We start from the raw sequence: 57,671 nt of genomic DNA on the forward strand, positions 1-57,671 counted from the left end.
GAAATGGCAGCAGAGAAAATTCGTACCCTTATTGGTGAAGACCTTGTCGACATTCACAATGTGAAAGAGACACCGTTATCACTAATGGCGGACTACGACTTATTACTCCTTGGCATCTCAACTTGGGATTTTGGTGAAATTCAAGAAGATTGGAACGCGATTTGGCAAGACATCGCGACCACGCCACTGAAAGGCAAAGTTGTAGCGCTGTTTGGTCTGGGTGACCAAGAAGGTTACGGAGAGTGGTATTTAGATGCGATGGGCTTACTTCACGATGAATTGCAAGCCACAGGCGCAACCTTTATCGGTTACTGGCCAAATGAAGGCTACGAATTTGAAGCATCGAAAGCATTGATCGAAGATGGCAGCAAGTTTGTTGGACTTGCGTTAGATGAAGACTCACAGTACGAACTGAGTGATGAACGCATCGAAAAATGGTGTGAACAAGTTCTTGTGGAATTCCACGACACGCTTTAATAGCGCAAACACGTCATCATTAAAAAGTAAAAAGCCCGATGAAGTAATTCATCGGGCTTTTTATTATCTTGATAACGCGAAGTGATTACGCGGTTTCTTGTGCTAGCTCTGGGCGAGGTTTCGCGATGAAGAACATGCACACGATAGCCGCAAATGTTGGAAGCACCCAACCCATGCCGACTTCGAATAGTGGCAACATGTTAAACGCAGAAACATCAATACCCGATACTTTTGCCGCATCAACCAACGCAAACAGTAGAGATACAAGCAGTACTGCACGGTAAGCAAAGCGTGGATTCGGCAGTTTGCTGCGCACAAATGTTAGTGCAACCAACGCAATCGCCACAGGGTACAGCGCAAACAATACTGGCACTGACAGAGAAATCAGCTGCGCAAGACCAACGTTTGCAACCAATGCACAAACAGAACCATTAATCAGTACCCATTGCTTGTATGACAGTGGTGTTTTCGAGCTGAAGAAATCTGAACACGCAGAAATCAAGCCAATCGCGGTTGTCAGACACGCTAGCAATACGATGACAGACAGAACGATTTGACCGTATGGACCAAACAACGCTTGAACGTATTGGCTAAGCACTAGGCCGCCATTATCAGCACCAGCAGCAACAGTTGCACTCGTCGCACCTAAGTAAAATAGTGAGATGTAAACAAACGCAAGACCAGCAGCAGCAATACAACCTGCATAGATCAGATATTTAGTAGTAGCAGAGCGCTCAGTAATGCCTTTGCCGCGCAGTGCATCAACCATCAGCATACCAAACATCAATGACGCGAACGTATCCATTGTGTTGTAGCCTTCTAAGAAGCCTTTGGTCAGAGGCTGCGTTAGGTATTCACCGTGCGCGCCAATCATATCGCCCTGAGGATCAAGGAAGACAGCGACAGCAAGAATGATCAAACCAACGAACAATGCTGGTGTCAGTACTTTACCGATAAGATCGATCAAACGGCCTTGGAACCATGAGAACATCATCGCTGCGATAAAGAAGATCACTGAGAACGCTGTCAGATGCGTTTGTGACGCCTCAAGGAAGAAAGGTTTCACCGCCATCTCGTAAGCCACTAGGCCAGTACGAGGCGCTGCAAACGCAGGACCAATGATGATGAAAATCAGTGCAGCCATAAGAACTGCCGCTTTTTTCGGAAGATCTTGCGTCAAGTGATCCCAAGAACCACCAGCAACAGCAATAGCAACGATAGTAATAAGAGGTAGACCTACCGCTGTTAGCAAGAAACCAAACATAGCTGGCATTAAGTTTTCACCCGCTAACTGACCCGCTAGAGGTGGAAAGATAATATTGCCCGCACCTAAAAAGAACGCAAATAGCATAAAGCCTACTGCGATAATATCTGTTAGTTTTAACGTCTGCTTCACAGATAACCCTTGTCTTTTAATTAATGAATGTTGTGTATGCGTAGACCACTTTTTGTATACCTAAAGTCAATAAGTACACGTGGTTCAATCTATAAAATTTTCGCCGCATAATGACGAAAGACTCATCATTTGGCAACCTTTAAGAAAAAAACACCATATTAATTTAGTTTTCAAACTTAAAAGCAGTGGATATAACCAGATCCAAATAACAGACCAGTTCTTTATCTCGATCAATTAACAATACAATTTAATAACCAACAAAACAACAATCTATACAATTAATAAACAATAGAGCAATCTACTTAATTATTGAGCAAATATAAAACAATCATGAAGAACAAAAAACTGAAAACTAAAGGCTTCAATTTTAAGCAATTTTGTATTGAGGGCGGCGAGAGTGGTATGCCAGTCAGCACAGATGGGGTAATGCTTGGTGCTTGGATTCAAAGCCCTAACGACGCTAAAATTCTCGATATTGGGACTGGCACTGGCCTGCTTGCCCTGATGTGTGCTCAACGCTTTACGGAAGCTGAAATAACCGCGGTCGATATCGAATTAACAGCCGTTGCTGCCGCGCAAAAAAATACGGCCCAGTCTCCTTGGTCAGATCGTGTAAGTGTGCATCACACCGACATACTGCACTTTACGCCGACACATCCATTCCAACGCATCATTTGTAACCCGCCCTACTTCAACAGCGGCGAGCAATCGAAACACAGTCAACGTGCAACCGCGAGGCACACAGATACGCTAGGCCATAACGTATTGCTGCAGCGTTGCTATCATTTGCTTGATGACGAAGGGAGAGCTAGTTTTGTGTTGCCAATCACCGAAGGCGAGCAGTTCATTGAGCTAGCATTAAACCAAGGTTGGTATCTATCGAGGATCTGTCGTGTGCAACCATCAGAAAAGAAACCAGTACACCGATTGTTATTTGAACTGTCAAAACGACCTTGCGATTCGCAAACGTCACATTTAGTTATCCGTTCAAATGACCGCTATAGTGATGATTTCATCCAGTTAACTCGCGAGTTTTATCTTAAGATGTGAAATAACATGTGATCCTTATCACCAATCACTTTATAATGTGCGACCTTTTTGTATTCTATGCTGTTGTGGCGAACCATTAACCAAGCTTTGCTTGTGGAGAACTCATTGTGATCAGAACCTTTGCTGAACTTGATCTAGACCAAAACCTACTTGAAGCCATTGAAGAGATGGGTTACGAACGCCCAACAAAAATTCAGGCAGAAGCGATTCCACAAGCGTTGGACGGTCGTGACATTCTAGCGTCAGCGCCAACAGGAACTGGTAAAACGGCCGCCTTCGTCCTGCCAGCATTGCAATACTTGCAAGACTTCCCTCGTCGTAAGCCTGGGCCTGCGCGTATTTTGATCCTAACGCCTACTCGCGAACTGGCGATGCAAATTGCCGATCAAGCACGTGCTTTGGCAAAAAATACCAAACTCAACATTTTCACCATCACTGGTGGTGTTCAGTACCAAGAGCACGCCGACATCCTTGCAACAACGCAAGACATTGTGGTTGCGACACCTGGCCGTTTAAAAGAATACATTGATGCAGAACGTTTTGATTGTCGTGCAATCGAATGGTTAATCCTTGATGAAGCAGACCGTATGCTAGATATGGGTTTTGCTCCTACTGTCGATCGCCTATCTAACGAATGTCGCTGGCGTAAGCAAACCCTTCTGTTCTCAGCAACGTTAGAAGGGAAAGGCGTAGAAGGCTTTACCGCTGATCTGTTGAATGATCCAGCAGAGATCGATGCAAAATCACCTCTGCGTGAGCGTAAGAAAATTGCTCAGTGGTATCACCGAGCTGATGATGCTGAACACAAACTAGAATTACTAAAACACATTATTACTCAGCAAGCTGAGCGCACTATCGTCTTTTTAAAGACTCGTGAGCGTTTGGCTGAGCTACGAGCGCAGCTTGAAAGTGCACAGATTCCATGTTCTTGGATTCAAGGTGAAATGCCGCAAGATCGTCGTAATAATGCGATTTCTCGCTTCCGCGATGGAACTGTGAACGTGCTGCTCGCGACGGACGTTGCTGCGCGTGGTATCGATCTTCCGGATGTATCACACGTTATCAACTACGACATGCCGCGCACGGCTGATGTTTACCTTCACCGTATCGGCCGTACGGCTCGCGCAGGTAAGAAAGGTAACGCTATCTCAATCGTAGAAGCACACGACCAACCAATGATGGATCGCGTTGCACGTTACGTGAAAGAAGACATCAAAGAGCGTTTCGTGAAAGAGATGCGTCCTAAACACAAAAAGCCTGTGTTTAAGAAGAAAAAGAAAAAAGACGACAAGAAAAAAGTAGCGAAAAAGAAAACCGCTAAGAAGAAGTAACCTTGTTGGGGCGAAGTAGCTCAAGCTAGAAAATAACAAAGGGTTGGCAATGCCAACCCTTTTTCGTTTGTGCTGATAGAGATTAACGTCGATTACGTCTAAATCAGCTTTATTTTTGCTCTTCGCGTTTAAATACTAACTCTGTTGGCGTCGATTCATCTTCCACAAAGTAGTAACCCGCCGTATCAAACTTAGTCAGGTCTGCCACGCTCTCAACACGGTTTTCAATGATGTAACGCGCCATCATACCGCGCGCTTTCTTCGCGTAAAAACTGATGACCTTGTATTGACCATTCTTACAATCTTTGAATACTGGCGTGATCACTTGCGCATCTAAATTCTTTGGCTTAACCGCTTTAAAGTATTCATTTGATGCAAGGTTGATAAGGACATTATCGCCTTGAGCAGAAATCGCTTCGTTAAGCTTGTCCGTAATAACATTGCCCCAAAACTGGTACAAGTTCGTACCCTTGTCGTTTGCAAGCTTGGTACCCATTTCAAGGCGGTATGGCTGCATCAAATCAAGTGGTTTTAGTAAACCATAAAGACCCGATAGCATACGCAGATGATCTTGAGCATATTCGAAGTCCGCTTCAGATAAACTTTCGGCGTCTAGCCCTGTGTAAACGTCACCTTTAAATGCAAGAATGGCTTGTCGTGAGTTTTCAGTGGTAAACGTTTCACTCCACTCTTGGAATCGGCCCACATTTAAATCGGCAATCTTGTCGCTCACTTTCATTAAAGAGGCAACATCAGCAGGAGTCAGTTTGCGGCAAACATCGATAAGCTCTTTTGAGTATTCGACCAACTCAGGTTGAGTAAATTTTTCTGTCGCTAACGGAGACTCGTAATCAAGAGTCTTCGCTGGAGAAACTACGATAAGCATGAATTTCCCTTCTCTAATTTTGTTTTTAATAGGGTACAAAAAAAGCCATGCATTGTCTGCATGGCTTTTTACATCGTACTAATAGCTTTCAACTATGAGTGATAGCTCACTTAGTCTTTTTTATCGTTGTACCAAATGCCTTCTTCAAGCTGAGATTTCAGCTCTGGGAAATCATTCGCATCAAATGTTGGCACTTTGCCTTCACCAAGCTGGCGATTGTAATCTTTGGCCAGTTTAATCACGATGCCAGATAGCAAGATGATCGCCACCAAGTTGACTATCGCCATCAGACCCATAGAGACATCAGCAAGCGACCATACGACTGGTAACGAAGCTAGTGCACCAAACATCACCATACCAAGAACAATAACGCGGAAAATGCTTAAGCCCGCTTTATGATTGTGCTCTAGGAAGATTAAGTTCGTTTCAGCATACGAGTAGTTTGCAATGATTGAAGTAAACGCAAAGAAGAAGATTGCCACAGCAACAAAGATGCCGCCCCAATCGCCAACTTGTGAGCTCAATGCACGCTGAGTTAGCTCGATACCCGTCACTTCTGTTGCTTGACCGACATACTCACCAGACATCAGGATGATAGCCACTGTTGCAGAACAGATAACGATCGTATCCATGAACACGCCTAGCATCTGTACGTAACCTTGAGACGCTGGGTGTGGTGGGTAAGGTGTTGCTGAAGCTGCCGCGTTAGGTGCAGAACCCATACCTGCTTCATTCGAGAATAGACCGCGCTTGATACCGTTAATCATTGCCTGTGCAATTGCGTAGCCAAGACCACCTGCTGCTGCTTCTTGCAGACCAAATGCACTCTTAAAGATAAGCATCAATACATCAGGTAATTTCTCTAGGTTAGAGAACATGATGAACAGCGCTAGGGCTAGATAAAGTAGTGCCATGATCGGAACGATCATCTCAGCAACTCTTGCGATACGCTTGATGCCACCGAAAATAACAATTGCAGACAGTAAAACAACGGCAATACCGACATACAGGTTATTCCAACCAAATGCGTTGCTCATTGCATTGGCAATTGAGTTAGCTTGTACGGCGTTGAATACCAAACCAAAAGCGATGATTAGGAAAACTGAGAACAACACGCCCATCCAACGCATGCCCAGGCCTTTTTCCATGTAGTAGGCAGGGCCACCACGGTAGTTGCCATCATCATCTTTGGTTTTGTATAGCTGCGCCAGTGTGCTCTCAGCAAACGATGTTGCCATACCAAGCATTGCAATCAGCCACATCCAGAAGATCGCACCAGGACCACCCGCAGTCAATGCAACTGCAACGCCCGCCATGTTACCTGTACCAACACGTGCAGCAAGACTAGTACAAAGCGCTTGGAAAGAGGAAATACCAGCTTTGTCTGCTTTACGGCTGTTCTTAAGAACAGAGAACATGTGGCCGAAATGGCGGAACTGAATGAACCCTAATCGAACGGTGAAGTAAATACCAACACCAACAAGAAGATAAACCAGAATCGAGCCCCAGAGGAGATCGTTCATCAAATTGATTAAGTCTGTCATGTGTACCTCAAAGTGAGTTGCGCCAGTCTATGCGTCCTAGCCATCCACCAAATTGCCTGCTAAGTGTCAAAGTGTGCTTAGCTTTTTAAGTAATGTTTATGGGCAATCTAGAATCGTAAACGTCGCTTCATGCATCCATTTTACGTACCAGCGTATTTTTTGACGGGCGGATAATGCAACCTAGGAGCGTAAAAATCAATATGCAACAATAAGAATAACATTGTTATTTTTCACTATAAAGTCACCAAAAAATAACATAAATAGAAGACTTAACACTCAAACTGCGCAACATTTCAATTACCAAACACCAACATAAATAATTATTCCTCATTAAATAGAATGGTAAACCGTATAAACAAGAACAAGCTAGTATTCACAAGGTGTTACATAAATTTACGCTAGTGACTTACCATCTAATTGAACACTATTTCATCAAACTGATTTTATGCAACTTTAACCTTTGCGCAGTGCACCCATTCATCAAATCGAATTAACATAGAAAATCTCTCTATTTAATCGTTTTCTTGAGATCGTTTGTGCATTTTTTATCCACATCGTTGCAATAAAAAGTGTGATTTTGAGAATATTTTTGCACGAAAATGTCATGCTACCGACACAAATGCGAAATATATCATGGTTATTCTCACGGCTATTGTGGTACTTAAAAAACTCCACAAGGACTGGTTACAACAGTTTAGCTTAAGAAAGGTAAAGGTGGCTTATGGAAGGCTTTCAACTAGATGACATTTTTAATCTGGATACTACCTCAACAACCAAATCTCGTGCCAAACCAGTAAAGCGAAAGTGGCGTGAAATAGAAGAGATGAACGACAGACGCAATTTGCTTAAAGAGCTGCGCGAACTTGATGTCTGTACCGATTATAACTTGGAAGACATTAAACTCTAATTCAAACAAAAGGCACCTTACGGGTGCCTTTTGTTTTTTGTTTACAGTGACCGTAAACACCGTGAGTTTATGTACCAAGGTTTAAGTATGAATACCATTATTACTCAATGAGAATCTTCCGTACTTTTTGCCGAGAAATATGCACACTAAATTTTCGGTTGATTCCCAATAAATAAGAAATGTATCTCACAAACCCGAGAGACGGCTTTCGCTCGCTCAGGTTTCATCACTCAGGCTTAAACATACTCAGTATCACTTTGACGAACACGTTCGGCCAACTGCTTATAACGATCAGCAATCGTGTCACCAAACACAGGATCATCCTCACTGACGCTCCATAAGCTCTCGACATGCTGCCAATCTTCTGTGGTAAATAACTCTTCAATGAGAGGCAAAATTTTTCGCTCTTCTAGCTCCAAGTGGTGCCTTTGCGATTCTATGAAATCTTCTAGGTGAGCGACAAACATGTCTTGTGGCACAACAGCATCCTGAAGGATCATCTCTATCACGGATGAAAACTCTCTGGTTTTACTCGCTAACTCTAGATGTTCTTTCTCTAAATTTTCCATGGTTTGTTGCTTACCATAGTGTTCAAGAAAGTGGTGATAGAGGATATCTTCTTTCGGGTGGTGTACTTTCTCCGAATGATTAGAGAGGTAATCAACAATCTCGCTTACTAACGCATAGTTGATTACACGTTCTTTTTTTATCTCATTAAGCTTATGGCGCAGTATCGCCAACAGACGAACCATATAACCATGTTCGCGTCGAATTCTTTCGATCATCATAGCGTCTCTCCTTAACACCTACTTTTAGTAAGTGTACATGAGAAATTTACTATCAGCCTCGAGCGTGCTCAAAAAAACAGCGATCATAGCATCCATGATCGCTGTCTCTTCATTTATACCGTTAATGGCAAATGCCAGTTAATTGGTGCTTTTTCTTGTGATGTAAGTAACTGGTTTGCTTGAGAGAAATGCTTACAACCGAAAAAGCCTCGATGTGCAGAGAGTGGCGATGGGTGTGGGGCAGCTAACACATGGTGCTTGTTGCGATCGATAAAGCGCCCTTTTTTCTGCGCGTGTGACCCCCACAGCAAGAACACTACACCTTCTTGATGCTGATTAATGGCTTCAATCACTCGATCAGTAAACGTTTCCCAACCTGTCTTTGAATGTGAATGCGCTTTACCTTGCTCCACCGTTAATACGGTATTGAGTAGCAACACCCCTTGTTCAGCCCAGCTTTGTAGAAAGCCATGTTGAGGAATTTGGAAACCCTCAATATCCTGCGCCAGTTCTTTGTACATATTCACCAAAGATGGTGGCGTTTTAATGCCAGGAAGTACAGAGAAACACAGGCCATGCGCCTGATTTGGGCCGTGGTATGGGTCTTGTCCTAGAATCACGACCTTAACGTCTTTGAACTCGGTAAAACGAAACGCGTTAAAGACATCTTTTGCGGGAGGAAAAATAGCTTTGCCTGCGGCGCGTTCGGCTTCAACAAAATTCAAGGTGTCTACAAAGTAGCTCTGCTTTTTCTCTTCGCCGATCACATCGTGCCAAGTGGGTGACTGATTCATGGAAAGTTCCTGTCCTAAATTTTGCTTCTATTCTAACGAGCGAAACTCAAACAAACAAAAACTTACCACGAACTTGAGACAAGTAATAAAAGACTAATGCTTCTGTGGCGTTCGAAAATGCCCCTGTCCGGTAATGTGACGATTAGGCATCGGTAAGCGAAGCACACGACGAGTGTAAGTATAAGGAGTAAAAGAGAATGGTCGAGACATGTTGGCATCCTTCTTTGCTAATTCAGAGATTGATGTTCAATGACTAAGAAAGAAAGGTGCCAACTTTGTGGTTACGCCATTAACTGTCAATGGCCGCTAAATGGAATTGACGCAACGTGTTGATCTCTTGCTGCCAAATATCTGGATCAATTGTTTCTAAAATCAGAGGGATACCATCAAAACGAGGGTCTTTCGCGATGTACTCAAAGCAATCCCACCCGATCTCTCCTTTACCAAGAGAATGGTGGCGATCTACTTTGCTGGCAAACTCTACTTTTGAATCATTTAGATGCATTGCTCTTAAATAGTGCATACCTACGATACGGTCGAACTCTGCAAAGGTGCGCTCGCAATCTTCTTTTGTACGTAAGTCATAACCAGCCGTAAAGGTATGGCAGGTATCAATACAAACGCCGACACGATCTTTATCTTCCACTTGCTCGATGATTTCAGCAAGGTGCTCAAACTTCCAGCCTAAGTTAGTGCCTTGACCTGCCGTATTCTCGATAATAGCGATCACATTCGGCACCGCTTTATGCGCAAGATTGATCGACTCGGCGATCGTCGCGAGGCACTCCTGTTCAGAGACTTTCTTTAGGTGACTACCCGGATGGAAGTTAAGCAAAGTCAGCCCCAACTGATTACAACGCTCCATTTCATCAATAAATGCCGCGCGGGATTTATTCAGCTTTTCTTCTTCCGGCGCACCCAAGTTAATCAGATAAGAATCATGGGGAAGAATATGCTCTGCTCCGAAACCCAGCATTTTACAGTTCGCTTTAAACGCACTGATGGTTTTTGCTTCTAAAGGCTTCGCCACCCACTGGCGTTGGTTTTTTGTAAATAGTGCGAAGGCATTCGCGCCAATTTCACGAGCTCTCAACGGAGCTTGATCGACCCCACCAGCAGCAGAGACATGTGCACCAATGAGTTTATTCCCAAGCTTGTTTTTCATGTTTGTCATTTAATCACTTTAGACTTTCAGTATTGCTACCTAAATACAGATAGTTGCGTTAACCAGTTTAAACTTTAATCTCAATTTGTAGTAAATTTACAACAAAATCAGTTATTAAATATTTTTTATATTATCAAATAAATTGTAATTAGTTTGTTTTCAAAGGTTTTATTGATTTAACTCAATAAAATCACCTTAATAAAAATAATGTTTTTGGTTGTTTTTTGACTTAAATCAATATTAAAATAGTGGATATTAGCTATATAATACTCAGCTCAACGAAAATTCGAAAATTAACACCAATAATCACCACGTAAGTGGTCTAGGAGATAGTGATGATCCAAGGTATCCAAATTACAAAAGCGGCAAACGACGACCTACTAAACTCTATCTGGCTATTAGATAGCGAAAAAAATGAAGCTCGCTGTGTTGCTGCAACTGCTGGCTACGAAGCAGACCAAGTTATCGCAATCAGCGACCTAGGTGAATACGAAAGCCGTGAAGTTGCAATCGAAACTGCTCCTCGTATCGAAGGCGGCCAACACCTAAACGTGAACGTGCTTAAACGCGAAACACTAGAAGATGCAGTTGCACACCCAGAGAAATACCCACAACTAACTATTCGTGTTTCTGGTTACGCAGTACGTTTTAACTCGCTAACTCCAGAGCAACAACGTGATGTAATCGCTCGTACTTTTACTGAGACTCTATAATCTCTCAGTAAACTAGCTCGCTAGAATTTAAAAAGCTTGGTCAGCAATGACCAAGCTTTTTTTGTTTCAGAATCCTTCTAAACCCTTTCTATAATGGAAAGCAACTCGCCTCTAAGGTGCATTTCTTTGCGAAGGATCTTTCTGAAACGCTTGCGCTAAAGAGGTTGGATCAAGCCTATCTCTTTGCAATGACGCCCCTTCTGCCCACCAAATCAATTGATGCATAGTGCGATTCATATAGTTGTCCCACTGCGTCTGCTCCGACTCATCCGCAGCAACGCCCTGCTCATCAAACACTTCTTGCGCTTTCGGAATGTGGATCATCGCAGAGACAGGTAAACATCCAAGTTCAGATAAGAAGGTACGCATAGAAACGGCAGCTCTAACACCACCCCATTGTCCGGCAGAATAGGTCACGATAGCACTCGGCTTGTAAGAAAACAGCGAACTGCCGAAATGGTTAAGCGTATTCGCCAGAGCAGGACTCATCGAATGGTTATATTCCGGGCTAACCATCACATACCCATCCGCATGTTTGATTTTGTCTGCCAGCTCACTTAGGTGCTGCGGAACTTTAGAGCGGTGATAAGCAAACTCGGGCTTAAACACATCACCAAAGTCGTAATTCAAAGGGTCGATGATTTCGACCGTATGTTGCGAATGTTGACTCGCGATGAGTTTTTCACACGCTTTACTGACTCGCATTCCTAAACGGGCTGGTCGTGGTGGCGTGCTGTCTCTCACTGAGCCAAGAAAAATCAAAAAATGCATGCTTCTCTTTCCATCTCATTTAGTTAAGTTCGTTTCTCAATAATAAAGAGAGTCAAAACTTACCGACAATAAAAAAGGTGAATGATTACTCATTCACCTCTCGTTATTTCTGTTTTTGATACTTACTATACTTTGAAGCTTACTGCACGCGGCGCAGTACTTGTTTCAATGCGTCAAAGTCTGCGTCGAGCTCTTCCGATAGCAGCTCCATCGCAGCGTGCTTCGCTAGTGGCGCAGGAAGCTCGATATCGGATTCTAGAATATCATCCACCACTTCTTTGAACTTCGCTGGGTGCGCAGTACATAGGAAAAGACCTGTCTCACCGTCTTGCAATTGTTCTTCAAGCACTCGGTAAGCAATCGCACCATGCGGTTCGCATAGGTAGCCTAGAGCATGTAAATCTTTCACTGACTGTGCGCTTTGCTCATCAGATACTGCGCCTTTACCTAACGTCTCCAAGCCCCACTCTTTCACGCGGCACAGCTCTTCAATACGAGGCCAGTTGTTTGGTTGGCTCACGTCCATCGCGTTCGATGTTGTTGCGACTGTTGGTTTTGGCTCCCACTTACCTGTTTCTAGGTAGCGAGGAACAGTGTCATTGGCATTAGTTGCCGCGATAAAGCGTTTGATAGGCAAGCCCAACGCTTTTGCCAATAGACCAGCAGTTAGGTTACCAAAGTTACCACTTGGTACAGACACAACAAGGTTTTCACGCTCTTGCTTGCTCATTTGCGCAGCTGCTTCAAAGTAGTAACAGATTTGCGCCATCAAACGGCTGATGTTGATTGAGTTTGCAGAGTTCAGACCGATCTCTTCACGCAGTGCAGAATCATCAAAAGCTTGCTTAACCAGTGCCTGACACGCATCGAAGTCGCCATCGATCGCGACAGTATGGATGTTCTTGCCAAGCGTACAGAATAGCTTCTCTTGCAGTGGACTGATCTTGCCTTTCGGGTAAAGAATCACAACGTTGATGTCTTCCATACCGTAGAAAGCATGCGCAACGGCTGCGCCAGTATCGCCAGAAGTTGCAGTCAGAATGGTGATCTTGCCGCCGTCCGAAACCGCAGCAAGAGATTGCGCCATAAAGCGACCACCAAAGTCTTTAAACGCAAGCGTTGGGCCATGGAACAGCTCCAGTGCGTAAACACCATCTCTTACTTGGTTGATAGGCGCAGGGAATTGGAATGCAGCATCAACAAGAGCATTCACTTTATCCTCTGTAAGTTCATCTCCAATTAACGCCGATAGAATCTTAGTGCTACGAGAGACAAAGTCTTCTGCAAGCAGCGCATCGATATCTTCAAATTTTGGTAATTCCGATGGGAAAAATAGACCTTGGTTACGGCCTAACCCTTGGCGAACGGCTTGGCCAAAGGAAACTTGTTCATCATTTTCTTTTATATTGTAAAGCTTCATAGCTCACTTCCTGTTACTTTCGAACCCTGCTTATCTAGACGACAAACGTGGACGAATCCTTCTTCGTTTTGTACGTAGTTTTGTTCTAACCAGCGAGCAACTCGCTCAGCGACATCTTTCTCTTTGCAAATACTGAACAGTGTCGGACCACTGCCAGAAATACCGGTTGCCAATGCACCCGCAGACGCTGCGTATTGACGTGCATTCGCAAAACCTGGAAGCAGTTTCTCACGATACGGTTCTGCGATCACGTCTTTGATCATTTTTGCAGCAAGTTCTGGCTGACCAGAATGACACGCATGAATAAAGCCCGCAAGGTGACGACCATGAGCGATGATATCTTGTCGGCGATATTGAGATGGTAGGATCTCACGCGCTTCTGCTGTTGATACTTTGATTCCCGGATACGCCATCACCCAGTACCAATCATCAAAACAAGGCACTTCTTGACTGATGATACCCAACTCTTCAAGCATCAACTGGACACCACCAAGGTAACACGGCGCGACGTTATCGTAGTGAATACCACCAGAGATTTTGCCTTCCATTTCCCCCATCAGTGCTAGCAGCTCAGTCTCATTCAGCGGTTGACCATGGAATCGGTTTAAAGCATCCAGCGCCGCCACGATAGAACATGCACTTGAGCCTAAACCTGAGCCTATTGGCATGTTCTTTTCTAGCGTCATTTCAAGTGGTTTTAGCTCAACACCTTTTTTATCTAGCTCGCGAGAAAACACCAGCCAACAATCGTAAACGATGTTTTCTTTTGGCTCTGTAGGCAACTTAGAGACAAAATTACCCGCAGTTTTCAGACTGAACGGCTCAGTCCCTGCCTTAACTTGCACTCTGTCACCTAGCAAGGTCCCATCCACTGGGGACACCGCCGCCCCCAGCACATCAAAGCCAACGCTTACATTACCAATTGATGCTGGGGCATAAACCACTACATCCATATCACTTGAACTCATTATTGTTATACCCCTAGTTTCCAACCTAAAGTACGCATCACGTCAGAAAATACACCCGCAGCCGTTACTTCGGTGCCTGCACCATAGCCACGTAACACTAGTGGGATTGGCTGATAGTAACGGCTGTAAAATGCCAGTGCGTTTTCACCATCCTTGATTTTATACATTGGATCGTTTTCATCCACCGCTGCGATGCTTACTGTGCACTTGCCCTCATTAATCTCACCAACGTAGCGCAGTACTTTGCCTTCTTCCGCTGCCTTTGCAGATAATTCTTTAAAGTAAGCGTCTGCTTCAGGTAAACGCGCCATAAATTCATCAACGCTACCAGAATCATCAAAACCTGGTGGCAGTGCTTGATCAACCACAACGTCTTCTAGTTCTAGAGACATGCCTGCTTCACGAGCTAGGATCAGAAGCTTACGCGCGACATCCATACCAGAAAGATCATCACGAGGATCCGGTTCAGTAAAACCATTTTCTTTTGCGATATTAGTAGCTTCACTTAGGCTCATACCTTCATCTAACTTACCGAAGATGTATGACAGAGAGCCAGAAAGAATACCGCTAAAGCGCTCTAGCTCATCACCCGCTGAGATTAGGTTTTGCAGGTTTTCGATTACCGGTAGACCCGCCCCCACAGTTGTTTCGTACATCAGCTTGCGACGAGAGCTGCGCGCAACATCGCGAAGCTGATGGTAGTAAGCCATGCTTGCTGTGTTTGCTTTTTTATTTGGTGTAACGACATGGAAACCAGCTGCTAGGAAATCAGCGTATTGGTTCGCGATATCTTCACTTGATGTACAGTCAACCAATACTGGGTTGATGATGTGGTTACGTTGAACCAAAGAAATCAAACGCGCTAGGCTGAACTCTTCTGTCGCTGCCGACATACGATCACGCCAATGCTCGAGTGGCAGACCTTCACTATCAAGTAAAAGACCTTTGCTGTTTGCCAAGCCACACACGCGAATAACGATGCCTTTTTCCGCAAGCTTCGCCTGTTGACGCTCGATCTGATCCACCAGCTCACCACCAACGCCACCAATACCAACCACGAATACGTCTAAGAAGTGCTTAGAGTTGAATAGGTTCTCGTGACACGCTTTGATCGCTTCAGAGATTTTATCTTCAGGAATCACGGCTGAGATTGCACGCTCAGATGAGCCCTGTGCGATGGCTACAATGTTTACGTTCACTTCAGCAAGAGATGAGAAGAAGCGAGATGCAACACCGCGCGATGTACGCATGCCGTCACCAACCAACGTTATGATTGAAACATTATCAATAAACTCGACCGGCTCTAATAAGCTATCTTTCAGTTCCAACTCAAACGCATCGGCCAGTACTTGTTGCGCTTTTGCTTTATCTTCTGCCTCAATACAGAAGCTAATGCTGTACTCAGAAGAAGACTGAGTAATAAGAACAATAGACACACCAGCGGAAGACATTGCGCCAAATACGCGGCTTGCCATGCCAACCATACCCTTCATACCTGGGCCGGAGACGTTAACCATGGTTAGGTCGTTTAGCGTCGTGATACCTTTGATCGCCAGATTGTCTTCACCAGTGTCTTGCCCAATCAGAGTTCCTGCACCTTGTGGGTTAAAGCTGTTTTTGATCAGACATGGGATGTGGAACTGCGCGATAGGAGCAATGGTCTTCGGATGCAAAACGGAAGCACCGAAGTAAGAAAGCTCCATTGCTTCTTGGTAGCTAAGAGATTTAAGTAAGCGAGCATCTTCCACTAAACGAGGGTCGCAGTTGTATACACCATCTACGTCAGTCCAGATCTCACAACAATCTGCGCGCAGACACGCCGCAAGAACCGCCGCCGAATAATCAGAGCCATTGCGACCAAGTGTTACCAATTCACCTTTCTCGTTACCTGCGGTAAAGCCAGGCATGATATTCACATGGCCCAGAGGAAGAGGGTTTTGGCGGAAGTTTTGCGTTGAAACATCTACATCAACCATGGCTTCAAGGTGATCACCTTTTGCGTATAGGTATTCAACTGGGTCGATAAGATGTGCTGGCTGGCCTTTGGCTTCTAGCACCGCTTTCATCAATTGAATCGAAACGCGTTCGCCTTTGCTAATAATACGTGCATTAACATTGTTTGGGCACATGCCAAGAAGATTGATGCCATGAACGAATTGGCGTAATTGAGAGAGAGAAGTTTTCACTTGGTTATCGAAAGCTGAACCATCGATATTGGGTAGTACTGCTTGGATTTGAGTGAAGAGCGTTTTAAACGACTCCTCCAACTCTTTGATTTGTAGTTCTGCTTCACCATTGCGCAATGCGCCTTCAATGACCGCAACCAATTTGTTTGTTGTTTTACCAGGAGCGGAAAGAACAACCGCTACTTCTTCTTGTTGAGCGTTATTGGCAATAATGTCTGCCGCTCTCAAAAAGCGATCTGCATCAGCTAGTGATGATCCGCCAAACTTCAATACTCGCATCCCTTCCTCCGGTATATCTTCTTAAATTTGTCTAAATTCTGGATAAAAAAGCATAAAAAAAGGCCTGTATCTTGTTGGATACAGGCCTTTTTTGTGAATTTCTTTCGCTCAGCAGCCTGCCCCAACATGTGTCGTGTCGGTAATAATAATGGTCGTGGTCATTACTACTAGGCTGTTAGATGGCATAAATAAATATTCAACGTTAATTGTGTTTGCTTAACTCTACGTTTACCGAGTTTCTGATACATAGTCAACAAAAAATTGTTTGTTTTTCCATCTTTCAGAGATTTCTGCTAATCAATGTCATTGATATTTATAGTTAATTACACATTATTGATCATTTGAAAATCTACAGTTAGTTTTTGTAAAGGACTTAACCATCATCACCAGTTCGGTTTTTTATCTGATAACTAGTCTGATCTTTGCCATAAAACGTACGATCAAATAATTCGAGAGGGTTGTGACACATAACAACAACTTAACTGTGACTTATGTTCATAGGATCGAATTATTTAGAAAATAGGTGAGCTAGCTTTCATATTCTATGCTTTAATAGTGAGAAGCTTTGGGCGCATACTAATAAAAAAGTTGACACAAGGAGTGGTGAACATGAAAAGAGGGCTTTTTCTGTTGCTGTTTTTTGTGCCTGGTGTTTGTCTAGCCAACGAGCTTCCGCCGCTTCCAGGTAAAACATCCCCTTCTCCTCATAAACTGTTCATTTCCAGCGACAGTTATCAGTCTGACAGTTTTGATGTTTGGAATATCGATACGGGTTACGCCTACGAACTTTTTGATTCGGTAGACGTTTATGTCGGTGCGCGAGTCAATAACTCTCCTACCCAAAATCAAAGTGGTTTTTTGAGTGGGATCAGCTATCACTTTAATGATCGTGTCACGCTGAAAAGTACAGTTCGCTCTTACAAGAACGAAACAGCGGAAGGTATTCGCCAAGACGACAGCAGCCTCGCGGCTGAAGTCTCAAGTCGCGTAAAAATTACCGATAAACTGGATCTTCACGCGACTCTTGATTACCAAGATTGGCAACAAGGCTTTGAAGTTGGTCTAGGCTTTCGTTTTTAGAAGTCCAGCTTTTGCTTAGAAATCAATACACCGTTCCAGTCCGCGTAAACGTAGTGCTTAGGTTGAACGATTTGGTTTTGCATCGTTAAGGTTACGTTTACCTCTCCTATCCCGCGTTTCTCTGTTTTAAACGGGTTGGTACCAAGAGCTTGAACGCCGATGTCCATTTGAGATATTTGTGCTACGTCGCGTATTGCACCATAGACAATGATGCCTTCCCACCCATTTTCTATTCCGAGTATCGCTAATTGATCGCCGAGTAATGCTCTCTGACACGATCCATGTCCGTCAACAATCAATACTTTACCCGTTCCATCTTCGCCCAGTACTTCACGCACTTTCGAGTTATCGTGATAGCAGCGCACCGTAACGATTTCACCGTAAAAAGCGCTACGTTGACCAAAGTTCTGCAATGGTAAAGTAAGCAAGCTCACTTGGTCTTCAAATTGGTCACAAATATCGGGTGTAATGTCTCTCATATTTCCTCCGTGAATTTTCTCACCCAAGCGGTGCTTCAGTGAGCAGTATCCTTTTCTATACCTTTTATACGAGCCGAGGCTTAATGGAGCCTAACATATGCAAAACTTTCGGCTGCGAGCACGCAATTAGATAAAGCTGGTCATTAATGACGTAATAAATCGCGTTTTGTTGAAAGTCATTCGCCAATTCAACGGCTACCTCTGGCGACAACTCGACGGCAAAGCTTTCCTCATACCATGTAAAAGCGCTATCACCTACCGTGACAGGCGCGTAATTAACGTGCTGTAGCTGTTTTTCTAACGCGTGATTGTTTATGCTGTTCTCTTCTTTGGACCTCAAGTTACTGTATGGGTTCCAAGCGGTTATCACAGCATAGTTTGAAACACGCCACTCGGCTTCGAATCTGAAAAAAGATTCTGAATAAGCATTCCATAACGATGCGTCTATGTTCGTATTACTTTTTTCTATCATAAGTCTTAAACGATTAATAACAGTTACATTTCATCAATTGATATAAATCAACAAACTGAATGGAATTAACATTTGAGCATTGTTAGCATGCTGTTAACAATATAAAATCCGCTCAATATCTTAGGGTGTTTACGTTTCAGGCCCCACTGAAAGCAGGAAATGAAAGGTAAACAAGCCCTTTAGAATAAACGTCGCCATTGGATACTGGTGAGTTGGCAAAATTCCATGGAGGGCGGATAACTGAAAGAAGTGTTTTTTTGATCAACTTGATTTATTATCAAAATCACATTACCTGTATGTTATATTTTTGCCTAGAATTTATTCTATTAGCACAATTTTGTCACAAATTTAGGTACCGCCAATGCAAACCCCGCAGATTCTTATCGTTGAAGATGAGCAAGTAACTCGTAACACTCTTAAGAGTATTTTTGAAGCAGAGGGATACGCTGTTTTTGAAGCCAGTGACGGTGAAGAGATGCACCAAGTGTTGTCTGATAACTCAGTCAACTTGGTTATTATGGACATTAATCTTCCAGGCAAGAATGGCCTTCTACTAGCGCGTGAATTACGCGAGCAAGCGAACATTGCTTTAATGTTCCTGACAGGCCGTGACAATGAAGTAGACAAGATCCTAGGTCTTGAGATTGGTGCAGATGACTACATCACTAAACCATTCAATCCACGTGAGCTAACTATTCGTGCACGTAACCTACTTAGTCGCTCAATGAGCTCTAACGCGGTGCAAGAAGAGAAGCGCTCGGTAGAAAAGTATGAATTCAACGGTTGGGTACTAGACATCAACAGCCGCTCTCTAGTAAGCCCTGCTGGTGATAGCTACAAGCTACCTCGCTCTGAGTTCCGCGCACTACTGCACTTCTGTGAGAACCCGGGTAAGATTCAAACTCGTGCAGATCTTCTTAAGAAGATGACTGGTCGTGAACTTAAGCCACACGACCGTACTGTAGACGTAACGATTCGTCGTATCCGTAAGCACTTTGAGTCTGTTTCAGGCACGCCAGAAATCATCGCCACTATCCACGGCGAAGGTTACCGCTTCTGTGGCGATCTAGAAGACTAGATTTAACCGCTAATATCCGAAGGGCTTGCTCATTGAGCAAGCCCTTTTTGTTTTAGGTCTAACGACTAATGCAACATCATTGCGGTTAATAAACCTTGTTAATCTTCACGTACTTTTCGACTAACCAACGCTGTTTACCCGCATCGTCTAGAAGCACTGCGATATCAACCGATTTTTCTGTGTTCACATCAATGTGAGACGAGAACGCCACCTCCCATCGGCTTTCACTGTGCGTTCGAGTATCTAAAGACGCACTGTCCACCAACCACTCTTTTTGCCCCTGTTTAATAATAAGAGCTTCTGCCGTTAGATTTGCAGGAAGTAACTGATCTCCTTCGAGGTAAAGTGCACCTTGAATACTTTGCTCTTCCACGTCCCCAATATTCGGCATGAGGTTCACCCATAAATTACTTTTGAGCTCAACATTAACCTCATTAATCGTAATCTGACTGTTTTGTTGCCAATTCACATTTGGAACGGAACTACAGCCTGCCATCAATGCCATGACTAACGCCAATGGTGCGATTCTTTTCATGTTATTTCCTTTGTTCCAACCAACTTTTGAGGACTTGAATATCGTTTTGGTATTCATTTTTGATCTCTTCAACCCAGTCTGAAATGTTTTCCCACCATGCAGGCATATCGGGCGATTGCGCTTTTTGCGCCACACTTTGGATACGTTTCAGGCCAATTGAACCTGCAGCACCTTTGATTTTATGCGCTTCAGAAACAATCCCATCTTGATCTTTCGCTGTCATGTTCGAATCTAAGACATCGATATAGTCTGGCATCATATCTTCAAACATTTTTATGCTGTCGTAGACAGGTTTTGCACCAACAATGTCGACGTAAGACTCTAACATATCCATATCGAGCAAATGTGTCTCAATCACAGGAGAAGGCACTGGCTCTTCCACTGTTTCGGGACCGCTCACCACTTCCTTAGGTTGTTCTAACTGGTGAGCGAAGAATTTATCAATCACTGACTGAATAGCATTCACTGCCAGCGGCTTACTGATCGCATCATCCATGCCGTTATCTAAGTATTCACGACGATCTTTCATTACATTAGCAGTTAAGGCGACCAATGGAGGAAGATTGTTATAATGCTTGCGGTAATAATTGGCGACATCAAAGCCCGTCATATCAGGCAGTTGGATATCCAACAACGCTAAGTCGTATTTTTCTGGCACAAAGTTCACTAACGCTTCTTGGCCCGTCATTGCCACGGTGACAGAGTGCCCTAGGCTCTCAAGTAACGATTTAGCCACAGTTACGTTAAGCTCGATGTCTTCGACCATAAATATGTTGAGGCGCACATTGTCGCGTTTCGCATCAATGACTGGCTCAGCTAGTTCAACAATCGGAACGTGGATCGATACAGTAAAAGTGCTACCAAAGCCTTCCTCACTGGTAACCGTAATGTCACCATCCATCATATTGATCAGTTGCTTAGATACCGCCAAACCAATACCTGTACCGACCGCATGCAGGTTGTCCTTGCCTGATTTCACTTGGTAGTACATCGCAAAGATCTTATCTAGCTCTTCGTCTGGGATACCAATACCAGTGTCTTCCACTTCCATAATAATGGTCGCAAAATCGTCTTCGACATCCGCGCTCACTGTCATCACAACGCCACCTTCCTTGGTGAACTTCATTGCGTTGCTGACCAAGTTCCAAATCACCTGACGTAGACGGGTTGCATCCACTTCAATTGCTTTTGGCAAGTCGCTTAAACGTTCTAAGTCAAAGCGTAACCCTTTTTGTTCCGCCATCAGAGCTGAGATACTCTCAATCTCTGCGACGAAGTCTTCGAAGTTAAGTGGCGCAGGTAATAGTTCTAACTTACGGCGATCAAATTTATCCATATCGATAATATCGTTGAAGATGTTACCTAGCGTAATCGCACTCACATTGATGGTCTGCATGTGTTTACGCTGCTCTTCTGTCAACGGACTATCTAGAAGCATACGACTTAAGCCTACAATGCCATTCAGCGGCGTTCGCAGCTCATGACTGATGGTTGAGATGAAGGTAGTTTTGTCGCGGCTTGCTTTCTCTAACGACTCTTCATGGCGCTTACGTTCAGTGATATCACGACCGAACCCAACGAGACCAAGGTGGCGGCCATCTTTGCTGTAAAATGGCACTTTACGCAGCTCAAAGTAATGCTTGCGACCATCTGGGTATTCGAGCCATTGCTCGTAAGTAATTGCTTGATTATCGGCAAAAACCTTTTGGTCAGTATCAACGATATGCTCGGCGATTTCTTTGCTATACACATCCCAAGGGCTTAATCCGACTAACTGGTGCTCTTTCTTGCCCGTTAGCTCTTCCATCGCGCGGTTACAGCCAGAAAAAACACCATCCGCATTGCGGTAGTAAATTAAGTCTGGTGAGGCATCAATAAATGAACGCAGTAATGCAGTACGTTCTGCCAACTCTAATTGAGTACGTTCGCGTTGGAATACCTCATTTTCGAGGTCTTGCATCGCCTCTTCACGCGCTTCTTCCGCTTTAATACGCTCTTCAATTTCTTGGTTAAGCTTTTCAATGTTTTGTTGAAGTTGGTAATTCAACTCTTGATCTCGCGAACGCATGTCCTTCAGTTTGGACACCAGCTTAGTTAAACGCTGGCGAGACTCTTCTAGTTGATCGACAACCACAGAGAGGAAGTAAACCGCCCAAGGGGTGATCAATAGACCAAAAAACACCGAACGGACAATGTCGATATCATCTACTCGCCCTTTAAGAGCTAAAGTAATCCCTACCTGCACCACAACAGCTAATGCCACCAGCGCAAGGGCTAGCAAAATAGAGAAGCGAACAATCCCCAGTTTGACTAGCAAGTCGACATAATACTGGGCGAGATTTTTCATGGGTTTCATTAACTACTCCATGGTGGTGGCTAGATAGCGCCATTCGATGATGAAAAACAGGTAAATGCACTCGACCTAACGCAATTTAGGTCTGTTTGATTAGTGAAAAACACACGGTGCGATCTGCGCTTGTGACACGAGATAGAAAGATAAACCAACGAGCGCACAGGCTTCTGTAAGTTTAACGTGTTTAATACGGTGATTTAAACAATCAGCTATCAACTTAGAGCAAGCGGTCACAAAGCGTTAGCAAGAACTGGGGTGAATACAGGTGCGATTACGTCCATCAGCTTTAGCTTGGTATAACGCACTGTCAGCCATAGCGATGCCCATTTCGGGTTCATCACCATGCTGAGGAATGTAAGAGACCAGACCGATACTGACGGTAAGGCGTTCAGATGCTTCTGAACTGTCGTGTTCCATATCAAGCTGTAGAATTTTCTCATGAATACGCTGTGCTACGTTGCGCGCACCTTCCGTGGTGGTATTCGGCAAGATAAAACCAAACTCCTCGCCACCATAACGCGCAACACAATCCGAAGAACGATTGATGACTTGTGTAAACACGGTAGCGACACTGACTAACGCTTCATCACCTTGTTGGTGACCGTAACAGTCGTTGTAATCTTTGAAAAAGTCGATGTCACATAACATGATGGTGAGCGGCAGCTTTTCTCGAGCGTGGTGGTACCACAATACCTGCAGTTGTTCGTCGAAACGGCGTCGGTTCGATACTTGAGTTAAGCTATCCATAAAGCTCAATTTTTCTAACTCTAGGTTGGCTTTTTCCAACTTTTGTTCTGCAAGATAACGCTCAGAAATATCACGCGCCATGATCAGCACACCATTCGTTCCTGATGCTTTATCTTTAAAAGGCGATTTCACCACATCAAACCACGTACTTTTACCATCACTACTCACGACTTTATCTATGTATCGAACTGGCTCTAACTGGCGTAATGCTTCTAAGTCACTGTCTGCTAAGCGCGCGTACATCTCTTTAGGAATCACGTCTTGGAGGCGCTTACCTATCAAATCAGAAATTTTTGAAATGCCTAACGCCTTAACAAAAGGCTGATTACACGCTTGATAGACCATGTTCTCATTGAAAATACCAATAGAGTCCGGACTGGCATCCAGAATCGTTTGTAAGATAGTATCTCTTTGCGCTAGCGCCACCTCTGTATCTTTGCGACGCTCCATTTCATCTCGCAGATTCTGTTGCATCTTGTGCCATTCAGTCACGTCATGACTAATAGACAGCGTACCGATAAGCTCACCACTCGGCGAAACAAGAGAGTTTTGATTGACTTCCAATAAGCAACTTCGACCTTGTGGATCCGTTGTCCATTTACGTTCGCTTTTTCTGGTCATCTCACCCAAGGCCTTGGATGCGCAAGCTTCTTCCCTTCGCCCTTGCCAGAATTGATCAAATGCTCGATTGGTCGTTAATAGATTGCCTTGGCGGTCTTGGGTACAAATCAGCTCTGAAAGTGAGTCTAATGCCGAACGTGCGATGATTAATTGGGCAAGTTCTTGTTGCTGCTCTTGGTGAGTGGCTTGATATGGCTGAGCATAAAGAATCCAAACTCGATGATTGCGCAATAAACTCTTTCTGCCTGACAGCTCCACTTTAATAGATTCACTATCAGATAGTCGCCAGTCAAAAGCCTGCTGACGAAAATAACGACTAGAGAAGCGATCGAGAAACTGCTCAAGCTCATGAATATCGAATAAAGCAGGATACAAATACCCCGTTCCCAAAGAGCGAATGCCTAACAACTGCATCGCAGCCTGGTTAGATAGCAAGAGCTGAGCATGGCTAGTGTCCACCACTATGACTGGATAGGGAGAATCCGTTACTAGTTGCTTAAGTGATGTCTGAAAGTGCAAATAGATCAGTGCTAACGCGCACACGCCTGCGATTAACAACAAGACGACATAGCCATAACCGCCTTGACCACCCCAAAGCCAATTGAGTAACTGATCCATCGTTTAAACCTTCAAAGAACACTGGTTAAAATATATCAGTTATTTATTGAGCGATCTGCTATTAATTCCGGTTTAGTATAGATAAAGGCATTCCCCGTAAGGCTCCCTTGAGCACCATGAGCACTGAGATCTCGACCAATTTCCGTCATCGCTAGCCAACGGTTTTCACACCACAGAGGCGATAATAACGTGGGCCTCCTGGCTGCTGATGAAACGCGATGATAAATCACATCTGGTGGTGTCATACGAATCATTTCACTGGCGATCGCAACATATTCTTCTAATTCAGGGGCTTCTAGCTTTCCAGCACGCCAAGCTTTCGCCATGGTGCTACCTTCGACAATATGCAAGCCATGTAACTTGATGCCATCCGTTCCCACGGCCAACACTTTTTGCAGCGTTTCAATATTTTCGGCGCGGGTTTCTTTGGGTAAACCCACAATTAAGTGAGTACAAACCTTGATTCCAAGTGTTCGCGCACGCTTAGTGATTTCGGCATAACACTCAAAGTCATGACCACGATTGATACGTTTTAGGGTGTCATTGTTGGCGGTTTGAAGACCTAGTTCTAGCCAAATTTCATAACCTTGCTGTACATAGCCCGACAGTAAATCCAATACCGCATCAGGGACGCAATCAGGACGCGTCCCCACACAAAGACCAACCATGTCTGCAGCCTTTAGTGCTTCCTCATACATGTTTTTGAGAACTTGTACTTCTGCATAGGTACTGGTGTAGGCCTGAAAATAAGCGAGATACTTCTTCGCTCTGTGAATTTCACCTGCGCGATCTTTTAACTGTTCGTGAATGCTTTTTATCTGGACTTCTTCATCTGCAAACGAAGCCACATTGCAAAATGTACATCCTCCCCGCCCAATCGTGCCATCGCGGTTAGGGCAACTAAATCCACCGTGCAATGTTAACTTATGAACCTTTTCACCGTATCGACGCTGAAGATCTTGGCCGATTGTATTGACCAACTCATGTAACTGCATAAATTCTCACCAACAATAAATCGTAATCAATCTCACTACGATCTGTGTAAATAAATTACATCCCTGCAAGAAAAAACACACAATATTAATCAATTCAAACACCCATCATGCAGGTCAAAATCAATAAACTTGCATAATTAAAGACAAAAATCGTTCATGTTGCGTGAATGTTAAACTAAAAATGCATAATTAAACGAAAAAATTGGGTCACAACGCCGACTTTTTCATTGCATTCTGAAGTGACAAAATTGTAGGATACTTACACAACCCCGTTATTTTTGTGACTTTTATTACAAAGCACACTGCGGGATTTGTCGGTGTTATCCCACTCCTACCTATATAAATCACTAGATAGTGATAATAAATAAAGGGATACCACCAAGGATTGTTTTTCTCGCAAAACTTTTCCTGCGAGATACGGAAAGGAATCAAGACCGGTCAACCTAGATCGGTGGCGATAATAAATATAAAGGACAAGACGTAATCAATAGTCTAGGTAGTATTTGCTGCCCGGTACTTTTGCGTCGACATTGAACTGGAAGGATGTATCTATGGTAGATAGAGAGCAAAATCCACAGGGTCTGTACACTCCGGAACTGGAGCATGACGCTTGTGGTATCGGTTTTGTTGCTCACCTTAAAAACCGTAAATCTCATGAAGTAGTGACTCAAGCATTGGATATGCTGGCTCGCATGGAACACCGTGGTGGTCAAGGTTGTGACCCATGCAGCGGTGACGGTGCGGGTATCTTGCTACAAAAACCTCATGAATTCCTATTAGAAGAAGCCGTTAAGCTAGGCATTAAACTGCCTTCGTTTGAAAAGTATGGTGTTGGTGTCGTTCTTTTCCCGAAAGACGAATACAAACGCGAACAATGCCGTGACATTCTAGAACGCAACGCACAGCGTCTAGACCTTGAAGTTATCGGCTACCGCGTATTACCAACCGACAACTCCATGATTGGTGCCGACCCTCTAAGCACAGAGCCTCAATTTGAGCACGTGTTTATCTCCGGCGGCCCTGGCATCACGCCTGAAGAGCTAGAGCGCAAACTGTACGTACTTCGTAACTATACTGTACGTGTTTGCCTAGAAAGCGTTTCGAACATTGGTGACGACTTCTACATTAACTCCATGTCTTACAAGACATTGGTATACAAAGGTCAGTTAACGACCGAGCAAGTACCTCAGTACTTCCTTGATCTACAAAACCCGACCATGGTGACTGCACTGGCGCTGGTACACTCTCGTTTCTCTACCAATACCTTCCCGAAATGGCGTCTTGCACAGCCTTTCCGTTACATTGCCCACAACGGTGAAATCAATACAGTTCGCGGTAACTTGAACTGGATGAAAGCCCGTGAAGCAATCCTAGAATCAGACCTGTTTACTCAGGCTGAAATCGACATGCTTCTTCCAATCTGTCAGGAAGGCAGCTCGGATTCATCTAACTTCGATATGGCACTTGAGCTCCTAGTTCTTTCTGGTCGCAGCCTGCCACACGCATTGATGATGATGATCCCGGAAGCATGGCAAGAAAACAAAAACATGGATCCTAAACGTCGCGCGTTCTATCAGTACCACGCGAACATCATGGAACCATGGGATGGTCCTGCTTCAGTATGTTTTACTGATGGTGTTCAAGTTGGTGCGACACTAGACCGTAACGGTTTGCGCCCTTCTCGCTACACAGTGACCAAAGATAACTTCCTAGTGATGGCATCTGAATCTGGTGTTGTGGATATTGAACCAGAGAACGTAGAGTTCCGTGGTCGTCTACAACCGGGTCGTATCTTCGTTGCAGACCTAGAACAAGGTCGAATCATCTCTGATGAAGAAGTGAAAGACACCATCGCAACGGCACAGCCTTACGAGAAGTGGGTAGAAGAAAACCTACTGAGCTTGAAGAAGCTGCCAGATGCGAGCAACCAGTTCAGCCAACCTAAGCCAGAACACCTTCTACACCGCCAACAAGCGTTTGGCGTAAGCACTGAAGAAGTGAACGAAATCATCGTTCCAATGGCGAATGATGCGAAAGAGCCATTATCAGCAATGGGTGCCGACTGGCCTCTTGCGGTTCTATCTCATCAGTCTCAACATCTTTCAAACTACTTCAAGCAGCTGTTCGCACAGGTAACTAACCCACCGATCGACCCGATCCGTGAGCGTATGGTTATGTCGCTGAACACTTACTTGGGTAAAGACCAAAACCTTCTGACTGAAACACCACTTCACTGTCAGAAAGTAGAATTGGAATCGCCTGTTCTAGCCAACTCTGAGCTTGAAAAACTGCGTGCGATCGATAACGAGCACCTACAAGCGAAAACGTTGGATATCGTATTCCAAGCTAGTGAAGATCAAGGCAAACTTGAGCGTGCATTAAAACGTATCTGCCAATACGCAGAAGACGCGGTTATCGATGGTTATTCAATCATCCTACTCACTGACCGCGCAGTGAATTCAAACCACGCGGCGATCCCAGCAATGCTGGCTGTTGGCGCAGTGCACCACCACTTGATCCGTAAAGGTCTACGTGCGAAGTGTGACATCGTGGTTGAAACTGGTGACGCGCGTGAAACGCACCACTTTGCAACGCTACTTGGTTACGGTGCGAATGCGGTTAACCCTTACCTAGTGATTGAAACCATCATTGAACTTCAACGTACAAAGAAGTTGGATCCAGAAGCGAACCCGCGCGATCTGTTCAACAACTACCGTAAAGCGATTAATGGCGGTCTTCTGAAGATCTTCTCGAAGATGGGTATCTCGACGCTACAGTCGTACCATGGCGCACAAATCTTCGAAGCCTTGGGCATCCACAAATCCGTGGTAGACAAATACTTCACTGGTACGGTTTCTCGTATCCAAGGTCTCACCCTTGATGATATCGCCAAAGAAGTGCTGATCCGTCACCGCATCGGTTACCCACAACGCGAAATCCCAATTCAAATGCTGGATGTTGGTGGTGTTTACCAATGGAAACAGCGTGGTGAAAAGCACCTATTCAACCCAGAGACTATTTCTCTACTGCAAGAGTCTACGCGCAACAAGAACTACGATCAGTTCAAGCAATACGCGACAGCCGTAGATAAACAAGGTGACAACGCGGTAACTCTGCGTAGCCAGCTAGAATTCATTAAGAATCCAGCCGGTTCTATCTCTATCGACGAAGTCGAGCCAATTGACAGCATCGTGAAACGCTTCGCGACGGGTGCTATGTCATTCGGTTCTATTTCTTACGAAGCACACTCCACACTGGCTGTTGCGATGAACCGTCTTGGCGCGAAATCGAACTCTGGTGAAGGTGGTGAAGACCCAATGCGTTTCGAGCGCAAAGAGAACGGCGATTGGGAACGCTCTGCAATCAAGCAGGTGGCTTCAGGTCGTTTCGGCGTAACCTCTTACTACCTAACTAACGCTGAAGAGCTGCAAATCAAAATGGCTCAAGGTGCGAAGCCAGGTGAAGGTGGTCAGCTACCAGGCGATAAAGTAGATGACTGGATCGGTGCAACGCGTCACTCGACTCCGGGCGTTGGCCTTATCTCTCCACCACCACACCACGATATCTACTCAATCGAAGATTTGGCTCAGCTTATCTACGACTTGAAGAACGCGAACCGCGCAGGCCGTGTAAACGTGAAGCTGGTATCAGAAGCAGGCGTAGGTACGATCGCTTCTGGTGTAGCGAAAGCGAAAGCGGACGTTGTACTAATCGCAGGTTTCGACGGCGGTACAGGTGCATCACCAATGTCTTCAATCCGCCATACCGGTCTTCCTTGGGAACTTGGCTTGGCAGAAACGCACCAAACGCTACTGAAGAACGGTCTACGTAACCGTATCGTGGTTCAAGCAGATGGTCAGATGAAGACACCTCGCGACCTTGCAGTGGCAACACTACTTGGTGCAGAAGAATGGGGCGTAGCAACCGCAGCATTAGTGGTTGAAGGTTGTATCATGATGCGTAAGTGTCATAAGAACACTTGTCCTGTTGGTATCGCGACTCAGAACAAGACGCTTCGCGAGCGCTTTGATGGCCGCGTAGAAGACGTCGTTACCTTCTTCCAATACATGGCACAAGGTCTACGTGAAATCATGGCTGAGCTTGGCTTCCGCACTATCGATGAAATGGTCGGTCAAGGTCAGAAACTGAAGATCCGCCAAGACATTTCTCACTGGAAATACAAGAACCTAGATCTGTCTCCTGTTCTCCACGTTGAGCAACCACGTGAAGCTGATGGTGTATTCAACCAAGCTCAACAGAACCACAACCTAGAAGAAGTACTAGACCGTAAGCTGATTCAAGCAGCTATTCCTGCACTCGAGAAAGGCGAAGCGGTGAATGCCGAGTTCCCTATCGTTAACACGGACCGCTCTGCAGGTACCATGTTGTCGAACGAAATCTCGAAAGTGTACAAAGATGCGGGTCTACCTCAGCCAATGAACGTGAAGTTCAAAGGCTCTGCGGGTCAGTCATTCGGCGCATTCCTCGCTAAGGGCGTGAAGTTCGAAGTGGAAGGCGATGCGAACGACTACTGGGGTAAAGGCTTATCTGGCGGTACCTTAGTACTTTATCCAGATGCGAAATCAAGCATTGTCGCGGAAGACAACATCGTGGTTGGTAACGTATGTTTCTACGGTGCAACTTCGGGTGAGTCTTTCATTCGCGGTATGGCTGGTGAACGTTTCTGTGTTCGTAACTCAGGTGCGAAAGTAGTAGTAGAAGGCGTCGGTGACCACGGTTGTGAATACATGACTGGCGGTGCAGCAATTATCCTTGGTTCAACAGGTCGTAACTTTGCCGCTGGTATGAGTGGCGGCGTGGCTTACGTATGGGATAAATCAGGTGACTTTGAGTCAAAACTGAACCCAGAGCTAGTAGACCTAGATCCAATCGAGCAAGAAGACAGAGATCTATTACTCGACATGCTAACTAAGCATGTTCAATTCACAGGAAGTGAAGTCGCTCAGTCTTTCCTAGACAACTTTGAAGCAAGCCTAGCCTCTATGGTTAAGGTAATGCCGCGTGACTACAAAGCGGTTCTTCAAAAGCGTAAAGCTGAAGCACAGTCTCAAGGAAACGAAACTCAAGTGGAGGCCGTATAATGGGTAAGCCTACTGGATTTTTAGAGCATGGTCGTGAACTACCACAGAAGATCGACCCAGCTGAACGCATCAAGAACAACAAAGAGTTCGTTCTGAACGAGGAGTTTGGTGACAAGATCAATACTCAAGCTTCTCGTTGTATGGATTGTGGTGTGCCGTTTTGTCATAACGGCTGCCCTATCGGTAACATCATCCCAGAGTTTAACGATGCGGTTTATCGTGATAGCTGGGAAGAAGCATGGAACATCCTAAGTTCAACCAATAACTTCCCGGAGTTCACTGGTCGTGTTTGCCCTGCTCCATGTGAAAGTGCTTGTGTACTTGGTATCAACCAAGATCCAATCACTATCTGTAATATCGAGAAAACCATCGTAGAAACGGCGTATCGTGAAGGGTACGCCAAACCAAAAACACCACGTTCTCGCACTGGCAAAACCGTTGCGATCATCGGTTCAGGTCCTGCTGGCCTTGCGGCTGCTGAGCAGCTAAACAGCGCCGGTCATACTGTGACAGTATTCGAGCGAGACGAGAAAGTAGGCGGTCTGCTGCGTTTTGGTATCCCAGATTTCAAACTGGGTATGGACGTGATTGATCGTAAGATCAACCTGATGGCAGAAGCGGGTATTGAATTCAAAGTTAACCAACACGTTGGTGTTGATGTGAATGCTCAGCAGCTGCGTCAAGAGTTCGATGTGGTTCTACTAACGGGTGGTTCAACCGTTCCTCGTGATTTGCCAGTTCCGGGTCGTGAACTAAAAGGCGTTCACTTCGCAATGGAATTCCTAGGTCAAAACAACCGCCGTGCCAACGACATGGATCTTAAGGGTGAAGAACTTCACGCCGCGGGTAAACACGTTGTCGTTATCGGTGGTGGTGATACGGGTTCTGACTGTGTAGGTACATCAAACCGCCACGGTGCAGCAAGCATCACTCAGGTTGAAATCATGCCGATTCCACCAGAGAAACGCCCTGCAAATATGCCATGGCCACAGTACCCAATGATCTTGCGTACGTCGACGTCTCATGAAGAAGGCGTTGATCGTCACTGGAACATCTTAACCAAAGAGTTCATCGGCAATGACAAAGGTGAAGTTACCGGTCTTCGTCTAGCTGATATCGTTTGGCAAGATGCAAAACCTGGCGAGCGTCCAAGCTTCAAAGAAGTAGAAGGCAGCGAGCGTGTGATTCCATGTGATATGGCATTTCTAGCGATGGGCTTCCTACACCCTGAACCAACAGGCGTACTTGCTCAACTGGATATCGCACTAGACGATCGCGGTAACGTAGCAACTCAAGATTTTGCTACTAACCAAGAAGGCGTATTTGCTGCTGGTGATATGCGAACAGGCCAATCTTTGGTGGTTCGTTGTATCAATGAAGGCCGCGAATGTGCCCGTGCTATCGATGATTACCTAATGGGTGGCACAAACCTAGAAGCAAAAGCAGATTCACTGATGCTTTCTGCTTAACGAAGCAGTCATGCTTCTCTCTTTCAATTGCCTAATAGCCATCAGCAATATCGATGGCTATCGGTGAAGAAAGAAAACAATTCCTTCCAATCTTTCTATTTTGGCCAGCATTTTATGCTGGTCTTTTTTATCTCCCACAGAATCAAATGTTACTTTTTTGTAACAATTGATTTTCTATCTATTTGAAATCATTAAACTATTTTAGCTTATTAAATGGTAAATCGTATATTCACGTGATGATCCACTAATAACTTGACCTTTTTTACAATAAGCTATAGCTTGTGAAGTTGATGAAAATAAAACACTCAAAAAATGTTAAATATTTCACAACTTTTACTGAATAATTATACATAAAGCTATAAAGATGACGCATAGTTAGTCATCGATATCAACGTAAGCAGTGTTGATATATCTGTCGGGATGACGGATAAGCAAAGGGAGAATTGCAATGGCTCTTTATGATCCAAGTCTTGAGAAAGACAACTGTGGATTTGGCTTGATCGCGCATATGGAAGGCGAACAAAGCCACAAGCTGGTACGTACAGCAATTTCTGCACTTGACCGCATGACTCACCGTGGTGGTATCGCCGCCGATGGTAAAACTGGTGATGGTTGTGGTCTTCTATTACAAAAGCCCGATTCCTATTTACGTCTTATTGCCGAAGAAAATGGTTTCAACCTTGGCAAGCAATACGCCGTAGGGATGATTTTCTTCAACCAAGATCCAGTCAAAGCTCAACTCGCTAAAGACATCGTCAACAAAGAACTGGCGCAAGAGACGCTAACTGTGGCTGGTTGGCGTGAAGTACCAACTAATTCAGAAGTACTCGGTCCAATTGCGGCCAACTCGCTTCCAAATATTCAGCAAGTCTTTGTCTCTGCACCGGCAGGTTGGCGCGAACGCGACATTGAGCGTCGCCTCTACATCGCACGCCGTCGCATCGAGAAACAAATCACCGAAGATCCGGATTTCTACATCTGTAGCTTGTCGACTCAAGTTTTGGTGTACAAAGGCCTATGCATGCCTGCGGACTTACCGCGCTTTTATCTTGATCTTGCCGATCTACGTATGGAATCTGCTATCTGTCTGTTCCACCAGCGTTTTTCTACCAACACTCAACCGCGTTGGCCATTAGCTCAACCGTTCCGCTACCTTGCTCATAATGGTGAGATCAATACCATTGAAGGTAACCGACAATGGGCACGCGCTCGTGCTTACAAGTTCTCGTCACCACTGCTGCCTGACCTACAAACTGCAGCACCGTTTGTGAACGAGACAGGCTCAGACTCGTCTAGCTTAGATAATATGCTAGATCTCTTTTTAGCTGGCGGCATGGATATCTTCCGTGCCATGCGTATGCTCGTACCGCCAGCATGGCAAAACCACCCGGATATGGATCCGGATTTGCGTGCGTTTTACGATTTCAACTCCAAACACATGGAACCATGGGATGGCCCAGCAGGTATCGTACTGTCCGATGGTCGTTATGCTGCTTGTAACCTAGACCGAAACGGTCTACGTCCTGCGCGTTATGTAATTACCAAAGACAAGCTGATCACTCTGGCATCTGAGGTAGGGATTTGGAATTACGCCCCAGATGAAGTTGCCAAAAAAGGTCGTGTAGGTCCGGGGGAATTGCTCGTCATCGACACTCGTAAAGGTAAGCTTTGGCAGTCTAGCGAGATCGATAATGACCTGAAATCTCGTCACCCTTATCGCGAATGGATGGAGAACAACGTTCGCAAACTAACACCGTTCTCTCAGCTGCCTGAAGATCAAGTAGGTGAGCGCAGCTTTGATGAAGACTTGCTTAAGACTTATCAAAAGCAGTTTGCCATGAGCAATGAAGAAGTCGATCAAGTATTGCGTGTCCTCGGTGATATGGGGCAAGAAGCCGTCGGTTCGATGGGTGATGACACCCCGATGGCGGTTCTTTCTTCGAAAGAGCGCTTGGTGACTGATTACTTCCGTCAGAAGTTCGCGCAGGTCACCAACCCACCAATCGATCCGCTGCGTGAGAAACACGTCATGTCGCTAGCGACCAGCATCGGCCAGGAGATGAACGTCTTCTGTGAAACCGATGGCCACGCGCATCGTGTAACCTTTGATTCTCCAGTACTGCTCTATTCAGACATGCAGCAACTACTAGAGCTGAGTGACGATCATTACCGTAATACCATTCTCGATATCAACTACGACCCACAACAAAAAGATCTTAAACAAGCCATTAATGATCTGTGTGAGCAAGCAGAGCAAGTCGTTCGTGAAGGCACGGTTTTAGTGGTTCTTTCGGACAGAGCCTTGGTCAAAGGTAAGTTACCAATTCCTGCAGCAATGGCAGTCGGCGCCGTTCAAACTCGTCTGATTGACGCGAACTTACGTTGCGATGCCAACATTGTTGTTGAGACCGCAACAGCTCGTGACCCACACCAATTTGCTGTCTTGCTTGGCTTTGGTGCTACTGCGGTTTACCCATACCTTGCTTATGAAGCTTTAGGTAAACTGATTGATGATAAAGCACTAGAGAAAGACTACCGCGATGTGATGCAAAACTACCAATACGGCATCAACAAAGGCCTGTACAAGATCATGTCGAAAATGGGGATCTCAACCATCGCCTCTTACCGCTGCTCACAACTGTTTGAAGCAGTTGGCTTGAGCCAAAATGTGGTCGATCTGTGTTTTAAAGGCGTCACAACTCGAATTGAAGGCGCGAATTTTGACGACTTCCAGCAAGATCTTACAAACTTATCTCGTAAAGCATGGGCGAAACGCAAATCGATTGATCATGGCGGCTTGTTAAAGTACGTCCATGGAGGTGAGTATCATGCTTACAACCCGGATGTCGTCGGCACGCTGCAACAGGCCGTTAAATCTGGCGAAAGTAACGACTATCAGAGCTTTGCTAAGCAGGTAAACCAACGCCCTGTTGCCATGCTGCGTGACTTAATGTCGCTGAAAAAATCAGACTCACCGCTGCCACTTGAGCAAATAGAACCACGCACTGAACTGTTCAAACGCTTTGACTCAGCGGCAATGTCCATTGGCGCACTTAGCCCAGAAGCGCATGAAGCACTTGCAACGGCGATGAACCGTCTTGGTGGTTACTCTAACTCGGGTGAAGGCGGTGAAGATCCTCGCCGTTTCGGTACTGAGCGTAACTCACGTATCAAACAGATTGCTTCTGGCCGATTTGGTGTAACGCCGCATTACCTGACTAATGCGGATGTACTGCAAATCAAGGTGGCACAAGGTGCGAAACCGGGTGAAGGTGGACAGCTACCAGGACACAAAGTCACCGCAGAAATCGCAAAACTGCGTTATTCGGTACAAGGCGTGACTCTGATCTCCCCTCCTCCGCATCACGATATCTATTCGATTGAAGATTTGGCCCAGCTGATCTTCGACCTTAAACAAGTCAACCCGAATGCGCTGGTTTCGGTAAAACTCGTCTCCGAGCCAGGTGTCGGCACCATCGCAACGGGTGTAGCCAAGGCTTACGCTGATCTTATTACCATTTCGGGTTACGACGGTGGTACCGCAGCAAGCCCATTAACTTCGGTAAAATACGCTGGTAGCCCTTGGGAGTTGGGGTTGGCAGAGACACAACAAGCTCTGGTTGCTAATGGTCTGCGTCATAAGATCCGCCTACAGGTAGACGGTGGTCTAAAGACTGGTTTAGACGTAGTTAAAGCCGCAATTTTAGGTGCAGAAAGCTTCGGTTTTGGTACTGCGCCAATGGTCGCTATGGGTTGTAAGTTCCTACGAATTTGTCACCTCAACAACTGTGCAACTGGGGTTGCGACTCAAGACGAGACACTGCGTAAAGAATACTTCAAAGGTCTACCAGAAATGGTGATGAATTACTTCATCGGCCTGGCAGACGAAGTACGTGGATTACTTGCTGAACTTGGCGTTGAAAAAATGACTGACTTGATTGGTCGTACCGATTTACTTGAGGCAGTAGAGGGATTTACAGCGAAACAGACCAAGCTGGATCTATCCAATATTCTAGAAGCTCCAGTATCACCTGAGGGCCATCCGCTATTTTGGACAGAGCCAAACAAACCGTTTGATAAAGCTGAGCTCAACCAAAAGATCGTTGATGATGCCATGCATGCGGTCGAAAACAGTCAATCGGCAAGTTTCTTCTACAATGTCATCAACACTGATCGTTCTGTTGGTGCACGCTTATCTGGCGAAATAGCAAAACGCTATGGCAACCAAGGGTTGGCGGCTTCCCCTATCAAAATCTATCTTGACGGCACCGCAGGCCAGTCCTTTGGTGTTTGGAACGCAGGTGGTGTAGAGCTTTACCTCACGGGCGATGCGAACGACTACGTGGGAAAAGGCATGGCGGGTGGTAAAGTGGTTATCAAACCTCACCTTGGCACTGCATTTAAGTGTAATGAAGCAACCATCATTGGTAACACCTGTCTGTACGGCGCGACCGGCGGTAAACTATTTGCAGCCGGTAAAGCAGGTGAGCGTTTCGGCGTACGAAACTCAGGTACGATAGCCGTCATTGAAGGTGCTGGCGATAACGCTTGTGAGTACATGACTGGCGGTATTGTTGCCATTCTTGGTGCGACAGGTGTGAACTTTGGCGCGGGTATGACTGGAGGCTTTGCCTATGTTCTGGATGAGAACCAAAGCTTTGAAGGTCGAGTTAATACTGAGTCTGTCGAAGCCATCTCATTGTCCGATCTTTACATCCACCAAGAACATTTGCGTGGCCTAATTGCGGAACACCTTGAAGAAACAGGGTCGAGTCATGCTGAAAATATTTTGGCGAACTTTGATGAATGGATTCCAAAGTTCTATTTGGTGAAACCACAAGCGGCAGATCTTCGCACGCTACTTGGTCACCAGAGCCGCAGTGCCGCAGAGCTGCGTGTTCAAGCACAGTAATCATGGAGGATGTTTGAATCATGAGCCAGAACGTTTATCAATTTATCGATGTGCAGCGTGTAGATCCTGCGAAAAAGCCTATCAAAGTTCGTAAGATCGAGTTCGTTGAAATCTATGAACCGTTCACTAAACAACAGGCGACTGCACAAGCGGATCGCTGCTTAGATTGTGGCAACCCATATTGTGAATGGAAATGCCCAGTCCACAACTACATCCCTCAATGGTTAAAACTTGCCAATGAAGGTCGTATTCTTGAAGCGGTTGAACTATCGCATCAAACCAACAGCCTACCGGAAGTATGTGGGCGCGTTTGTCCTCAAGACCGCCTATGTGAAGGTTCATGCACGCTTAATGATGACTTTGGTGCCGTCACCATCGGTAACATAGAAAAGTACATTACCGACAAAGCGTTTGAAATGGGCTGGAAGCCAGATATGTCCAAGGTGGAGTGGACCGATAAAAAGGTCGCAATCATTGGAGCAGGCCCAGCTGGCTTGGCTGCCGCAGATATCCTAGTGCGCAATGGCGTTAAGCCCGTCGTGTTTGACCGCTACCCTGAAATTGGAGGCCTTCTGACCTTCGGCATTCCTTCATTCAAGCTTGAAAAAGGCGTGATGGAAAACCGCCGCCGTGTGTTCACTGAAATGGGCGTCGAGTTCCGCATGAACATGGAAGTAGGCAAAGATGTCCAAATGCAAGAGCTACTTGATGAATACGATGCTGTTTTCTTGGGCGTTGGCACCTATAAATACATGCGTGCAGGTCTAGATAATGAAGATGCGCCGGGTGTGTATGACGCGCTGCCATTTTTAGTTTCGAACACCTACAAAGTCATGGGTCTTGAGAGTAACCAACCCTTTATCGATATGGCAGGAAAGAAAGTCGTCGTACTGGGTGGTGGTGATACCGCAATGGACTGCGTTCGTACCTCAATTCGCCAAGGAGCCTCCAACGTAGTTTGTGCTTATCGTCGTGATGAGGCCAACATGCCAGGCTCTCGTCGCGAGGTAAAAAACGCAAAGGAAGAAGGCGTGAAGTTCATGTTCAACCTTCAGCCTTTGGGAGTTGAAGTGGATGCGTCAGGCAAAGTCTCGGGGGTCAAAGTGGTGAAAACCGCACTTGGTGAACCTGATGAAGCGGGTCGCCGACGTCCAGAGCCCGTTGAAGGCAGCGAGCACGTTCTACCAGCAGACGTTGTTATCATGGCGTTTGGTTTCCAGCCGCACAAAATGGACTGGTTAGCACCGTTTGATGTCGATTTGGATCAATGGGGTCGTATCAAAGCCCCAGCGAAGCAAGAGTTCCAGTTCCAGACCAGCAACGAAAAGATCTTCGCGGGTGGCGATGCGGTACGAGGTTCTGATCTTGTCGTAACCGCAATTGATGAAGGACGAAAAGCGGCAGAAGGCATTCTCGATTACCTCGAAGTTTAATCACTGTTAACGTCTCAAAAAGGATCCTACTATTGGATCCTTTTTTCTTTTATTACATATAATTAAATTCCTATGATAAGGGATAAAACCAATGAAAAAAGCCGCTCTCCTTTCCATTACTTTGCTCGGCTTAACCGCTTGTAGCCAAGGAGTCAAAACCATGACGGATCGTTCTCAATCACCTTGTGGTGACAAACCAAACTGCGTCTCCACCCAAGACACGCGAGAAAAATACAACCTAACGCCATTCATCTTAGTGGATTCAGCGAACATCGACGCTATTGAGCAAGTTGCGCTTGAACTGCCAGGCGCGAAAACCGCGGTGAAAGAAAGCAACTACCTTCGTATCGAGTGCACATCTAAAATCATGCGCTTCGTGGATGACCTCGAACTAAAAATAGCAGGAGACCAACTGATTGTGCGCTCGGAGTCTCGTGTGGGCTACTCTGACTTTGGCGTAAACAGAAAGCGCGCCGATCAATTACGAGAAAAGCTCACTCAAGCTAAGCTCATCAAATAGAAAACTGCCAACGGGGAGTGCTATACTCTCGGCCAACTAAAATATTTACCCAAAGAGAGTGTTATGAAAGTTGGTATCATCGGTGCGATGGAACAAGAAGTGACCATCCTGAAGCAAGCAATTACAAACTGCAAAACTGTAAATAAAGCAGGTTGTACGTTTTTCTCTGGTCAAATTAACGATGTTGAAGTCGTCGTACTACAATCGGGCATCGGTAAAGTTGCAGCGGCAGTGGGCACGACAATCCTTCTTGATGAATACCAACCAGACGTGGTGATTAACACAGGCTCTGCTGGCGGTTTCGATTCAAGCTTAAACCTTGGCGATGTAGTTATCTCTACAGAAGTTCGTCATCACGATGCAGACGTAACCGCTTTTGGTTATGAGATTGGCCAAATGGCCGGTCAACCAGCTGCATTCAAAGCGGATGACAAGCTAATGGACTTAGCCGAAAAAGCCCTATCACAAATGGAAAACACTCATGCGGTTCGCGGCCTAATTTGTACTGGCGATGCGTTTGTTTGTACTGCTGAGCGTCAAGAGTTTATTCGTAAACACTTCCCGTCAGTTATCGCTGTAGAAATGGAAGCATCTGCTATCGCTCAAACTTGTCATCAATTCAACACTCCGTTTGTTGTTGTGCGTGCAATCTCTGATGTCGCTGATAAAGAATCACCAATGAGCTTTGATGAGTTCCTGCCTCTAGCAGCAAAAAGCTCTTCCGAAATGGTATTCAAAATGCTGGAACTCATTAAGTAAACGACTCATTCATGGAAGAAGTTTTTCAGTCATTTTATGCCAACGGTGCGCTCCTCATTATGTGGGGTGCACTGATCTTGCACCTTTTAGTGCCAATCCCCCATTCAGCGCACCCCATCACTTTATGGCGAAAGCTAGCAGAGCAGCTAGCTAACAAAGTGAACAATAATCACAATTACTCACAGAGTGTAATCTCAGGCAGTCTTGCACTAGGCTTGATGCTGTTTCCTTGCTTGATATTACTGATTGCAGTAAAGCCATTTGTTTGGCAAATCCGTTTATATGAACTGGTTCTATTGATCCTTGCGCTAGACTGGCGCAACAGCGAAACGTTAACGAAACAGCTCGTCACAAGTATCTCTTCGGAAGACAAAGCTCAGTGTCGAGCATTACTGAGACCATATCTTAATCGCGATACTGGTAGCCTCTCGATCGTTGGCATAGGTAAAGCTGGCTCAGAAACCCTGATTATGGCATACAGCCGCAACGTGATCGGTGTGCTATTTTGGTACGCACTAACAGGTGGTATTGGTGCGTTAATGTATCGACTCACAACAGAATTAGCGCGAGTGTGGTCCCCTAGCCGACGCCAATATTTGCCCTTTGGTAAACCTGTGATTCAACTGGTTGCTACTCTGGATATTATTCCACTTCGTCTCTTTGCCATACTTTTAGCTGCCGGAAAGAATACAAGTAATGTGCTCTCTGGAATACAACAGCAAGCGAAGTCTTGGCCCTTACCAGGACCTAGCTGGGTGTTATGTACTATCGGACACAAACTACAACTGTCTTTATGCGGCCCTGCTATCTATCAAGGTGTGCGTGCAGAGCGCGCAAAAATCGGTGGGCGCATTGCGCCATCGGCTATTCACCTTTCACAAATACATACGCTGCTCGTTTGGCGCGTCCTGGCTTGGATCGCAATCCAAAGTTTGCTTTTAGGAATAATTTATCAAGGATTATGATGAATAAATTATGCTTCGCATTAACGCTGTTTGTTTCGACAGCGACCTTCGCTCAACCCGCTCAACGCATTATAAGTTTAGCTCCACATGCCACCGAAATTGCCTTTGCAGCAGGGCTAGGAGACCAGCTTGTTGCTGTCAGCGAAATGAGCGATTATCCAGAACAGGCAAAGCAGCTAGAAAGAGTCTCAAATTATCAAGGAATTAAATTAGAGCGCATTATTGCTCTTCAACCGGACTTAGTGATTGCTTGGCCAGCCGGAAACCCCGCTAAAGAGTTGGAGAAAATTAAACAGTTCGGTATTCCTATCTATTACTCCACTACAGGTTCATTAGAAGATATCGCCAATAATATCGAGCAACTCAGCCAATACAGCGAAACTCCACAAGTAGGAAAAAAGGCCGCTGAAGATTTTAGAACGCAGCTGAGTACACTAAAAGAACAGTACAACACGAACGAGAAAGTTCGTTACTTTTATCAGTTGAGTGAAAAGCCTATCATCACTGTCGCCGGAAAGAACTGGCCAAGTGAAGTCTTTACTTTTTGCGGTGGTGAGAACATTTTCGCCGCATCTAGCGCGCCTTATCCTCAAGTTAGCATCGAGCAAGTCATTACTCGCCAGCCAGAGGTTATTTTTACTTCTCGTCACGCAATGAGTAACGATGGTATGTGGGCTGAGTGGAGTAATGAGCTTCTTGCTCTTAAAAACAAACACATCTGGTCCCTAAACTCTGATTGGATTAACCGTCCGACACCACGCACATTGAACGCGATCAAGGAAGTGTGTGAGCACTTTAAAAGCGTTCGTCAAAAACGCTAACGATTTCGTGGCAAATACCGTACAATTTCCGCCCATTTTTTCTCACACTATTTAAAGGTACTAAGTAACATGGACTCCATGCTGCTTTATATGATCGATTTGTTCGGTACCGCTGTTTTCGCTATCTCTGGCGTATTACTGGCTGGCCGTTTAAAAATGGATCCATTCGGCGTTATCGTACTCGGCAGTGTGACTGCTATAGGTGGCGGAACAATCCGAGACATGGCGCTTGGTGCCACTCCCGTATTTTGGATAACAGATACGACTTACTTATGGGTGATATTTGTTACGTGTCTACTAACCATGCTTGTTATTCGAAGACCCAAGCGACTCTCATGGTGGGTATTACCCGTTTGTGATGCCATCGGTCTCGCTGTGTTTGTGGGAATAGGAGTAGAAAAGGCACTCGCCTACAATGCATCCGGGATGGTCGCGGTGATAATGGGGGTTATTACTGGCTGTGGCGGTGGCATTATACGAGACGTGCTGGCTCGCGAAGTTCCTATGGTATTAAGAAGTGAAGTCTATGCTACGGCATGTATTATTGGCGGCATCTTCCATACGATGGCGGTAAACATGGGTTATGACCACTCAACGGCTTTACTCGCTGGTGTAATCTCAACGCTCATTATACGTCTCGGTGCGATTCGTTGGCATCTATCCCTGCCAACTTTCGCCATTAACCGTTAAACACCAACAACATCACTCATCATGGAGTCGACCAAGTGTCGGCTCCTCTCATTTATGCTCATTTGATTCGCCAATTCTTGGGCAATTCGCTAAATTATCTCAACCATTCCTAACTTTCATTAATCATTATGTTGCTTGAAGGTATTGAAACGTTACTTGTCCTCAGTAAAGAAAAAACCATGAGCCGCACGGGCAGTCAACTCTATATTAGTCAATCTGCCGTGAGTAAACGTATTTCAAATCTAGAGAAGAAGTTAGGAAAAAAATTAATAGAGCCAAATGGTCGGCACATAAAGCTGACCTCCGATGGCCTTGCGCTCATCAACACGATCGAGCCAACGTTCAATGAGTTAAGAGGAAAAATCTACGATCAACAACAAATAGAAGATACTTCTTTGATCAAGATAGACTGCTCTGAAACCTTAGTCGCTGGATACCTCAGTATGATCATGGCAGAACACTTTGCCCATGATCAGTACATACGAATATCGACCAATCATACGCCACGCATTATTGAGAATGTGAAATCAGGCAAAGCAACATTGGGATTTTGTGCTGGCTATCTACCACCTCATCATGGATTAATGAGCCTTCACCTCGCCGATGAACCTTTCTCAATTGTCAGTCGACATTCACTTTCACAACTACCTAAAGCTATTTTGACCAATGACCTAACTAACCCTGCCAACACATATCAACAAGCTATTTTATCCAAACACGGAATCGAACCTTTGATGGAAATGGATTCGTATACTGCGGCAGCACAACTGGCTTTGGGAGGTATGGCTCCCGCTTTAATCCCTAAATCTATCCTAACGACACTTAATATCACATCTAAGTTCTGCTATGACTTTGAAGAGCTAGATCAGTTAGTTCGACCAATACATATCTGCTTACGTCACAGCACATATCGTAGCGAACGAGTTAAAGCACTGACAGAATCCATTGCTGATGTTGTTGCCAAAGAAGTTTCGTTGCCATGAGCATCGACATTACTATAACTAGAGGACGAATCCATTTTTGCCCTTTACTTACCACGACCTTCGCCCCTAACTGAGCACCAAGAAAACCGCCAACAGCCATAGTTAAGCCAAGCTTCCACACTGGCAACCCAGCTAAGATAAAAAAGAGTAGTGCCGCTATGTTTGACGTGAAATTGAGGATTTTGGTTCTAGCTGTGGCTTCGACCAAAGAAAAGTGACCTAGTGCAACAAAACAAACAGTAAAAATAGATCCAGTCCCAGGGCCAAAAAAGCCATCATAGAAGCCGATCCCACCACCAATGCATAGCGCAAACATCGCTTCAGATAACTTTGGTTCTCCATCGATTTTTCGCGTACTTGGCGCGAGTAAAAAATAGAGGGAAATGGCTATCAAAAGAACAGGGATCAAACTGGTGAGTACGCTAGCATCAATAAACTGCACAGCCTCGGCACCGATTGCAGCACCTATAAAAGTGCAGAGTATCGCAAAACGCATTTCCTTTAAGCTGACAATACCGTTACGCACGAAATACCAGCTAGCAGAGAAACTGCCAAACGAACTTTGTAACTTATTGGTTGCTAGAGCTTGAGTCGGACTCAACCCCGCAGCCAAAAGCGCAGGGAGCGTAATGAGCCCTCCCCCACCAGCCATAGCATCAATAAAGCCTGCGGCAGTCGCAACCAAAAATAAGGCCAACAAAATTTCAACCGTGATTTCCACTACACTTCCTTTTTGAAGAGGTATCAAAGAGGAAGAAACGGTAGCATTTATTCACAAAACTACCAATGGAAAGTCAAGACACCAATCTATTCCTAATTTTCATAGAATTAATGCTTAAACTTGACTCCAAACTTTTATATAAAATTTAGTTGTCAGAAAGAATTGAATCACTGTCACAAATCTATTCCTGATAATGAGATCAAACGCTTACCTTTAAATATAAAACTAGACGAATATGAAAGATCTGTTCAGCATGTAGAGTTTACATTGTCAGCGCTCAAGGCCCGATATCTGAGGAAAATACATGACTAGCAACTACCCTTTATCACGACATCAATCCTCAAAAAATAGTGGTAGTATAAGCACCTACCCACTTTATAAATCAAATCATCAACATCGAAATCAAGAAACCATTATCTTATCTATCGAGAGCTTCGATATCGTTGTCAAGAACAATGTAAAAGATAAAGCGAAATTAGAACGTTGGGAAAAGATAAAGGGAATGTTTGAAAATACAGCAAACTATTATGCTACAGGACAGGACTTAGTTTTTATAACCAACTTATCAAACTATTTGTACGGAAATAATAGCTCTGTTATCGTTAAAAATTATTCTGGAGCTCCACATATCATACTCACAGGCTCCCCTGCTATGCACTCAAAGCTTTCTGGATTAGGAAAATTTCTTCCCACTCCAACTGTGGCAAAGTTCGCTGTTGGACCAGAAGGGGCATTACAATCCATTAGAAGTGGGGGCATAATAACAATTATCTTAATATCCACATACAGAGTGATTGACTTTTTCCTCAATGACCGTCAAACCTTAGCCAAACTATTTGGTACTTTAGCTAGTGATATAATCACTATCGGGTTATCGTCAGCTGCAGCAGCTATATTTGTAAACTTTGCCGCAGCAGTGGGTGGCAGTGTTGTAACTTTAAGTGCTGGCCCATTATTAGGGGCTATTTTGATAAGCTCGGCTGTAGGTCTTTTATTGAATAGAGAAAATGATAAACGAGGTTTAACACAGAAGTTAATAGCCTCTATAGATATTTACTTAAAGCAAAGAGATATAGAAGCAAAGAGAAGAGCAAAAGAAGAATATAATGAGATTCAACGTAAAACTCAAAGTATGATTTTCTCGCAAGAAATACAGCGAGGTTTGTTACGATGAAAAAAGGGAGTTACGACCGAACGCAAGTGTTTTTTTATTTAATAATTTTATTAGCATCAGCAATATCACTGTTAATATATGGTTTTGATGGATTGTCAGACTTTTATCTTAACATCTATAATAATGAAAGTTATTCATCTTTTGATCAGGCTGATATTTTGATTATAGGCTCTAGTTTGATCTTATTTGAATGCTCTAGAATGTCCGTAAAAACATTAAAATCAAATAATTTCCTAACTAAAAGTGAGTTTAAAAGCTCTAGTAAGATATTCCTAACTATATCGGTAACTAGTTTTTTTCTTCTTTATCCCTCGCTACTAGCAGCAGATGTTTTTGCAAAAAGTAACGGATACTCTCTTGATACTGAAGAATCAACTTATAACTTAGTCTTAGAAAAAAGAACATATCGAAGCACTCCATAGTTAGTATGTCTTTAAGCTCGACACTGCTTATTTTAACTTTTTCTAATTACCTATCTGCTTAAAGAGTTATGGTCGGCTTAATACCTCAGTCCTACAGCATTAATTTTGTTGCAGCAAGTGGTAGTTCTATTGCTCATCTTTGGACACATTGCTTGCCATCATTAGCTTAATGATCTTCAAAAGCGAAGCATACCAATCGTTCCTAGCACACTTTAATGCTCTTCATTTTAGAAAAACCTCGATATAAAAAAGCCCGCTCAAATGAGCGGGCAATGAGGTTGTCATGTAAGCCCTGATTAATGAGCTTACTGATTTTTATCTGTTACGCGTCTAGACTCGCTTTCACTTTAGCGTGTAACTCTTGAACCGAAGTTACTGACGCTTTTGCGTCTGCAGTATGAGACATACATGTAGCGAACGCTGCATTCAGTGTCGTTGTGTAGTTCACTTTTTCTGCCAGTGCACCACGGCGTAGAACTTTCGAATCTTCAATCGCTTGACGACCAGCAGCCGTGTTTACGATATAGGTGTATTCGTTGTTCTTGATGCGGTCAAGAATGTGTGGACGACCTTCGTGTACTTTGTTTACCAAACGTGGGTTAATACCCGCTTCGCCCAGAATTACAGCAGTACCGTGTGTCGCATCCAACTGGTAACCCAGTTTCACTAACTTAGAAGCTAGGTCAACAACACGCTCTTTATCACCTTCACGTACAGACAGTAGCGCACGACCACCTTCAGGATAAACCGCACCACAACCTAGCTCTGCTTTCGCGTAAGCTTCTGCGAACGTTGCACCCACACCCATTACTTCACCTGTTGAGCGCATTTCAGGGCCCAATAGAGGGTCAACACCAGGGAATTTGTTGAACGGCAGAACCACTTCTTTCACTGAGTAGTAAGGAGGGATAATCTCTTTAGTAAAGCCTTGTGACTCTAGAGATTGACCCGCCATTACACGTGCAGCGATTTTCGCTAGAGGAGCGCCTGTCGCTTTCGATACGAATGGTACCGTACGAGCAGCACGAGGGTTCACTTCAATTAGATAAACGTCGTTGTCTTTCACAGCAAACTGCGTGTTCATCAAACCGCGTACACCGAGTTCGAATGCTAACTTCTCAACTTGCTCACGCATCTTGTCTTGAATTTCCTGACTTAGCGTGTATGCAGGCAGTGAACATGCAGAGTCACCAGAGTGAACACCCGCTTGTTCGATGTGCTCCATGATACCGCCGATAACGACGCGTTCACCGTCACAGATAGCATCAATATCAACTTCGGTTGCATCATCCAAGAAACGGTCTAGCAGAACTGGAGACTCGTTCGATACGCTTACTGCTTCGTTGAAGTAGCGACGCAGGTCTTGCTCATCGTATACGATTTCCATCGCACGACCACCGAGTACATAAGATGGACGAACAACTAATGGGAAGCCAATTTCTTTCGATTTCTCAACCGCTTGCTCCATCGTTGTTACTGTCGCGTTTTCTGGCTGAAGTAGACCTAAACGGTCAACAGCGGCTTGGAAGCGTTCACGGTCTTCCGCACGGTCGATAGCATCTGGGCTAGTACCAATGATTGGCACACCAGCCGCTTCTAGAGCACGAGCCAGTTTAAGTGGCGTTTGACCACCGTACTGAACAATCACACCTTTTGGTTTTTCAACGCGAGCGATAGACAGTACATCTTCCAGAGTTACTGGTTCGAAGTACAGACGATCAGACGTATCGTAGTCAGTAGATACCGTTTCTGGGTTACAGTTAACCATAATGGTTTCGTAACCGTCTTCACGCAGCGCAAGTGATGCATGAACACAACAGTAATCGAATTCGATACCTTGGCCGATACGGTTTGGACCGCCACCAAGAACCATGATCTTATCTTTGTCTGTTGGGTTTGCTTCACATTCTTCATCGTAAGATGAGTACATGTAAGCCGTGTCAGAAGAAAACTCTGCTGCACATGTATCCACACGTTTGTAAACCGGATGAATATCAAACTGCTCACGAGCACGGCGAATTTCACTTTCAGCGACACCAAGCAATTTAGACAAGCGAGCATCAGAGAAGCCTTTGCGTTTCATCTGACGAAGAACTTCTTTGGTCAAACCTGCGTAGCCGCCCGCCTTGACTTGTTCTTCGAGTTTTACAATTTCTTCGATTTGAACCAGGAACCAGCGGTCGATTTGAGTCAAGTTGAACACACCGTCGACTGACATACCCGCTCGGAATGCATCGGCGATGTACCAGATACGCTCTGCACCTGCTTCTTTAAGTTCGTGACGAATCTTAGTCAGTGCATCTGGCGCTTCCAGATCGACCATCTCATCAAAACCAGTTGCGCCAACTTCTAGGCCACGCAGTGCTTTGTGAAGAGATTCTTGTTGGTTACGACCAATCGCCATTACCTCACCAACCGATTTCATCTGAGTTGTCAGACGATCGTTTGCACCAGCAAATTTCTCGAAGTTAAAGCGAGGGATCTTAGTTACGACGTAGTCGATAGTTGGTTCAAATGACGCAGGTGTTGCACCACCTGTGATGTCGTTTTGTAGTTCGTCTAGCGTAAAGCCAACAGCCAGTTTCGCGGCAATTTTCGCGATTGGGAAGCCTGTTGCTTTTGATGCTAGCGCAGAAGAGCGAGATACACGCGGGTTCATCTCGATGATGACCATACGACCATCTTTCGGGTTGATACCAAACTGTACGTTTGAACCACCTGTTTCAACACCAATCTCACGTAGAACGGCTAGCGATGCATTACGCATAAGCTGGTATTCTTTGTCAGTCAGTGTTTGTGCTGGAGCAACCGTGATTGAGTCACCTGTATGGATGCCCATTGGGTCAAAGTTCTCGATTGAACATACGATGATACAGTTGTCCGCTTTGTCACGAACGACTTCCATTTCGTACTCTTTCCAACCGATGAGTGACTCATCGATAAGAAGTTCGTTGGTCGGAGATAAGTCCAGACCGCGACGACAGATTTCTTCGAACTCTTCTTTGTTGTACGCGATACCACCACCAGTGCCACCCATGGTGAACGATGGACGAATGATACAAGGGAAGCCAACCATATCTAAAACTTTGTAAGCTTCTTCCATGCTCTTCGCTGTATCTGCGCGAGGACACTCAAGGCCGATAGACTTCATCGCTTTATCAAAACGAGAACGGTCTTCCGCTTTGTCGATTGCATCAGCCGTTGCACCAATCATCTCTACGCCAAACTCTGCGAGAACGCCGTGCTTCTCTAAATCTAACGCACAGTTAAGTGCTGTCTGACCACCCATAGTTGGCAGAACTGCATCAGGACGTTCTTTCTCGATGATCTTGCGTACAACTTCCCACTGAATCGGCTCAATGTAAGTCGCATCTGCCATCTCTGGGTCAGTCATGATGGTTGCTGGGTTAGAGTTAACCAGGATAACTCGGTAGCCTTCTTCGCGAAGAGCTTTACACGCTTGTGCGCCAGAGTAGTCAAACTCACATGCCTGACCGATAACAATCGGACCAGCACCAAGAATTAGAATACTTTGAATGTCAGTACGTTTTGGCATTATCTACTACTCCGAATTAAGCGCTGTGTTTTTTGATTAGTTCGATAAAGTGGTCAAATAGCGGTGCCGCGTCATGTGGACCTGGGCTCGCTTCTGGGTGACCTTGGAAGCTAAATGCTGGCTTGTCTGTGCGGTGGATACCTTGCAAAGAGCCATCAAATAGCGATACGTGAGTAGCACGTAAGTTTTCCGGTAATGTTGCTTCATCTGCCGCAAAGCCGTGGTTTTGCGAAGTGATCATCACAACGTTACGCTCTAAATCTTTTACTGGGTGGTTTGCACCGTGGTGACCAAACTTCATTTTCACCGTTTGCGCACCTGATGCTAGCGCCAGAATTTGGTGACCTAGACAAATACCAAAAATTGGCAAGCCTTTTTCTAGGAACACTTTGGTTGCTTCAATCGCGTAAGTACATGGTTCTGGGTCACCAGGGCCGTTCGATAAGAATACGCCATCTGGATTTAGTGCCAGAACTTCTTCCGCTGACGTTTCTGCAGGTACAACCGTTAAGCGGCAGCCGCGGTCAACCAACATTCGTAAGATGTTGCGTTTTGCGCCGAAGTCGTAAGCGACAACGTGGTATGGCAGCTCGCTGTCATCTTTCGCCTCTGGAAGTCCACCTTCAAGCGTCCACGAACCTTGCTTCCATTGATACGCTTCTTTTGTTGTAACTTCTTTCGCAAGGTCCATTCCTTTTAAGCCTGGGAATTCTTTTGCTTTCGCTAGTGCCAAAGCTTCGTCTAGGTTGTTGCCCGCAACAATACAGCCGTTTTGAGCACCTTTTTCACGCAGGATACGAGTGAGCTTACGAGTATCGATATCAGCGATGCCAACGATATTTTGCGACTTAAGATAATCAGAGAGGGATTGTTCGTTACGGAAGTTAGAAGCGATTAGAGGAAGATCGCGAATCACAAGGCCTTGTGCATGAATGGAAGAGGATTCTTCATCTTCGGAAGTGGTTCCGGTATTGCCAATGTGAGGATAAGTGAGAGTGACGATTTGCTGAGAATAGGAAGGATCAGTGAGGATTTCTTGATACCCCGTCATCGAGGTATTAAAAACGACTTCACCAACGGAAAGACCATCTGCCCCTATGGACACTCCGCGGAACACTGTCCCATCTTCTAGGACCAACAGTGCTAATTTACCCAAGACAACCTCCAGAATAAAAATGCAAAAAAAATAAATCAAACTGCAAACATGCCTTCCTTTACCTATAAAATCTACATAAATAGGTATTTCAGACAAATTGGCGGTATTCTAAAGTTGGACTCGAAACCTGTCAACCTACAATCAAAAATAAATGATTAATTTCTAGCGAGTAAGGTCATTTTGAATCAGTAAGGCCCAAAAAGATAACTTTTACATGCTATTACATAGAGAGGCATAGAGGTTTAATGAATTTTACAAATTTGAACTTTTTAGAGATCACAAAAAAGTATGAGTTTTTCACGCAAACGTTCACCCAACAAAAAAGACATTGGTTTTTAGACATCAAAACCCAAAACACCCACAAAACAACCAAAATAACAACAAAAGTAAGCACCAAAATACTTTCTGTTAGAATCATTTCATTTACAAATAATTCTATAGATATAAAAAAGCCGGCTACCGCCGGCGAATAATTATGTATTTAGAGTTCATTCAATCCCAAAACATCTGTCATGGTATAAAAGCCCGCTGGTTTGGCACTCAGCCAAACAGCGGCCTTGACGGCGCCATTAGCAAACGTCATACGATCGGTCGCTTTGTGCGTTATCTCCACTCGTTCCCCGATATCAGCAAACATGGCTGTGTGCTCACCGACAATATCGCCAGCGCGAATTGTAGCAAAGCCGATCTCATCTTTAGTACGTTCACCTGTGATACCTTCTCGCGCATAGACAGCTACATCATTCAGCTTGTTGCCCATCGCACCAGCAATGGCTTCGCCCATCCCGATAGCGGTACCAGAAGGAGCATCAACTTTATGACGATGATGTGCTTCGACAATCTCAACATCACAGTAGCCGCCCATCACTTTGGCTGCTTTCTCAAGAAGCTTAAATACTAGGTTCACACCAACAGAGTAGTTAGGAGCCATGACAACAGGCACTTGCTTAGAGGCTTCGTCAATCAGTTCACGCTCTGCATCACTGAAACCAGTCGTCCCAATCACAATACTCTTTCCATGCTTCTTACACAGTTCAAGATTCGCCAACGTACTTACTGGGGCAGTAAAATCGATGATTACATCAAAATTATCGACGTCTTTAGCAAGATCATCCGTTAAGAACACATCGAATTTGCCTTCACCACAAAGTTCACCGATATCGACACCGACAAGTGAGGACTCAGGTCGTTCTGATCCCGCGCTCACTGTCGCCTCTGGATTAAGGTGTGAAGCTTTAACCAAATTACGGCCCATTCGGCCTGCTGCTCCTGCGATTGCAATACGAACCATTGCGCTTTCTCTCCTTCTCTGGATAACGAGGTTTGCTCTCGTTCTCTCGTTTCGCTTAATCTGTTTAAACTAACAACATACCGTGGTTACCACAAGCAAGTTCATCAGGCTTAAGCGAACTCTTTTACGACACGCTCCAAGATAGGCACGTTCGCTTCAGGAAAGGCATAGTTACCCAATTCTCTTATCTCAACCCAGCGACCTTCTTGACCTTCTCGGCCGTAAGGCTCATTACTGAACTTAGATACCGTAATAAAATCAAACTTAAGTGATTTGTCTGGATAGTCATATTCCAAATGCTCGAAAAGGGCTTGCTCAGTAACTTCAATTCCTACCTCTTCTTCAAGTTCTCTTGCTAGAGCATGTTCAATACTTTCTCCTGACTCGACTTTCCCGCCGGGAAACTCCCAAAACCCGCCTTTATGCTTGTCGTCTGGACGCTTTGTAATAAAAATTTTTGATTTGTCTTGGTTAAAAATAATAGCCGCGACTATGTGAATTCTTTTCATAGGGGTTCCTAACTCTCAAGCCGTTACACTTCAACGGTCTTTGGATCTCTAAAACTATCCGATGCTATCAAAACTTATGAAATTCGACAGCCACAGAATTTGCTTAAAAAAAGAGCCGCCTAGGCGACTCTTTAAAAAATTATCTGACTAATACGTTAGTCGATTTTGCCGTGGCACTGTTTATACTTCTTACCACTACCACAAGGGCAAGGCTCATTGCGACCTACTTTACGTTCATCACGTACCATTGGCTGACTTGAACCTTCTTCAGATTCTTCACCTTCAGAAAGCGGATTTTGTGCTGCTGCGTGTTGCGCTTGAGCACGACGAGCGGCCTCTTCAGCTTGCGCACGACGTTGCTCTTCCATACGTTCAACTTCTTCTTGTTGCTGAACTCGAACGCGAGATAGAACAGTAATCACATCGGTTTTCAGCGCTTCTAGTAGACCTTCAAACAGCTCAAACGATTCACGCTTGTATTCCTGTTTCGGGTTCTTCTGCGCATAGCCGCGTAAGTGAATACCCTGACGCAAGTGATCCATTGCTGCCAAGTGCTCTTTCCAAAGCGTATCCAACGTTTGAAGCATAACCGATTTCTCGAAGTTACGAAGTACTTGCGCACCCACCACTTCCTCTTTCTCTTTGTACACTTCAACGGCTAGATTGATGATCTTCTCGCGTAGCGCCTCTTCGTAAAGCTTATCGTCTTCTTCAAGCCATTGCTTCACTGGCGCATCAAGATCGAAGTCTGCTTTCAAGCGCTCTTGTAGACCTTCAACGTCCCACATATCTTCTAGTGATTGTGGCGGGATGTACTCATCAATAACCGCTGTTAGCACATCTTCGCGGTTTTGCTCGATCATACCGCTGATGTCTTCAACGTTCATCAATTCGTCGCGCAGCTCGTAGACAACCTTACGCTGATCGTTCGCCACATCATCGTATTCTAGTAGCTGCTTACGGATATCAAAGTTACGACCTTCCACTTTGCGCTGTGCTTTTTCAATTGAGCGAGAAAGCATTTTCGATTCAATTGCTTCACCTTCTTCCATACCACTTTGGATAAGGCTCGCCATACGATCAGAAGTGAAAATACGTAACAAAGAGTCTTCCATAGATAGGTAGAAGCGAGATGAACCTGCATCTCCTTGACGACCAGAACGACCACGTAGCTGGTTATCAATACGGCGAGATTCGTGGCGCTCAGTACCAATGATGTGTAGACCACCAGCATCTAGTACTTGATCATGTACCACTTTCCACTCAGCTTTAATCGCATCGATTTGTTCTTGAGTTGGGTTCTCCAAAGCTTCCACTTTTGATTGCCAACTACCGCCAAGCACAATGTCCGTACCACGACCGGCCATGTTGGTCGCGATAGTTACCGCACCAGGCATACCCGCTTCAGCAACAATTTCCGCTTCCTTTTCATGGAATTTCGCATTCAATACGTTGTGTTTGATCTTCGCTTTCTTCAATGCGTTAGAAAGAAGTTCTGATTTTTCAATCGATACTGTACCAACCAATGTTGGCTGACCTTTCGCAACGCGCTCTTTGATATCTTCAATGATTGCAGCAAACTTCTCAGCTTCGGTACGGTACACCACATCCGGCATATCGTTACGAATCATTGGTTTGTTGGTTGGGATAACCACCGTTTCCAAGCCATAAATAGATTGGAACTCAAACGCTTCAGTATCCGCAGTACCTGTCATACCAGACAGTTTTTCGTATAAGCGGAAGTAGTTCTGGAAGGTAATCGAAGCCAAAGTTTGGTTTTCGTTTTGAATCTTAACGCCTTCTTTCGCTTCTACTGCTTGGTGAAGACCTTCAGACCAACGACGACCTGGCATTGTACGACCAGTATGTTCATCAACAATTACTACTTCACCTTCGTCAGTAACGATGTAATCAACGTTGCGCTCAAACAACACATGAGCACGCAAAGCGGCATTCACGTGATGTAACATGCTGATGTTAGTCGGAGAGTAAAGTGTGTCACCCTCTTCCATAAGACCATTTTTCACCAACAGTTCTTCAACGTACTCTTGGCCCGTTTCTGTGAGGTATACTTGCTTTGATTTCTCATCAACAGTGTAGTGACCATCACCACGATATTCTTCAGAGTCTTCTTTGTCTTGCTTTTTAAGATGCGGGATCAAAAGGTTGATTCGGGTGTATAGCTCAGAGCTATCTTCAGCAGGACCAGAAATGATTAAAGGGGTACGAGCTTCATCAATTAGGATTGAGTCCACCTCATCGACAACTGCAAAGAAGCGTTCACGTTGTACGCGATCTTCGCTACGGAAAGCCATATTGTCACGAAGGTAATCAAAACCAAATTCATTGTTCGTTCCGTACAAGATATCAGCTTGGTACGCTTCTTTTTTCTCTTGAGGAGGCATGTTTGGCACGTTTACGCCAACAGTCATACCTAAAAATTCAAATAGAGGGCGGTTTGTCTCTGCATCACGTTTAGCTAGATAATCGTTCACTGTTACAATGTGAACGCCTTTACCAGCCAGGGCATTTAGGTAAGCAGGAAGCGTTGCCGTCAGCGTTTTACCTTCACCCGTACGCATTTCAGCGATTTGACCCGCATTTAGAACCATACCGCCGATAAGCTGGACGTCGAAGTGGCGCATACCGTAGACACGCTTAGATGCTTCACGAACCGTAGCAAAAGCTTCTGGAAGTAGTTTATCAAGAGTTTCACCTTTCTCTAGGCGCTCACGGAATTCAACCGTCTTTGCTTTTAACTCTTCATCACTTAGAGCCTCGAATGTTGGCTCATAGTTATTAATTTCTTTTACAATTTTTCTAAGGCGGCGCAGTGTTCGGTCGTTGCGACTGCCAATCACTTTTGTCAGTAGCTTAGTTATCATTTTTCGTGAATCTCTCTTTATTCAGACCGTTCCCGATCTACTCATAATGCCTTCAGTCTCTGCCAGTTTGGAACTAAGAATACTGAGATAAATCATTTATCAAAGATATTGAGTTCAAACATCCATATTTCAAGGCTAAGTTTTGAAACAATGTGGCTTAGTGTAAGGATTTTTAATCGATACAACCATAAATAGACGTATTTGTTTGAAGCACTCTGAAGTTTTTACTTAAAGTGGTGACTGATTAGCCGATATTGCATACCGCAATATGTGTAATCCATCCAGAGCAAACTTTGCTTTTTACCTTGCTACATTGTAAAACTGAATCTAAAGACGTTAATGTAAACTATACCTTGATAGAAAGCTGCTCTAGAATAGCTATATCTCAACAAAATTAGATTTTACCTATGCGTGATCACCGTCCAACCTCGACTGAAGATGTTATTGCTGAGTCACAGTTCAAGCAGATTCAAGAACATGCTGGAGAAATCTTACAGCTTAACCAAGCTTTGCAAGAGGTCTTACCCACGGGGACGGCCGATCATTGCCGAGTAGCGAATGTTCGTAACGGCCATCTATTGATCGATGTCTCTAGTGCCGCGATCAAAATGAAGATCGATTACGATCGCCTCATGATCCTAAATAAACTTCGTACTCAAGGCTTTGCCAAGCTGATGAGCGTTGAAGTGAGGATCAATCCTTCACTATATCGAAACCTCTTTCAACAAGACGACAGACCTAAGCGTCCACCACTAACCGAATCTGCAGCAAAGTCATTAATGACGATTGCCGACATGGCGCCACCGAAAATTCAAGAGCGTTTAAAACGATTAGCCGATATGGCAGAAAAGGAAGATCGTAAGTGAACGTTATTTCAATATGCTGAAAGCTTGAATGTTATTGATAAATCCAGGATTAAAGCCAAATAGCAAAAAACCAGGCATAAGCCTGGTTTTTTATTAATTCTAATGCCAAGTATTTACGCAAGCACCATATTTGGTTCTGCGAATGCTACTGGTGAGCCGACTTCTTCTTCGAATGTAGTCCACTCCCACGCTTCCTGATCTGCAAGAACAGCACGTAACAGTTGGTTATTTAAACCGTGGCCAGATTTAAAGGCACGGAATTCACCAATGATTGGGTGGCCACACATGTAAAGGTCACCAATCGCATCCAACACTTTGTGAGTCACAAACTCATTTTCAAAGCGTAGACCTTCTTCATTAAGAATACGGTAATCATCCAAAACGATAGCATTGTCAAAACTACCACCCAAAACTAGGTTTTGAGATTGTAGATATTCGATATCACGCATAAAGCCAAACGTACGTGCTCGAGAAATCTCACGAACAAAGCCTTTTGACGAGAAATCAAACAGCAAACGTTGCTCGTCTGATTCAATCGCTGGGTGATTAAACTCAATTTCGAAGTCCATACGGAAGCCGTTAAATGGTACAAATTCTGCCCATTTATCACCATCTTCAAAACGAACTGGCTTTTTGATGCGGATGAAGCGTTTTGGCGCATTTTGCGTTTCGATACCTGCTTGTTGTAGCAAGTATACAAATGGGCTTGCACTACCATCCATGATCGGAATTTCAGGTGCGTCTACTTCGACAACAATGTTATCGATGCCCATACCAGCAAGTGCCGCATTCAAGTGCTCAACAGTTGAAATACGCACACCTTCATCGTTTACCAATGCAGTACAAAGCATGGTGTCACGAACCGAAGCTGGATCAGCTGGAAAATCTACAGGTGGATTTACATCTGTACGACGGTAAATGATACCTGTATTTGCAGCAGCCGGGCGCAGAGTAAGTGTGACTTTACGACCAGAGTGGAGACCCACACCAGTTGTTTTCACTATTTCTTTCAGAGTACGTTGTCTGATCATCTGCTTGCCTCTCAAAAATTTGCTACAAAACACGGCCGTCTGTAACGTCGACCGTGAATGCTACCATAATTTTGAGCCATGTCAAATTTATGGGTTAAAGATTAATCAGCCTGACGACGCAAAAATGCCGGTATATCTAAATAACCACTTTCCTTTTCTTGCTTTGGAGCCGCAGAACTTTGGCTCGACGAAGCTGGAGAAGAAGGAGCAGTGTTTGTCGGCTGAGGAGTTACCTGTGGCTTCTCTTGCACTTGATTATTTTGCAAGGTCTGTGCTGGTTTTTCTTCAGCTTGCGTTGCCGCTGCTTGTTGCTGTGGTTGAGCTTGCGGCGTCGGTGCCACTTTAGCTTTACCACCCGCAACTAGCGTGATATCTGGCTTTTTCTCATTACCAATACCTGTCGCTACAACTGTTACGCGGATTTCGTCAGTCATATCAGGGTCTAGAGAAGTACCGATAACAACAGTCGCATTGTCAGAAGCGAATGCCTTCACTGTATTACCAACCGTCTCAAACTCGTCAAGACGCATATCCAGACCAGCAGTAATATTGACAAGAACACCACGAGCGCCCGCTAGATCGATGTCTTCCAGAAGTGGGCTAGAAATTGCCATTTCAGCCGCTTCTTCAGCACGGTCTTCACCTTTGGCGATGCCGCTACCCATCATTGCGTGACCCATTTCAGACATTACAGTTCTTACGTCCGCAAAGTCGACGTTGATCATGCCAGGGCGAGTAATTAGCTCAGCAATA

45 protein-coding genes and 1 other annotated feature (2 of these 46 cut by a window edge) are annotated in these 57,671 nt (G+C 44.8%); of the genes, 20 read left to right on the forward strand and 25 right to left on the reverse strand.

All coding sequences use genetic code 11. The features are described 5' to 3' along the window. Positions 1–477 carry the 3' portion of a flavodoxin FldB gene (gene fldB, locus R7Q09_RS18860; protein WP_005381790.1) on the forward strand. 42 nt of this gene lie to the left of the window's left edge, so 477 of the gene's 519 nt are visible here — the last part of the coding sequence; the start codon falls outside the window, past its left edge; the stop codon is at positions 475–477. A gap of 85 nt (positions 478–562) precedes the next feature. On the opposite strand, the gene brnQ is transcribed toward fldB, so the two are convergent. Beyond that, the gene (gene brnQ / locus R7Q09_RS18865; protein ID WP_005381792.1) at positions 563–1,873 is read right to left on the reverse strand and encodes a branched-chain amino acid transport system II carrier protein; all 1,311 of its coding nucleotides are present in this window, start codon (positions 1,871–1,873) and stop codon (positions 563–565) included. 330 nt (positions 1,874–2,203) lie between these two features. Between brnQ and R7Q09_RS18870 the strand changes: the two genes are divergently transcribed. After that, entirely contained in the window at positions 2,204–2,923 is a 720-nt protein-coding gene (locus tag R7Q09_RS18870) for a tRNA1(Val) (adenine(37)-N6)-methyltransferase (protein ID WP_213972911.1), read from the forward strand. 107 nt (positions 2,924–3,030) lie between these two features. Beyond that, on the forward strand, positions 3,031–4,254 hold the full coding sequence (gene srmB / locus R7Q09_RS18875; protein WP_005381797.1) for an ATP-dependent RNA helicase SrmB: 1,224 nt from the start codon (positions 3,031–3,033) through the stop codon (positions 4,252–4,254). Positions 4,255–4,363: 109 nt separating this feature from the next. Here srmB and yaaA read toward each other — a convergent pair whose 3' ends face one another. Then, the gene (yaaA, locus tag R7Q09_RS18880; protein WP_005382848.1) at positions 4,364–5,140 is read right to left on the reverse strand and encodes a peroxide stress protein YaaA; all 777 of its coding nucleotides are present in this window, start codon (positions 5,138–5,140) and stop codon (positions 4,364–4,366) included. Positions 5,141–5,250: 110 nt separating this feature from the next. Continuing rightward, on the reverse strand, positions 5,251–6,684 hold the full coding sequence (locus tag R7Q09_RS18885; RefSeq protein WP_005381800.1) for an alanine/glycine:cation symporter family protein: 1,434 nt from the start codon (positions 6,682–6,684) through the stop codon (positions 5,251–5,253). A gap of 721 nt (positions 6,685–7,405) precedes the next feature. On the opposite strand from R7Q09_RS18885, the gene R7Q09_RS18890 reads away from it, so the two are divergent. Next, positions 7,406–7,591, forward strand: a complete 186-nt coding sequence (locus R7Q09_RS18890) for a DUF3545 family protein (protein WP_005381805.1) — start codon at positions 7,406–7,408, stop codon at positions 7,589–7,591. A 236-nt stretch (positions 7,592–7,827) separates the two neighbouring features. Here R7Q09_RS18890 and R7Q09_RS18895 read toward each other — a convergent pair whose 3' ends face one another. The 3 genes from R7Q09_RS18895 to nfo form a co-directional block, all read right to left on the reverse strand. Further along, positions 7,828–8,379 carry a hemerythrin domain-containing protein gene (locus tag R7Q09_RS18895; protein ID WP_005381807.1) on the reverse strand — a complete coding sequence of 184 codons (552 nt, stop codon included), beginning with the start codon at positions 8,377–8,379 and terminating at the stop codon, positions 7,828–7,830. A 113-nt stretch (positions 8,380–8,492) separates the two neighbouring features. Continuing rightward, a complete protein-coding gene (ung, locus tag R7Q09_RS18900; protein ID WP_005382846.1) occupies positions 8,493–9,173 on the reverse strand; it encodes a uracil-DNA glycosylase in 681 nt (226 codons plus the stop codon). A gap of 289 nt (positions 9,174–9,462) precedes the next feature. Continuing rightward, positions 9,463–10,347: a deoxyribonuclease IV gene (gene nfo / locus R7Q09_RS18905; protein ID WP_213903627.1), complete on the reverse strand. Its 885-nt coding sequence runs from the start codon at positions 10,345–10,347 to the stop codon at positions 9,463–9,465. Between the two features lie 326 nt (positions 10,348–10,673). On the opposite strand from nfo, the gene grcA reads away from it, so the two are divergent. Next, on the forward strand, positions 10,674–11,051 hold the full coding sequence (gene grcA, locus R7Q09_RS18910) for an autonomous glycyl radical cofactor GrcA (RefSeq protein WP_005381814.1): 378 nt from the start codon (positions 10,674–10,676) through the stop codon (positions 11,049–11,051). A 111-nt stretch (positions 11,052–11,162) separates the two neighbouring features. On the opposite strand, the gene R7Q09_RS18915 is transcribed toward grcA, so the two are convergent. The 5 genes from R7Q09_RS18915 to thrL form a co-directional block, all read right to left on the reverse strand. Further along, the gene (locus R7Q09_RS18915) at positions 11,163–11,822 is read right to left on the reverse strand and encodes an NADPH-dependent FMN reductase (protein WP_213877057.1); all 660 of its coding nucleotides are present in this window, start codon (positions 11,820–11,822) and stop codon (positions 11,163–11,165) included. Positions 11,823–11,961: 139 nt separating this feature from the next. Continuing rightward, positions 11,962–13,242, reverse strand: a complete 1,281-nt coding sequence (gene thrC, locus R7Q09_RS18920) for a threonine synthase (protein WP_256903128.1) — start codon at positions 13,240–13,242, stop codon at positions 11,962–11,964. Then, positions 13,239–14,195, reverse strand: coding sequence for a homoserine kinase (gene thrB / locus R7Q09_RS18925; RefSeq protein WP_041852994.1), 957 nt, complete (start codon positions 14,193–14,195; stop codon positions 13,239–13,241). The genes thrC and thrB overlap by 4 nt, the downstream gene beginning before the upstream one ends. Before the next feature lie 20 nt (positions 14,196–14,215). Next, positions 14,216–16,675, reverse strand: a complete 2,460-nt coding sequence (gene thrA / locus R7Q09_RS18930) for a bifunctional aspartate kinase/homoserine dehydrogenase I (RefSeq protein WP_047102037.1) — start codon at positions 16,673–16,675, stop codon at positions 14,216–14,218. A gap of 53 nt (positions 16,676–16,728) precedes the next feature. After that, positions 16,729–16,848 (reverse strand) — a sequence feature (Thr leader region). Next, positions 16,784–16,861, reverse strand: coding sequence for a thr operon leader peptide (thrL, locus tag R7Q09_RS18935; protein WP_074192076.1), 78 nt, complete (start codon positions 16,859–16,861; stop codon positions 16,784–16,786). (Overlaps the previous feature by 65 nt.) A 423-nt stretch (positions 16,862–17,284) precedes the next feature. On the opposite strand from thrL, the gene R7Q09_RS18940 reads away from it, so the two are divergent. Further along, the gene (locus R7Q09_RS18940; protein ID WP_167415017.1) at positions 17,285–17,755 is read left to right on the forward strand and encodes a ribonuclease regulator; all 471 of its coding nucleotides are present in this window, start codon (positions 17,285–17,287) and stop codon (positions 17,753–17,755) included. Here the strand turns inward: R7Q09_RS18940 and R7Q09_RS18945 are convergent. Together R7Q09_RS18945 and R7Q09_RS18950 are read right to left on the reverse strand one after the other, a co-directional pair. Further along, on the reverse strand, positions 17,752–18,234 hold the full coding sequence (locus tag R7Q09_RS18945; protein ID WP_005381822.1) for a putative 4-hydroxy-4-methyl-2-oxoglutarate aldolase: 483 nt from the start codon (positions 18,232–18,234) through the stop codon (positions 17,752–17,754). The genes R7Q09_RS18940 and R7Q09_RS18945 overlap by 4 nt on opposite strands. 64 nt (positions 18,235–18,298) lie before the next feature. Further along, positions 18,299–18,706 (reverse strand): DUF3293 domain-containing protein, encoded by a 408-nt coding sequence (locus tag R7Q09_RS18950; RefSeq protein ID WP_213892511.1) that lies wholly within the window; start codon positions 18,704–18,706, stop codon positions 18,299–18,301. 361 nt (positions 18,707–19,067) lie between these two features. Here R7Q09_RS18950 and arcA point away from each other — a divergent pair, with 361 nt between their 5' ends. Further along, positions 19,068–19,784: a two-component system response regulator ArcA gene (gene arcA / locus R7Q09_RS18955; RefSeq protein WP_005381824.1), complete on the forward strand. Its 717-nt coding sequence runs from the start codon at positions 19,068–19,070 to the stop codon at positions 19,782–19,784. 85 nt (positions 19,785–19,869) lie between these two features. Here the strand turns inward: arcA and R7Q09_RS18960 are convergent, their stop codons facing one another. The 4 genes from R7Q09_RS18960 to R7Q09_RS18975 form a co-directional block, all read right to left on the reverse strand. Next, positions 19,870–20,319 (reverse strand): hypothetical protein, encoded by a 450-nt coding sequence (locus tag R7Q09_RS18960; protein WP_054574283.1) that lies wholly within the window; start codon positions 20,317–20,319, stop codon positions 19,870–19,872. Between the two features lies 1 nt (position 20,320). Then, positions 20,321–22,675, reverse strand: a complete 2,355-nt coding sequence (gene arcB, locus R7Q09_RS18965) for an aerobic respiration two-component sensor histidine kinase ArcB (protein ID WP_005381826.1) — start codon at positions 22,673–22,675, stop codon at positions 20,321–20,323. A gap of 237 nt (positions 22,676–22,912) precedes the next feature. Next, positions 22,913–24,658, reverse strand: a complete 1,746-nt coding sequence (locus R7Q09_RS18970; protein ID WP_318070474.1) for a diguanylate cyclase domain-containing protein — start codon at positions 24,656–24,658, stop codon at positions 22,913–22,915. Positions 24,659–24,693: 35 nt separating this feature from the next. Then, on the reverse strand, positions 24,694–25,653 hold the full coding sequence (locus R7Q09_RS18975; RefSeq protein WP_005381829.1) for a TIGR01212 family radical SAM protein: 960 nt from the start codon (positions 25,651–25,653) through the stop codon (positions 24,694–24,696). 551 nt (positions 25,654–26,204) lie between these two features. Between R7Q09_RS18975 and gltB (R7Q09_RS18980) the strand changes: the two genes are divergently transcribed. From gltB (R7Q09_RS18980) to R7Q09_RS19025, 10 genes are all read left to right on the forward strand, one after another. After that, on the forward strand, positions 26,205–30,755 hold the full coding sequence (gltB, locus tag R7Q09_RS18980) for a glutamate synthase large subunit (protein WP_213899728.1): 4,551 nt from the start codon (positions 26,205–26,207) through the stop codon (positions 30,753–30,755). Continuing rightward, a complete protein-coding gene (locus tag R7Q09_RS18985) occupies positions 30,755–32,224 on the forward strand; it encodes a glutamate synthase subunit beta (RefSeq protein WP_017821474.1) in 1,470 nt (489 codons plus the stop codon). The genes gltB (R7Q09_RS18980) and R7Q09_RS18985 overlap by 1 nt, the downstream gene beginning before the upstream one ends. Before the next feature lie 448 nt (positions 32,225–32,672). Next, positions 32,673–37,136, forward strand: a complete 4,464-nt coding sequence (gene gltB, locus R7Q09_RS18990; RefSeq protein ID WP_318070473.1) for a glutamate synthase large subunit — start codon at positions 32,673–32,675, stop codon at positions 37,134–37,136. 20 nt (positions 37,137–37,156) lie between these two features. Beyond that, positions 37,157–38,569: an FAD-dependent oxidoreductase gene (locus R7Q09_RS18995; protein WP_053304346.1), complete on the forward strand. Its 1,413-nt coding sequence runs from the start codon at positions 37,157–37,159 to the stop codon at positions 38,567–38,569. Positions 38,570–38,660: 91 nt separating this feature from the next. Continuing rightward, positions 38,661–39,089: a DUF1499 domain-containing protein gene (locus tag R7Q09_RS19000; protein WP_017633627.1), complete on the forward strand. Its 429-nt coding sequence runs from the start codon at positions 38,661–38,663 to the stop codon at positions 39,087–39,089. A 63-nt stretch (positions 39,090–39,152) separates the two neighbouring features. Beyond that, on the forward strand, positions 39,153–39,848 hold the full coding sequence (mtnN, locus tag R7Q09_RS19005; protein WP_054578511.1) for a 5'-methylthioadenosine/S-adenosylhomocysteine nucleosidase: 696 nt from the start codon (positions 39,153–39,155) through the stop codon (positions 39,846–39,848). Between the two features lie 11 nt (positions 39,849–39,859). Continuing rightward, positions 39,860–40,813, forward strand: a complete 954-nt coding sequence (locus R7Q09_RS19010) for a cobalamin biosynthesis family protein (protein ID WP_258482082.1) — start codon at positions 39,860–39,862, stop codon at positions 40,811–40,813. Beyond that, the gene (gene btuF, locus R7Q09_RS19015; RefSeq protein WP_318070472.1) at positions 40,813–41,634 is read left to right on the forward strand and encodes a vitamin B12 ABC transporter substrate-binding protein BtuF; all 822 of its coding nucleotides are present in this window, start codon (positions 40,813–40,815) and stop codon (positions 41,632–41,634) included. The genes R7Q09_RS19010 and btuF overlap by 1 nt, the downstream gene beginning before the upstream one ends. Positions 41,635–41,703: 69 nt before the next feature. Continuing rightward, the gene (locus tag R7Q09_RS19020; protein WP_005387377.1) at positions 41,704–42,324 is read left to right on the forward strand and encodes a TRIC cation channel family protein; all 621 of its coding nucleotides are present in this window, start codon (positions 41,704–41,706) and stop codon (positions 42,322–42,324) included. Between the two features lie 128 nt (positions 42,325–42,452). Then, positions 42,453–43,307 (forward strand): LysR family transcriptional regulator, encoded by an 855-nt coding sequence (locus tag R7Q09_RS19025; RefSeq protein WP_064368983.1) that lies wholly within the window; start codon positions 42,453–42,455, stop codon positions 43,305–43,307. Here R7Q09_RS19025 and R7Q09_RS19030 read toward each other — a convergent pair. Then, positions 43,249–44,028, reverse strand: a complete 780-nt coding sequence (locus R7Q09_RS19030) for a TSUP family transporter (protein WP_017821480.1) — start codon at positions 44,026–44,028, stop codon at positions 43,249–43,251. The two genes, R7Q09_RS19025 and R7Q09_RS19030, sit on opposite strands and share 59 nt — an antisense overlap. A gap of 304 nt (positions 44,029–44,332) precedes the next feature. Between R7Q09_RS19030 and R7Q09_RS19035 the strand changes: the two genes are divergently transcribed. Then, complete coding sequence (locus tag R7Q09_RS19035) at positions 44,333–45,202, forward strand: hypothetical protein (RefSeq protein WP_017633622.1); 870 nt, start codon at positions 44,333–44,335, stop codon at positions 45,200–45,202. Continuing rightward, positions 45,199–45,624: a hypothetical protein gene (locus tag R7Q09_RS19040; RefSeq protein ID WP_017633621.1), complete on the forward strand. Its 426-nt coding sequence runs from the start codon at positions 45,199–45,201 to the stop codon at positions 45,622–45,624. The genes R7Q09_RS19035 and R7Q09_RS19040 overlap by 4 nt, the downstream gene beginning before the upstream one ends. 322 nt (positions 45,625–45,946) lie before the next feature. Here the strand turns inward: R7Q09_RS19040 and carB are convergent, their stop codons facing one another. The 5 genes from carB to secA all read right to left on the reverse strand — a co-directional run bounded on the left by carB (position 45,947) and on the right by secA (position 55,021). Then, a complete protein-coding gene (gene carB, locus R7Q09_RS19045; protein ID WP_005381854.1) occupies positions 45,947–49,180 on the reverse strand; it encodes a carbamoyl-phosphate synthase large subunit in 3,234 nt (1,077 codons plus the stop codon). Positions 49,181–49,196: 16 nt separating this feature from the next. Further along, the gene (gene carA / locus R7Q09_RS19050) at positions 49,197–50,336 is read right to left on the reverse strand and encodes a glutamine-hydrolyzing carbamoyl-phosphate synthase small subunit (protein ID WP_017821483.1); all 1,140 of its coding nucleotides are present in this window, start codon (positions 50,334–50,336) and stop codon (positions 49,197–49,199) included. Between the two features lie 481 nt (positions 50,337–50,817). After that, the gene (gene dapB / locus R7Q09_RS19055) at positions 50,818–51,627 is read right to left on the reverse strand and encodes a 4-hydroxy-tetrahydrodipicolinate reductase (RefSeq protein ID WP_213960833.1); all 810 of its coding nucleotides are present in this window, start codon (positions 51,625–51,627) and stop codon (positions 50,818–50,820) included. A gap of 110 nt (positions 51,628–51,737) precedes the next feature. Then, positions 51,738–52,136 carry an 8-oxo-dGTP diphosphatase MutT gene (mutT, locus tag R7Q09_RS19060; protein WP_005387387.1) on the reverse strand — a complete coding sequence of 133 codons (399 nt, stop codon included), beginning with the start codon at positions 52,134–52,136 and terminating at the stop codon, positions 51,738–51,740. 155 nt (positions 52,137–52,291) lie between these two features. After that, positions 52,292–55,021 (reverse strand): preprotein translocase subunit SecA, encoded by a 2,730-nt coding sequence (gene secA / locus R7Q09_RS19065; RefSeq protein WP_005387389.1) that lies wholly within the window; start codon positions 55,019–55,021, stop codon positions 52,292–52,294. A gap of 407 nt (positions 55,022–55,428) precedes the next feature. Between secA and R7Q09_RS19070 the strand changes: the two genes are divergently transcribed. Beyond that, the gene (locus tag R7Q09_RS19070; protein WP_213960832.1) at positions 55,429–55,887 is read left to right on the forward strand and encodes a DUF721 domain-containing protein; all 459 of its coding nucleotides are present in this window, start codon (positions 55,429–55,431) and stop codon (positions 55,885–55,887) included. Positions 55,888–56,000: 113 nt separating this feature from the next. On the opposite strand, the gene lpxC is transcribed toward R7Q09_RS19070, so the two are convergent. Then, the gene (gene lpxC / locus R7Q09_RS19075; RefSeq protein ID WP_005381871.1) at positions 56,001–56,918 is read right to left on the reverse strand and encodes a UDP-3-O-acyl-N-acetylglucosamine deacetylase; all 918 of its coding nucleotides are present in this window, start codon (positions 56,916–56,918) and stop codon (positions 56,001–56,003) included. Positions 56,919–57,019: 101 nt separating this feature from the next. Further along, positions 57,020–57,671 carry the 3' portion of a cell division protein FtsZ gene (gene ftsZ, locus R7Q09_RS19080; RefSeq protein ID WP_017633617.1) on the reverse strand. 587 nt of this gene lie beyond the right edge of the window, so 652 of the gene's 1,239 nt are visible here — the last part of the coding sequence; the start codon falls outside the window, past its right edge; it ends in the stop codon at positions 57,020–57,022.

The organism is Vibrio sp. 2130-1, from assembly GCF_033339515.1.

Coding starts and splice junctions, on each gene's coding strand:
- R7Q09_RS19025 (WP_064368983.1), top strand. CDS start 42,453: ATGTTGCTTGAAGGTATTGAAACGTTACTTGTCCTCAGTAAAGAAAAA.
- R7Q09_RS18985 (WP_017821474.1), top strand. CDS start 30,755: ATGGGTAAGCCTACTGGATTTTTAGAGCATGGTCGTGAACTACCACAG.
- carB (WP_005381854.1), bottom strand. CDS start 49,180: ATGCCAAAACGTACTGACATTCAAAGTATTCTAATTCTTGGTGCTGGT.
- yaaA (WP_005382848.1), bottom strand. CDS start 5,140: ATGCTTATCGTAGTTTCTCCAGCGAAGACTCTTGATTACGAGTCTCCG.
- grcA (WP_005381814.1), top strand. CDS start 10,674: ATGATCCAAGGTATCCAAATTACAAAAGCGGCAAACGACGACCTACTA.
- thrC (WP_256903128.1), bottom strand. CDS start 13,242: ATGAAGCTTTACAATATAAAAGAAAATGATGAACAAGTTTCCTTTGGC.
- R7Q09_RS18975 (WP_005381829.1), bottom strand. CDS start 25,653: ATGCAGTTACATGAGTTGGTCAATACAATCGGCCAAGATCTTCAGCGT.
- mutT (WP_005387387.1), bottom strand. CDS start 52,136: ATGAAAAGAATTCACATAGTCGCGGCTATTATTTTTAACCAAGACAAA.
- R7Q09_RS18960 (WP_054574283.1), bottom strand. CDS start 20,319: ATGAAAAGAATCGCACCATTGGCGTTAGTCATGGCATTGATGGCAGGC.
- R7Q09_RS19070 (WP_213960832.1), top strand. CDS start 55,429: ATGCGTGATCACCGTCCAACCTCGACTGAAGATGTTATTGCTGAGTCA.
- gltB (WP_318070473.1), top strand. CDS start 32,673: ATGGCTCTTTATGATCCAAGTCTTGAGAAAGACAACTGTGGATTTGGC.
- R7Q09_RS19000 (WP_017633627.1), top strand. CDS start 38,661: ATGAAAAAAGCCGCTCTCCTTTCCATTACTTTGCTCGGCTTAACCGCT.
- R7Q09_RS18895 (WP_005381807.1), bottom strand. CDS start 8,379: ATGATGATCGAAAGAATTCGACGCGAACATGGTTATATGGTTCGTCTG.
- btuF (WP_318070472.1), top strand. CDS start 40,813: ATGAATAAATTATGCTTCGCATTAACGCTGTTTGTTTCGACAGCGACC.
- R7Q09_RS18870 (WP_213972911.1), top strand. CDS start 2,204: ATGAAGAACAAAAAACTGAAAACTAAAGGCTTCAATTTTAAGCAATTT.
- R7Q09_RS18945 (WP_005381822.1), bottom strand. CDS start 18,234: ATGAGAGACATTACACCCGATATTTGTGACCAATTTGAAGACCAAGTG.
- ung (WP_005382846.1), bottom strand. CDS start 9,173: ATGAATCAGTCACCCACTTGGCACGATGTGATCGGCGAAGAGAAAAAG.
- arcA (WP_005381824.1), top strand. CDS start 19,068: ATGCAAACCCCGCAGATTCTTATCGTTGAAGATGAGCAAGTAACTCGT.
- thrB (WP_041852994.1), bottom strand. CDS start 14,195: ATGGATGTAGTGGTTTATGCCCCAGCATCAATTGGTAATGTAAGCGTT.
- lpxC (WP_005381871.1), bottom strand. CDS start 56,918: ATGATCAGACAACGTACTCTGAAAGAAATAGTGAAAACAACTGGTGTG.
- arcB (WP_005381826.1), bottom strand. CDS start 22,675: ATGAAACCCATGAAAAATCTCGCCCAGTATTATGTCGACTTGCTAGTC.
- R7Q09_RS18890 (WP_005381805.1), top strand. CDS start 7,406: ATGGAAGGCTTTCAACTAGATGACATTTTTAATCTGGATACTACCTCA.
- R7Q09_RS18940 (WP_167415017.1), top strand. CDS start 17,285: ATGAAAAGAGGGCTTTTTCTGTTGCTGTTTTTTGTGCCTGGTGTTTGT.
- dapB (WP_213960833.1), bottom strand. CDS start 51,627: ATGGTTCGTATTGCAATCGCAGGAGCAGCAGGCCGAATGGGCCGTAAT.
- R7Q09_RS19035 (WP_017633622.1), top strand. CDS start 44,333: ATGACTAGCAACTACCCTTTATCACGACATCAATCCTCAAAAAATAGT.
- R7Q09_RS19010 (WP_258482082.1), top strand. CDS start 39,860: ATGGAAGAAGTTTTTCAGTCATTTTATGCCAACGGTGCGCTCCTCATT.
- R7Q09_RS19020 (WP_005387377.1), top strand. CDS start 41,704: ATGGACTCCATGCTGCTTTATATGATCGATTTGTTCGGTACCGCTGTT.
- gltB (WP_213899728.1), top strand. CDS start 26,205: ATGGTAGATAGAGAGCAAAATCCACAGGGTCTGTACACTCCGGAACTG.
- secA (WP_005387389.1), bottom strand. CDS start 55,021: ATGATAACTAAGCTACTGACAAAAGTGATTGGCAGTCGCAACGACCGA.
- thrA (WP_047102037.1), bottom strand. CDS start 16,675: ATGCGAGTATTGAAGTTTGGCGGATCATCACTAGCTGATGCAGATCGC.
- R7Q09_RS18915 (WP_213877057.1), bottom strand. CDS start 11,822: ATGCATTTTTTGATTTTTCTTGGCTCAGTGAGAGACAGCACGCCACCA.
- R7Q09_RS19040 (WP_017633621.1), top strand. CDS start 45,199: ATGAAAAAAGGGAGTTACGACCGAACGCAAGTGTTTTTTTATTTAATA.
- R7Q09_RS18970 (WP_318070474.1), bottom strand. CDS start 24,658: ATGGATCAGTTACTCAATTGGCTTTGGGGTGGTCAAGGCGGTTATGGC.
- nfo (WP_213903627.1), bottom strand. CDS start 10,347: ATGACAAACATGAAAAACAAGCTTGGGAATAAACTCATTGGTGCACAT.
- thrL (WP_074192076.1), bottom strand. CDS start 16,861: ATGCCATCTAACAGCCTAGTAGTAATGACCACGACCATTATTATTACC.
- R7Q09_RS18995 (WP_053304346.1), top strand. CDS start 37,157: ATGAGCCAGAACGTTTATCAATTTATCGATGTGCAGCGTGTAGATCCT.
- mtnN (WP_054578511.1), top strand. CDS start 39,153: ATGAAAGTTGGTATCATCGGTGCGATGGAACAAGAAGTGACCATCCTG.
- R7Q09_RS18885 (WP_005381800.1), bottom strand. CDS start 6,684: ATGACAGACTTAATCAATTTGATGAACGATCTCCTCTGGGGCTCGATT.
- R7Q09_RS18950 (WP_213892511.1), bottom strand. CDS start 18,706: ATGATAGAAAAAAGTAATACGAACATAGACGCATCGTTATGGAATGCT.